Here is a 54,434-nt window from a genome sequence, read left to right as displayed (position 1 = left end):
GCCTCGGGCGCGGACATCTTTGGCAGTGCCGACGAGTTCCACTATGTCTATCAGGAACTACAGGGCGACGGGGAGATCATAGCCCAGTTAATGAGCCTGGAACAGACCAACATTTGGGCCAAGGCCGGGGTGATGATGAGGAGCGACCTTGATGCAAACTCCGCAATGGCGATGATGATCATGGCTCCGAACCCAAACAATACAGGGGTACCGGCATATAGCTTCCAATACAGATCTACCAAAGGAGCCACCTTGGGCAGCGGTAACTACACCGCCCCTGCACCGGCTCCGGGAGGATTCCCACATTACCTCAGGTTGGTACGCTCGGGCAATACCTTCACGGCTTACGTATCCGAAACCAATGGAAGCTGGGTACAGGTAGGAAGTGCTTCCATACCTATGGGACAAAGTATCTTTGTAGGTCTGGCGACAACATCACATAACGATGGCGTACTTGCCAATGCAGTGTACGAGAATGTTCAGGTCATTGGCAACACAGAGGAAAACGAAGGCTTTGCCCTAAGAATAAATGCAGGTGGACCTGAATTGACCTTTGAAGGAAATGTATATGCTGCGGATCAAAACTTTACTGGCGGCAAGGTGTATACAAACCCAAGTGCAACAGTGCCAACATTGTACCAGACCGAACGTAGTGCTCTACCGCCTACCTTTGGTTATAATATACCACTGGAAAACGGTGAATACAATGTAATCCTACATTTCGCCGAGATCTATTGGGGTGCAACTGGAGGCGGTGCAACTGGTACAGGAAAACGTGTCTTTGACGTTGTGATGGAAGGTACAACGGTGCTGAATAATTATGATATCAACGCAGAAGTTGGACCACAGACGACAGTAACCGAAACTTTTGCTGTCACCATTGTAGATGGAGTCCTAAATATGACCTTTGATGCAAGTGAAGGCGTGGATCAACCTAAGTTATCCGCGTTGGAAATCATTGCCATCCCCGGGTCTGGCACTTTAACATTGAAGGATTCCGACGAGGAAGTTACCGTGGCAGATTCCGTGGTCCCTTCCAACAAGTTCAGTATCACACCTAACCCTTCATCGGTCGAAACATCATTAAGTTTTGAATTGCCTACCACCATAGAAATAATACATATCTATGACATATCAGGCAAATTGGTTCAAACAATTAATGGAGGTGTCATTGATCATAATGGTAGACCATTGAATGTACAAGAACTACCTGTTGGCGTCTATATTGTAAAAGCAAAGGATAAAAATGGAACCGAGTATCAACAAAAACTGCTCGTAACCAGAAATTAATTTTAATAACTGTTATTAATATGGGGCCGGCTGCAAAAATGTAGCCGGCCCTTTTATTTTAAACAATTAATTGAAGATTATCCCTTCCAAAGAAATGTCATTAATGTCTTGTTCAAAACTTGACCGCTAGACATGAATCTATTCGTTATTGTCCATTCATCCATCGGAAATATTAGAACAAGAGAACTTAGCATTCTATATAACAAATACTAACCGGCCACAACTCTCCTTTATTTTTATAACTTTGGCCGCATGGATAATATAACCCAAATTCCGGCTAGTTTTATAGAGCAAAACACCCATTTCCCCAGTCTTATCAATGTACTAAAGGCCGCATTTTCCGACCAGGATACCATGGTGCCCATGAGACATCATCACGATTTTCCAAATCCTGAAGTAAAAGAGGATTCAACCTTGTTATTGATGCCTGCTTGGAAGCCTGGAAAACAGGCAGGAGTAAAAATCGCTACTGTGAGTCCTAAAAATGGCCTGTTTAACCTTCCGGCCATTCAGGGTACGTATATTTATCTGGATGCACTAAAGGGCGGCATCCTTGGACTTTTGGAGGCCAAAAGCTTAACCGTAAAAAGAACGGCCGCTGCCTCTGCTTTGGCCTCACAATATTTATCAAGGGAAAATTCCAGCTCCTTATTAATGATCGGCACGGGAGCCCTTTCTCCCAATTTAATATTGGCCCATGCCAGTGTACGTCCATTAAAAACGGTCTATATATGGGGGAGGGATTATTCCAAGGCCATGAGCATATGCGAGAAACTAAAGAATGTACCCTTCCATATTCAACCCATAAAAGCAATTGAGGATAAAATTACTGAAGTCGATATTATATCCTCGGCCACCTTATCCAAAACACCCCTTGTTTTGGGAAAATATCTACAACCCGGGCAACATGTGGATTTGGTAGGAGCATATAAGGTAGATATGCGGGAGGCTGATGATGAAACGGTTAAAAAAGCGGAGGTGTATTTAGATACTTATCAAGGCGGTTTAAAAGAAAGTGGGGACATTGTTATTCCATTAAAAAGTGGAGTTTTGAAAGAGACGGATATCAAGGCCGATTTGTTTGAACTCACTTCCCAAAAAAAACATGGCAGGAAGAACGATGAGGAAATTACGATGTTTAAGTCGGTAGGGCATGCCTTGGAAGATTTGGCCGCTGCCACCTATTATTACAATATGTTCCAAAATAAACAATAATGGCATAGGTAAGAGTTCGCAAACATTAAAATTGATCAAACTTGAAATATGTGAGAGGTTTTGGAACCTAAAAATTTAGAGAAAACACACACGTAAATACGTCTATCCAGAAATGAACAACCCTTCTTATTCGGCATTAAACAAGTCAGCCGTCATGCTTTTACTTTTAGCAATGGGCGTTTCGGGGATACTTAAGGCTCAAAAACTACCCCTTCCCCCTCGTGCCAATGATGCCATTGCCGGCAGCACTTTTAAAAATTGGATAGAAACCCTAAGCGTGGAGGACAGGGAAAAACAGATTTACCTAGAGGTTTTGAAGGGAAATGTTCCCAATTTTTTACGTGAACTGACTCCCATTTCATTTTCAAAAAGCATCAAGGACTCCACTTATGTTGTAACTTATTTTGTTCTTCCGGATTATTTGGCTGTTGGCTCCGATACCGATTATTTCCTGATGCCAATGACCCCTATTTTAGCCCAGAAAATTGCGAAGGCTATCGGTTTCACCCTTCCAACCAAACAAATGGCAGATCAAATATGGAGCAACGCTTCATTAAAACTGGCCCCCTCCCCCATTCCTCCTAGCCCCAAAATGACCACAATTCCTGTTATGTGGGAACATAATATGCTACTACAAAGGCAAAGGAAGAAAGCCCTTAAGCAGGCGTCTTTGGGAGTTTTGGTGGCCGGACATAAAAAGGATGTTATTATCTCCAACAAAATCTATGAAAATTCGTCCAAGCCGGTTGTAATCTATGGCTGGCATTACCAAAATGGAACCCCTATCCAGCCTGTTTACGCTCGTCACAGCGAAACATACGCCGATTACAGCCACGGTATCCGGTTAGTTCAGGATAGTGCCTTGATCAATCATAAAGTCCATCTTATAACATCGGTGCTTCAAGATGCTGATAAATCTGCTTTATTCAGTGATGAAGGAGTAATAGACAAACCGTTCTACCCTTTGGATTAAGAACAGCAAGGAATTTGCAAAATTCCACTTATCCGCAAAAACTGGATTATTGGACACTTCTTAAAACGAAAAAAACCCTCAACTTGCGTTGAAGGCTTTTAGCGGTCAGGACGGGACTCGAACCCGCGACCCCCTGCGTGACAGACGATTAAAATCCATTTTCATGTAGCGCTATTTATCATCATATAGACTGATTATCAATACTTTATGATTTTTTATTTTGCAGCAAACTTCTTTAATTATAACTTTAAGTGTCCATTTGTTGTACCTATGTTGTACCCATTATTGAACTATTATGTCAAGTATCAAAACAGTTTTAAGAAAAAAAGCATTTTCTGATGGCACTTATCCAGTTTGTTTAAGGGTGACCAAAAATAGAAAAACCAAATACTTTAATACCATATTTAGGACCGCTGAAAATGAGTGGAATTTTTCTTCCGGTTGTTTTAATAGAAAGAGTTCAAATTACATTCAGAATAATAGGTTGTTGCTAAAATTTAAAGACCGTGCCTTAAAAATATACTCCGATCTTCAAATGGAAAAAGAGTATTTTAATCTTGACGATTTTAGTAAACGTTTCCGAGTAGACAACAATCCGACAAATGATTATGTATTTCCTTTCTGGGAAGAGATAATCTCAGAAATGAAACTAGGAGGTAGAATGGGGAATGCTACCATGTATGAAGAAACCATGAAGTCTATAAAACAGTTTTGTAAATTTAGAAAAATAAGGTTTCAGGATATTACAAATACTTTTTTAAATAAATATGAGGCATGGCTTCGTTCTAGGGGTGGAACGGATGGCGGAATCAGTATAAAACAACGTACATTAAGAGCATTGTATAATAAGGCAATTGAGCGGAACATCATAAGAGATATCAACCATCCATTCAAGACGTATAAGATTTCAAAATTAAAAGGTCAGGGAATTAAAAAGGCATTGGGCTTTGATCAGGTAACCAAAATTATCAACATCGATTTATCCTGTTATCCACATTTAGTGGATGCCAGAAATTATTTTGTATTCAGCTTTTATACCAGGGGGATGAATTATACCGATATGATGGTTCTCAAATGGCAAGACGTTGATGCAACCACCGTTTCTTATATTCGAAATAAAACCAAGGGCAGGTTTGTAATTACTATTCTACCGCCAGTGCGAGAAATCCTCAATTATTACAATCAACATTCTTTACCTACTAAATACGTGTTTCCCATACTATTAAAGGATGGTCTAACTCCGGCCCAAATTGATAATCGCAAAAAGAAGACCCTGGCCAAATATAATAGGGACTTAAAAGAAATAGCCCGCCTCTGTGACATAAACAAATCTTTGTCAAGTTATGTAGCACGACATAGTTTTGCCAATTGTTTAAAACAAAAGGGAGTAGCTACAGATGTTATTGGTGAATCATTGGGGCATAAAGACTTAACTACTACTCAAGTCTATTTAAAGGAATTGGGGAGTACCGTACTTGACGATGCAGCGGCTTTGCTGCTTTGACCGATTTTGATTACGTAGCTAGCAAAGTGAATTCAAAGACATGTATTAAAGTTGAAACGAATTGTCCCAAATACTTACCCTTAAACTTTGCGCGTGGATCCTTTCCGATTTTTGTAGTGTTCAGGCAGATAATCGTAAAGCAAAAATCGGATAGGGCGCACTTGCCTAGATAAATTTGGAACGTCATTTTTTTTCCATGGCAATAACCGTGCGTTGGCAAGGATAAAGGCCTAGGGCGTTCTTTCTACGCCATAGGCTTTTATGAGCGGGCCCCTAGGAGGTTGGAAAACCCAGAGGTTTTTTAACTTCCGCAGGGACTGGATTCGTTTTTCAGAATCATCCATTAGGGCTATCCTATTGCAATTCTTTTTCTATTTTTATTTTAAGCTTTTCAAACTCTTCAAGGGCCATGTCCAATTGTAATCTGGACTTTCCAAAACTGCTCTTTACGAATTGCACTTTGTTCAAAAGAGCAATAAATTCTGCCCTGTTCTGCCTTAGGTCACGTTTAAGATTGGTATTTTTCCTTTCTATGACAAGGGCCTCCTCCACCTTTTTAAAGAATCTATCCCTTTCTGGATCGTCTTCCCCACCCTCCAATAACAAGGGAGCTTGCCCCCGTTTCTTTCGTGGCGAGTGTTCAAATAAAAGTTCTATCATGGCCTTTGTCGGAAGTACTCCATTCTTTTCCATATTCTTCATTATGGCGGCCATCGCATCAAACCTCTTCTTGATCAGGTTAGTTATGGTCCTCCCATTGGGACCAAGAGATTCCTTTGGGGAAATCTCGTTATGGACAAAGAAATCCAACATCGTCTGCAAGGCCTCCGTATGGGTCTTGAAATATCGCCTCGAAAACGTTTGGAACTGCTTTGCTGTATCTTTCTTAAAACGAATACCTATAAATGGTTTCATAATTTTCTGTTTTGTCGCAAATTCTCCCCTAAAAATGGGCGTTTACAGGCCGTTTGTCGCAAATTTTTCCAGATTTAGAAGTAAAACAATTTTCAATTCACTGAAAATCAACAACTTAATTTTCGTAACGTGGCCTTGGCCCGTTACCCTCTTGCTATTCCTTTGCTCCGTTTTACTTCGCAGCGGAAGACCTTCTTTAAAACTTCTAAAAAGCTTCTCCCTAGTAATGATTTTTTAATGTCCTTACCAAACAGTACATAAACTCCAATTGGTCCTCTTTTATCTTTCATCAGCTATGTTCTAGACTCTGTCCGACCATCTTTAAAAGGTTGAACATACTTATGAACCTATTCGATATCTGTGTTCCGTAGCGGTCCCATATATGGGAAAGGCTCAAATTGGTGGTGAAATGTGTTTTTGTCCAAAGGTTTTCAAAGTTCCGTTAGCATTTGATCAGGATCTGAAGTGAGCAGCCCTTTTTTAAGCGATATGTTCTACACATTTTGAAATTCGGGACCTTGGTTCTGATACCTTTAAAAATGCCCTAAGAAACTCTTATTTGCAGCGTCCACTCCGAAATCAAGATCGGCATAGGCATACTATTCTTTTCCGGCTTAAAAATTCTTTTTTTAAAAGCTCTGGAGCGCGTAGCGGTTTTCATTCCGTTTGACTTTACAAAATTAATTTGACCATCCATTTTCCAACTAAAGTATTTCGATATCGGATTTCAATTTTCTTTCTCTCTGTTTAGAGCTAAATTGTTTTTTTATCTTTTTTTATTACTTGTTTTATATGTTAGACACTTATGTCCATGCCGCCCAGTCAAAAGTGTCCAGACTCCCATGAAAGTACTGTCTGGTCAGGGTCGCCAGTGTCATATTCAAAATACAACATACTTCTCAGGTAGCGCTTTCTTCCATTAAAGGAGGTTTCCTCTATCCAGCCCAATGACTTTAGTCGGGAAATGTACCTGGTGACCTGTCGTTCGGAAATATTTAGAAAGGAAGCGATATACTTATTGGACATGTAGCACTCCATACCGTTTTCGGTAAAGCTGTGTATCTCCAGGAACAAGATCTTTGCGTACCAGTTCACCTCCGTGTTCAGGTAGATCGATCTGGGTATCCAGATCCCCTGAAAATTTCTCACCGTAGTTTTCATACCAGAGAAATTATCTCTTGTTCTTGATTAGGGACTCATTGAAACGGTGTTCCAAGGTCTCGTCCGATAGATCGGGTTCCCCCAACAACCAGGCATCGATGGTATCCTTGTCAAAGAATTTCTGGCGGATATGGCGATTGTTGCCCATAGGGATAAGCTTTAGCTGCGTCAGTTTGTAGATCTTGCTTTTGGAGAGTCCGGTGTATGCGGCCAGATCCTCTACGTTCATTACTTTCTTGGTGTGGGACAACAGACCTTTGATATCGGATAGGAGACCCACTACGTTTTCGTTTTCTTCCATGATATTCGCTTTATAGTTTTCTTCAAATTAGAGAAGCAGATAGCACTGAAAGAAAAACCAGAAAATTTTAACTAAAAAAAACAATATTATTTGAGGGATTGACAACGATTCTTTGAAAACGGTTAGAATTACGCAACACGCAATTATCATCTGGAAGTATATGATAGTGGAAAGACTTAAGATTTTGCTTGTAGCAGTAACTAGTGTTCTTTTTAATGAAATGCTCCTTACTCTGAATAAGAACTAAGAAAGAATCAAATGGTAACTCGAATGCATTTCAGAGGGCTTAGAAAAACAAAATTCTCGAATATCAACTTCTAATAAATTACTTGATCATGCAATAAACCAAGAACTGGGATTGTACCTTCCTTATGCAATGTGCGCTAGTCCAAACACTAATGAAAAAAACAACTCGATATTTACCGTGATGTAAACATTTCGAGTTATAACATTATAATTTTTTATGAATCAGTTCTACATCATTCTTTCATAAATAAAACAACTTCATAATCTCAATATCAAAATATTAAACCATAAACAACAAACCACCAAACGATTTTTGAATTAAAATGCCCATCACACATTCCAGAAAGGTTTACCAATAAAAAGCCATCCAAAAATTATTGGATGGCTTTTGAACTAACTCAAATTAAACTAAACTTATTTTCTTAAATTCACCTGATCTTAATAAGACACTAGGTATTTGCGGCGATTCCAAATGGATTAATCAATAACCTTCATTCTGAACCATGGAAGGGGATTTTTCCACTTCGGAAGCAGGAATGGGCAAATAGTATTGACGCGCGAACCAGGGTCTATTAACCACGGTATACTCTTCATTGGTCACTGTTCCATCGATAGCTTTAGTCCATTTAAGTCCCTTTACATCAAAGCCTAAATTATCTACATTCATCCACCTTCTTTCGTCGAAGAAATTATGTCCCTCAAATGCAAGCTCCACGCGTCTTTCCCTTTTTATGTCCTCCAGCAATTCTGTTCCAGATGAAGTAATTGCAGGTTGAAGGGCCCTTGTAGATACTTTACTGACAAACTCACGGGCAATACCCTCTTCTCCCAAATGATACTGCGCTTCAGCATAGTTCAAATAAATTTCTGCCAAACGATATAGGATATAAGGACGACTAGGAGAGACATCGGTCAACCCCACGCTTTCATCTTGAAATTTTCTAATATTATATCCCGTTTTAGAGGAGTGACCCGTATTTCCCAGGCCTTGGGGGGAATCTAATCCGTGAGGATTAGCATTCACATCCTCCGACAAATAATATTGGACATCACGTCCTCTAAATTGAGCGCCATTAAAATTAAGATCTGCATAATACCTTATTTCTCTATTTTCGTTAGGGTTAGCAGGGTCATATCCTCCCTCAGAAGTACTAGTCCCATCGGCCATATTATAAAGAAGGGCAAAATTATGGTTCGGCGAAGACAATGCCCACCCACCATAGCCACTTGGGGCCTGGGTCTGATTCCAAAGGGAATTAGCATCTGTTCCAAAATCGTAATAGGCACCGCTAAAAGCTCTTGCAAACAGTATATCCTGATTTGGGGATAAAAATAAATCATGATACTCCGTGGCATCCGAAACTGTAATCAAGTCTCTAGCACCAACAAGATCAATAACCGCTTTAGCCGCATTGGCCGCGTCTTGCCACTTGGTGGATTTGGTATAATCGTATAGTGGCCCGTTAGGCGCAGTGCTTGGGTCATGCAGCTCACTTGCTGCATACAATAAAGTTCTGGATTTTACAGCCAAGGCTGCCAATTTAGTAGCTCTGCCAAATTCACTTGCCGGTCTTGTTTCTGGAAGTACGGCTGCTGCCTCGTCCAATTCTTTTACAATGAAATCTACACATTCCTCATAACTGTTACGCACCAAATCAAAATTATCATCAAGTCCTAAGGCATTTTCCAAAATAGGCACTCCCCCATAATACTTAATTAATTTAGTATAAATATTCGCCCTTAAAAATTTCATTTCCGCCTTAAGAAGACTTACTTTTTCAGGGTCGCTTTGCATGGCTTCAGAATCATCAATCTTGTCCAGAAATTCATTAGCAAGTCTTACATAACTCCAATAATTGCTCCACTTTTCTCCCAAAACACCCACATTACTCGGAGTCCATCCTGCTCTCAACCTAAGTTGATCTAGATCATTAAAATTAAATCTAGCCTCAAAGGAACCAACTTCAATATTAAATCTTCTGGACCACCATTGAAATTTGTTTAAACCCCAACTCTCCGTACTATTGTATACTGGAAAGACCAGTCTTTCAACTTGATCGGAATCACTGTATATTAGATCTTCTGCGAAGGCATCGGATGCTTCTGTATCCAATACATCCTCACACCCGGCGCCTACAACAAGGGCTAAAACCACCCATATATATGCTAATCTTAGATTTTTCATATCCTTATGTTTTATTGTTATCTTCTTAATTTTGATTTTCATGATATATCATTAACCTTTTTCCTTAAAAACTAAAGTTAAGCCCCAAGGTATAGGTTTGTAAAGATGGATAGGTGCTCTGTCTAAAGTCATAATAACCATTGGCTTCCGGATCTAGACCTAGATCGGCAACATCCGAGAACATGGTAAGGATATTGTAACCTCTTAAGAACACTTTTAAATCTCCAAGTTTAATATCTTCCTTACGAAAAGTATAACCCAATTCCACCTGCTTTAATCTTACGAAAGAAGCGTCATGAAGCCATAGATCGGCTCCTTCGAAATTTGCTGCGCTCCCGCTTTGGTTTGCGCTATAATTATCTCCGGTATTATAAGCCCTCGGATATCTTGCATTTCTGTTTTCCGGGGTCCATCTTTCGTTAAAAAGGAAATCTGGGCGAGCACCTGGACGTTCAAAGAATATCAACATTTCGGCCTCGGCCTGTCCCTGAAACAAGAAACTAAAATCAAAATCTCTATAATTGAAGCCTCCGAAAATACCGAACTGAATTTCAGGAACATTTGAGGAATAGGCCCTGATTCTATCATTGGCATCGATTGAACCATTGCCATCGGTATCCAAATAAATAGGTTCTCCTTCTATGGTACCAGCCAACTTGACAGCGGTGGCATCGACCTGTGCCTGGTCACGAAATATTCCAGCGGTAGGATAAGTGATGTAGGAATCCATGGAATGGCCCTCCCTTTTTCGCCACTCAGGAACATCTGCGGCCTCGGCCAAATAAACCACTTCGTTTTTGGCCTGTGTAAAGTTGGCCCCAATGTTATAACTTAAATTGTCATTGATCTGATCTCGCCATCCCAACTCCAATTCCATTCCAAAATTATCTACTTTACCAATGTTCTCTGCAGGTAGGGTAATCCCTGCAGCATCCGGTATTGCAGCAGCCCTTGTCACCAAAATATCCTCCCTCTTTTGGTAGAAATAATTGATATCACCTGACAATTTATTGCTGAACATGGTGAAACTTAGCCCTAAATTCTTCATGTACGCTGTTTCCCAAGTAATATTGGGGTTTGGAACATTGGCACTTGTATAACCGTTATAACTGACCCCTGGCGAACCAAAAACAGCATAGTTTGGTTGTGGGTTATCGGTAGGACCGCCATAATTGTAACGGGTCAAATACTGGAACGGAGCTATACGGTCATTCCCCATTTTAGCCCAAGACGCCCTTAATTTCAAGGAATTTAACCATTCAACATTTTCCATAAAAGACTCTTGGTGTATTGCCCAGGCACCAGCGACACTAGGAAATGTTCCGAATCTTTTTCCAGGCCCAAAATTGCTGGAACCATCATGACGTATTGTAAAATCAATAAAATATTTTTTCTTAAAATCGTAAGAAACTGAACCAAAATAATTTAACCGACCCCATTCTTGGGATTCCCCATAGGATTGTTGCCCGTCGTCACTTCCTGCAAATAATTCGGGATGATCGTCCGTTGGAAACCCTCTGCGCTCTGCCCAGAAATTACGCTGGTTTGAAGTGGATTGCTCAATACCTACAAAACTACTAATTGAGTGATCATCACCTAAGATTTTGGAATAATACAATGTTCCATTGAGCAGCAGCTCGTCAAATTTCCAAAAACTTTCACGTAACGTCCGTTGTCTGCCTTCGCCCTGAGCGAAACCTTGGGAGGGTATATATTCCTCAGTTCCTTCCTGAAAGGTATACACTGTCCAAGGAGTATACCATGATTTTATATCATTGTTCATTCTGGTTACCCCAGCAAAACCTTTGGCCCTTAAACCTCCTATTACGTTGTCTAAATTCCAATCGAAGGAAAATTTACCCCGAAGCTCATTATCAATTCTCTTTTCAAAACCTGACTCATTGGTAGACATAATATAGGGGTTCGCACCATTTTCACCACCCCATCCAGGTAATCCGTTGGGATAAATACCTACTTCTGTAGGCTCATTGGTATTGATTCTACTATATATTTCAGATTCGCTTACTCCTGGCTGATTTCTATCCCCAAATCTACCGGATAGATCTACCCCTATAGAAAAATTATTAGTTAAGTTAATGTCGATATTGGAACGTACTTGTTTTTGCTTAAAATTTAAATCTCCTGAATGATACATTCCCACCTGCTCCACTAAGTCACCACTTACAAAATAGTTTACGTGTTCACTACCACCCGAAATAGAAAGTGAATTCCTGGATTCCGGTGAAGATTTGGCAAATGTAAGATCTGCCCAATCCGTATTCGGATAATTGATTGGATCCGTGCCCGAAGCATAATTACTAATATCTTCCTGTGTAAAAGGCAAAGGTGTATTATTTCTTTGGGCAATTTCATTGTTATAAATTGCATATTCCTCTGATGACATTAAATCTGGGGTGGAAGAAAAGCTAGAAACGTTATAGGAGGAACTGAAAGTGACACTTGGCTTCCCAGACTTACCTCTTTTAGTTGTAATCAATATAACTCCATTGGCTGCCCGAGCTCCGTATATGGCAGCGGCCCCATCTTTTAAGACCGTCAAGGATTCAATATCCTGTGGCGCTAAATGGGAAAAACTGCTAGCCGTAATACCATCTATAAGGATTAGTGGGGAGTTATTATTTAGGGTTGATTTACCCCTAATTAAAAGCGTAATATCATTCCCATCAGTGGAACCTGGCAATCCTCCTCTATCTGAAATAATTAAACCTGGAACCCTTCCAGAAAGGGATTTGGCCAGATCCTTATTCCCTGATTTTTCTATTTCTTCGGAACTAACCGTGCTGACCGAGCCTGTAAGCTCGCCCTTTTTTCTAGTGGTATATCCCAAGACAACCACCTCATCTAGTTCGGAAGCGTCCTCCGAAAGGGTTACGTTGATGACCGAATTACTCCCCACAGGAATTTCCTGAGCGGAATAGCCAATATAGGAGAATACCAGTACGGCCGAATTGTCGGCTACTTCAATGCTATAATTCCCATCAAAATCTGTCGTAGTTCCTTGTGATGTACCCTTGATCACAATACTAACACCAGGAAGTGGCCCCATAGCATCCGAAACTGCCCCTGTGATGGTTTGTTGTATTTTTTCAATCACTACTTTATCGGCTTCAGAATATCCTAGTTCTACTCTAGAATGGTTCGCATTAGCCGTAATTGTCAAGAAAATAGTTGCAGTTAATTTCAGAATGTGCAACTTTTTGATTGGAGAGCCTTTGCCTCCCACATTGGTTAACCATTTAATTTTCATAATTTGATTTAGTTAGATTTAAACATGCCCCACGTCAACGGGATTTTAACTTAATCTCATGCACTGCATGAAATAATCGAGGGTGTTACTGCACTCTCACTTTTCTGTAATGGTCTATATATAATATAACAGACAGGTTATTATTCTTAATGGACAAGAAAGCAATACGTTTTTATAATTATATCGGCCTATTGCCAATATGATAATCTTCAATGCCCTTATACAAAATAAGTGCAAAAACAAGGGTTGATATTTGCGAAATTTAACCGTAGGTAGCACTATTTTACCCAAGTGAGATTTTCTGGTATAAAATCTAAGACATCGTCAACTACATTTAGGCAGAGGGATTCAAAAACAAATTAAAAGGCAGAAAGATTCAACAATTTTGAAATTTTCAGGTCTTCCGGAATGGCAATAAAAAATGAAGCAATCCAATTTATGAACGCTCAAAAACAGGACTGATCGCTTACTATTTTTCTGCCAACCTGCTTGGCCTTACCTAAACTTGAAACTTTAAGGGGTAATGAAAGGAAGCATTACGGCTCCTCTATATATAGGTATATTAAATAACTAAGGTAAACTGATCGCTATACCTGTTAGTTTTAGTTTTTATTCGGATGTGTAACCAACTTAGATATTTCGAAGGTCTCCTCATACCTCGGCATTCTACCATCGTTCCAATATTCTTGATCTTTAACGGAATAGTACCATAGAGGACGAACGAAATCTTTGGTCCACTTTTCGGTTTCGGAAACCATTTTTTCCAAGCGCTCTGGAAATTTTCCGCTTAAATTCTTCTTTTCGCCAATATCTTCCTTAATATTAAATAACCCCCAAGGCTCGTTAGCCATACGGGTTATTTTCCAGTCACCTTGTCTACCCCCAACATCGGAATACCCTTCGCGGTAACGCAGAGAATAGATCATTTGGTTTTTATAGGAATCTGTTCCGGCCAGGACGCCGGCCATTATATCCTTGCCATCCAATTTCTTGTCATTGGAAACTTTGGTCTTTGCTAATTGAACAAAAGTGGGATATAGATCGAGTGCGGATACAGGAAAATCAAAAAACTGGCTCCCTTTTATTTTTTTTGGCCAATGGAAAAACATCGGCACGCGATAACCGCCCTCCCAAGTATCTCCTTTGGTTCCCTTAAGCGGATAATTATCTGCTCCATGATCGGTATTACCCCCATTATCACTCATAAATACAATTAGTGTATTCTCGTATTGATTTGTTTCTTTTAACGTTTTTACAATTTGGCCAACTCCACGGTCTACGGCATAAACCATAGCGGCATACGTGCGCCGATCCGTATCCTTGATATTCTCAAACTTTTTTAGGTCCTCGGATTTCGCTTGCAAGGGAACATGTGGTGCATTATAAGCTAGATAGACAAAAAAAGGTTTCTTGTTTTCGGTTGCAGTTTTAATATCACGTATTGCTTCTCTAGAAAAAGCGTCCGTCAAATATTCCGATTCTTCAGCGGGTTTGCCATTGTGTTCCAAGGGAAGTAGATAGTCTCGGATATTTTTATTACCCGCATTTACCTGTTCTTGATACACTTTCCGGTATTTCTCAGGGAAATAATCGTGTCCGCCTCCTAGAAATCCATAAAAATTATCGAATCCTCTTTTGTTAGGATGGAATTTAGGCGCAGCACCCAAGTGCCATTTACCAACAGCGCTGGTATAATACCCCGCTTCCTGCAATATTTTGGACATAAAGGTTTCTTCTATGGGAACCCCCATATTATCCTCATCTTCCTCACTGCTATTTTGAAATAAATTATAAGCAGTGCCCGTGAAATGGGGGTACCTGCCCGTTAGGATTGCAGAGCGACTTGGTCCACAAAAGGGGTGGGCCACATAGGCTGAAGTGAAGATAGTACCACCATGGGCCAATTTATCCAATTCTGGCGTTTTAATATCCTTAGACCCATTGAACCCAACATCGTTATATCCTAAATCATCACATAGAACGACTAAAATATTTGGCCTGCTATCTTGGGCCATACCACAATTGGTCAGTAACAAGGCGACCATCATGAAGAGCAACTTTATTTCATTGAATATTATCATTATAACAAGAATTAATTTTTACCAATTGAATCCAGAAACACAAAACCACACGTTCATCCGCAATTAGGGTACTATCGCCAAATTTCCCTGCCACCCTTTATTGAACTGCCTTAAAAGTTCATCCACTAAAACAGGATTACCCGCTGCAATATTGATGGTTTCAGAAGGATCCTTTTGGTGATCGTACAATTCAAAAAAGATAGGTTTTGCCTCAGGGTCCGTATAATCTTTCCACACCACAAACCTATAATTATCGGTTCGCATGGCGTATCCCATAAGGTGATTTTCGAACAAATCCCGATTCCATTTATCCCCTTGTTGAGCCTTAATACTTTCTTCCACTTCTTCTATTAAAGGTCCGAATGAAGTTTCTCGCATACCTTTCGATAAGGGATTGGCTGCCCATTCACGCAAAGCGGGTGTTGGAAATTGGCTAAAAACCGCCTTCTTCCAATCTCTACCTGGGTCCGAAAGTAACGGGGCGAAACTCTGTCCTTCAAGATGTGCTGGCAATGAAACGCCTGCCAAATCACATAAAGTCGGATACATATCTACCAGCTCCACCAAAGCATTGGTCTTCTTTCCACGCATTCCGATAGGCATATCTGGGGTAGAAATAATTAAGGGTACTCGTGTTGCAATTTCATAGTTAGTAGCCTTTCCCCAAATACCCATGTCTCCAAGGTGCCATCCATGATCGCTCCACAGTATAATGATGGTATTATCACGAACACCTGCCTCGTCCAAAGCTGATAACATACGACCAATTTGGGCGTCTACATAACTTACACAAGCCAGATAAGCCTGTTTTAGGTTAATTGCAAGTTCTTTATCAATGGAGCCTTTTTTGGGAATATCAGCCCTTGCCCTCAATTCAAAGGAGGCATGTAACCCCATGGTGGCCCCATCCTTCGGTGCTTCTTCATGCTCCGCCAGTTTTATTTTTTCTTGGTCGTACAGATCCCAATATTTCTTGGGAGCTACCCAGTCCAGATGTGGTTTTTTCATACCAAGACCCAAAAAAAATGGCTTGTTAGGATTTTTTTCGAGCATATCTTTCATAGTAGCAATGGCCAAATCGGTATTATGACCGTCTTCATATTCATTGTCCGCAAAATCTGCAAACTCATATGCGGGCCCTTTACCCAACCCATTTCTTAATGCATTTTCTCCGTACTTTGCTACCATGGCCGCGGCATTCTCTTTTTGCATTTTCTGATTTTCCGGAAGCTTAAATCCAAAATTGCCTTTTGGATTATCTACCTCAACAGGTTTTCTGCTCCAGGAAAGTTTGCCATCTCCAAATTCCTTATTATGATATATTTTGCCAGTGTACACCGTTTCGTAGCCATTTGCCCAAAAGTGTTGCGGCAAAGTTATGATGTCCGGGTTTTGCTCTCGGAAATAAGTGAAATTCTCAATTACCTGAATAGATTCTGGTCTAGCCCCGGTCATTAAACTAGCTCTTGACGGACTACAAATGGCCTCCTGACAATACGCATTGTTGAACATCAACCCATTAGCGGCCAAAGCGTCAATATTGGGCGATATAGCTATATCAGAGCCGTAACACCCCAATTCCGGTCGCAGATCATCGATGGCGATAAAGAGTATATTGGGTCTTTGTTTTGTAGGTTCAATATTGGCCACTTTCGGTTTGCAACCCAATGTCGTTATAAAAAGTGATACTATGTAAATTCTTATTTTCATAGAACTAGCGTTGATGATTAACCATTACCAAACCACTGGTAAAAACACGGTCATTTCCCCCTCTTCCCCACCATTCCTATTGGACCATGCGAAATAAGGAACAAAGGTGGTCCTATACGATTTCCAATCGGGTTTTTGCATTTTGTTGTACATGCTACCTTTCTTATCGTCTTCTTTTCTTAATAAAACCTCACCAGTTAAAGATGTAACTCCTCCAAGAAAATTGGGCTGGTATGCCGCCTTTAATTTTGTTGGATCTCCTTTAATATATACATCAAGAATGCTAGCATCCTTAGGCAAATCTGCCGATTCCACACAGTACACAATTGGTCCTCTTTGAATGGCCACCTGATTACGTACCTCTTCAATACGGTCGTTTCCTTCAACAAAATTGACATCCATGGGCATGTTCAATTGAATAACATCACCTTTTTTCCAAGCTCGATTTACTTTTGCAAATTCACCAGGAACAACGGAAACGCCGGTATCCCTGCCATTTATAGCCAAGGTAGAACCTTCCGCCCAATCCGGTATCCTTAGCAACATGTCAAAAGGGGCCTCTTTGGATTCTTCAATAGTAATCTTAACTGCACCATCCCAAGGATACTTGGTTTCCTGTGTCAATTTAATTTTGGAACCGTCCAATAATTTGGTCTCCAGTACATTGCCTCCATAAAGATTTACTGCAACACCATTATCGGCAAGACTATAAGCCCAACCGGAAGCCTGTGCAATAGTACGCACCAAGTTTGGAGGACAGCAAAAGCAATCCAAGTACGCCTGGCGCGTAGGGAATTCGGTATTCATTTTTTCATAGTCCCTAGAGCCATGTATTACTCTTAAAGGATTGGCATAGTAATAACGATCACCTTCAATATTGATTCCAGAAAGCGCACTATTGTACAATACCTTTTCCATGATATCGGCATATTTGGATTCTCCATGTACCCCTAACAATCTATAGCTGAACATAGAATTAGTAATATTGGCACAAGTTTCGTTATAGGCGGTCATATTAGGCATCATATATTCATCAATAAAACCTTCTTCGATCTTATCCCTATTGGTGGAGGCTCCATAATGCGTTTGTCCTACGGCTCCGGTTACATACATCTTTTTAAGGGTAACATTCATCCAAAGCTTATCCAAGGCATCGATTAATGCCTGTTCACCTGTTTCAGCATATACATCGGCAGCTCCGGCATAATAATAAAGTGCCAACACAGCATGGCCTACCGCTTCATCAGATTCCCTTAATGGCGTACGTTCCTGCACCATGTCCCCAATAGGGTATCCTTTTGTTTCAGGAGTTTCAGCAACCTCATACTTACCACGATTGTTGATAAATTGTTCAGCCAGCTCCAAATATCTTTTATCCTTCGTAGTACGATACATTTCTACCAAGCCCATAATTTGGGTCTGGTTAAAACCAAATCGCCCATAACGTTCGTCATCGGTCATAAATAAGGAGTACAATAGGTCGGCATGTTTTACCGCAATATCCAGGAAGTTCGTTTGGCCTGTAATTCTGTAGTGGATGCAAGCACTGGTCATTAAATGTCCCGAATTATACATTTCGTGATATTTGCGATTTTCATACCTACTTAAGTTATCCCTAAGTTGGATCTGTGTTTGCAAATACCCATCCTCTTCTTGAGCTTTTCCAATTATATCGATATATTCATCCAGTTCTTTCAGAAGTTTTTCGTCTCCGTTTTGAGCATAGACATACATGGCCGCTTCCATAAATTTGTAAAAATCTCCATCATGCCAATGCATTCCTTTATGTTCCCCTTCTTTTAGGCCGGCGGCTATTTTGAAATTGTTTAGAGCATGACCTGTTTCACCTGTAAGCAAGGTGCGCATATAGGGAATCATTTTTTCCTCGGTTATTTTAAACTTATCTGCCCAAAACCCTTCGGTCCATTTACAGTCGCCCATGTCGATACTCCTCAGTTTTACATGAGGACTATGAGTATTGTTTAAAATACCTTTGCCATTATCCAAATTGGCCGCGTAATCCTTATTGCTGATTATTTCCTGTTGTGACCCTGCAGAATCCCCTACCTTATCCTTGCAGGAGAAGATCATTATTAAACTAAAGAATACAATTGTTAACTTTCCCATTTTTATTATTTTTTTTATTCTCTTTATTCAGATTTTTTTTTCGGCCAATACGCATCCATACGGTCTATATCCGCCTTTTCATAACTCTTTTTAAGCAGCCACCTTGGACGTTCCAACGTGGCTTCCCAAGCGAACAATTCTTTATACATTTCCTTAAACCTATCTGTTTCGAAAGCCGAGAGATCATTTAATTCCTTTTCATCATCTGGAAGATAAAAAAGCTGGGCAGGACGATCCGGGAAACGCACCAATTTCCAGTCCCCTTTTCTCATGGCAGCTCGCGCATCCCGCTTCCAAAAAAGCACCTCATGGGGGCGTTCTGTTTTCTTTCCATTTACATAAGGAACTATATCTACACCATCAATATCCTTTAAGTCCTGAACAGGGCCCCCAGCTGCCATATAAAAGGTAGGTAGAAGATCAAAGGTGCTGATTGGTTGGTCATAGGTGGTATTGGGTTTTAAATATCCAGGCCACTTCATTAAAAACGGGACACGTATCCCCCCTTCCAAATGAGTAGATTTTATGCCACTTAAAGGGCTATTGTCAGATCCATTCTTATCCGAAGGTCCTCCATTATCATTGGTAAAGACCACTATGGTATTCTCCGCTATACCCAACTCAGACAATTTATCCATTATTTTTCCGGCAGCCCGGTCCAAAGCCAAGGTCATTGCCGCCACTATTTTTCTATTACCTGATAAGCCAGGGAATTGATTTAAATCCTCCTCCGTGGCATCCATAGGCGTGTGGACCGCATTGAAGGAAAGAAAAGCGAAGAATGGTGTTTTCGACTTACTTTTCCTTTCTATAAAACTAAGTGATTCCTCGGCCAAGACATCGGTCAAATACCCAGTATGTTCCTCGAAAAGACCAAAATCGCGCTCCATTTTATTAAGGGACTCGTTTGGTTCGGATTCATAAGGGAAATAGTCGCGAGCACCTCCCCGGAAACCATAAAATTCGTCAAAACCACGTTTCAAAGGATGAAAACGATCAGCTCCACCTAAATGCCATTTACCGTAGAAAGCTGTGGCATAGCCCTGTTTTTTTAAATAATCTGCCATTGTAACTTCTTCAACCGGAAGGCCCATTTCTGCGCCATCAGCGGCCGATACCGCGCTCATAAAACCAGGAACGTTGTTTTCTTCATAACCAAATCTATATTGTGACTTTCCTGTAATTAGCCCAGCTCTCGAAGGGCCACAGGTAGGGTGTGTAACATAAGCCTGGGTAAATCGGACACCTTGTTTAGCCAATTTATCCAAATTAGGGGTTTTCATTACGGTACTGCCCTGAAAACCAAAATCGGCGTAACCGGCATCATCCGCAAACAACAACACTATATTCGGCCGTTCCTGGGCCACCCCAAATTGCAGTGATGAAATAATACAAATAAGTACGAAAAGATATTTCATATTGTCCAAGATTATAGCAAATGCCATTATACTTCTTTAGATTCCCTATTTTAGAAATCTATCCCAGACAAATTAATCAAAATAAAGCGTGTAAGGATTAATGATATTTACCTTAGGCTGGCATTATTTTACCCCAATACACCTATTTATGGGATAGATAGAAGTATTTCAATGGAATGTTCTAATCCATTAACTCCAGCAAGAAATAGAATACTTGTAGCGTTAATCCAACCGGTTTACATCAACAAAGAGAGGACCTGTCGCTAGCCTTTCAGTTTTCAGGTAAGCGTGAAAGTTACCATCTCCCTGGGGAAGTACAACATTTTTAAACACGACTCTCTCTTGATTTTTCTTAATGGGAAGTTCAAAATGAACATTGAGAAACTTAATATGTGCGGTACCATCTGTCGCCAATGGCGGCAAATCTAGGCTAATTTCATATGTTCCGGCCGTTGTTGTTACGCGCCAATGTCCTAGTTCGTTTTCAGAAATTACCCTTGGGCCGCCCCAATCGAAGCGTGACAAATTCACATTTCGCTGATCCATACTGCCCAAATGGATACGCTGTATGCCTTTTGCATCGCGTTCTTCGGTTACTTCATCGAACCAAGTTTCGTATCGCTCCAATAGGTCTTCTACCAATTCTGGACGCTCAGTGGCGAGATTAATACGTTCGCTCGGATCAATTTCAATATCATATAGCTCCAGATTGGCAAGAATTTTTTTCAATTCCTCATCTTTAGGCTGATACGAAATATTATGCGGGTCATCATGGGGACCGATCAATTTATATTTCTGCGTTCTTACTGCGAAATGCATATATTTAAAAGGTGTAGGGCCGTAATGCATTTGAGTAAAAAATGCTCTATCTTGAAGTACAGCCATATCGTTATCCTTCCAAAGACGAAGAAGCGATTTGCCATCGAACTCGATATTATCCGGTTCTGGAATTTTGGCCATGTCTAAAAGTGTTGGCGCAATATCTATAACAGAACCCATGGTTTTAAGCTGTTTGCCCATTGAAAATTCATTGGGCCATTTTACAAAAAAGGGCACACGTATTCCAGCTTCATAAACACTAGTTTTTGTACCTCTAAGATTGGCAACCCAACGACCGGGATAGACATCATTTTTTGTTCGTCTATGCCTAGGGCCGTTATCCGAAAGAAATATCACAATGGTATTTTTTTCTATACCAAGCCTTTTAATAAGATTTAGTACTCTACCTACGTTATAGTCGATATTGTCAATCATGCCATAAGTAAGCGCATTGTCTTCGTGCAACCCAATCTTACGATATGGTTCGGCTCTCTCATCCGGTACCTGCAATGGAAAATGTGGCAAGTTGGTAGCCAAATAGGTAAAAAAGGGCTTTCCGTCCTTTTGAGCCATAAAATCTAAGGCCGCCTCGGTAAAGATATCATCACAGTAGCCCTTGTATTTCTTTGAAACGTTGTTATGCTCAAGTATGGGATCGAAATAAGTGTTACCGGCAGGTCCTGCAGCCTGGCCTATGCCTCCTCCTTTATGAACAAGGGCCTCTTCAAAACCTTGGTCGGTGGGCCGCATTGGGAAATTGTCGCCTAAATGCCATTTACCAAATATTCCTGTGCGATAGCCGTTATCTTTGAGAATTTCTGCTATGGTCAATTCCGAATTGTTCATAAAGTGGTCGACCTGCGTAACGGCGGTGACCCCAGTGCGATAGGGGTATCTTCCGGTCAGAAGTGCAGCTCGGGATGCAGAACAGTTGGGATACGCCAAGAAATTGATCATTTCAATACCTTTTTTTGCAATGGCTTCCATGTTGGGAGTCTTCAGGTATGGATTACCATGCATACCAATATCGCCATAACCTTGATCATCGGTCATCATGATAATAATATTTGGTTTTTTTGTTTGTGAAACCAAGGTTGAGGAAGTTATAAAAATAGTTATGAAAACGAATATGGTGAGTTGATATTTTAATCTATTAGCATACGTCCCACCATTGGAACAGAAACAAGTCATCTTTAAGTTTTTAAGTTTGAGTACATATATTTTTAGGATATTCTATGTGGTATCCTCTTTTCGAACAGAATTAAAATACCTTAAAACCTTACCAGTTGGTAAAGGAGCCGTCTTTGCGTTTTAATCGAGGGGGTTCCACAATTTTAAAAGTTGCTTTAGATGCCAATTCTTCATTGAATTCTACCCCAAGACCCGGACCTGAAGGTAAAATATAGCGCGACCCCTCCAGTACCGGTTGTTGAGGATAATACTTCGGATTATCAAAACCAGGGTTTTCCACTGGTGTGTGAAGTTCCTCCATCCACCCAAAATTCGGGGATGCGGCTGCAAGGTGCAAAGAAGCCGCCGTACAAATGGGCCCGATCGGATTGTGTGGCATCAGATCAATATAATGGGCCTCGGCCATTGCAGCCACTTTCATGGCCTCCGTCAATCCTCCCACATTACAAACATCGATTCTTGCAAATTGTGTGATTCCTCTTTCCAAATAAGGCAAAAATTGCCATTTACTGGCGAATTCCTCGCCAAGGGCAAAAGGTACAGATATCATTTTGCGCAAGCTTTCATAGGCTTCAGGTGTCTCATCCCTTATTGGCTCTTCAATAAAATCAAGTGTTCCAACGGGCATTCTGTTTATGAAAGATACAGTCTCAGCAGCTGTTAGACGGTGATGATAATCGATGCCAATAGTTGGTAATGCCCCAATTTCCTTTCGAAGTTGTGTGACCCATTGGGCAATAATTGCAATAGATTCCCGTGGTTCAAATATTGATTCAGACTTACCTAAATATTCGGCAGGAGCGAGTCTTAGCACATTCCATCCTTCCTTAATTAGGTTCCTGGCCTTTTCTATTAATTCTTCCTTAGAACGAAAAAGTAAGGAAGCGAAACAATCTACATAGTCCCGTTGTTTTCCACCCAAAAGTTCATAAACCGGTACACCCAAGGCCTTTCCCTTTATATCATAGAGGGCAATATCGATGGCGGAAATTGCGGCCGTCAATACCCTCCCACCTTCAAAATACTGACCACGGTACAAATCTTGCCATATTGCGCCGATTTTAAACGGATCCTTTCCTATTAAAAGTGGGCGAAAATGATCAATGGCACCTATAACAGCCAACTCTCTACCGCTAATTCCGGAGGCACCCCAACCATAAATGCCCTCATCGGTCTCAATTTTTATGTTCAGTTGGCTCCTTTCGGCAATATTGACTGGAAATGATTTAATATCGGTTATTTTCATCTTCTTAATTATTATTTTCAGATTCCCTAAGTCTTTTTACCGACCCCTATGCGGTATCTAGTTCAATTCTTTTTATTTTACCCACTATTAGCAAAAAAGATAGAAAGCCCACTATCGTGATGCCACCAATAAAAAAAAGTGCAGGACTAAAATCGTCCTTATCCACCAAGGCACCTATTACCACTGGCACTATGACCGCTGACAATCCGCCCATTAAGTTAAAGACCCCACCGATCAGGCCTACCAAATTCTTAGGGGCAATCAACGAAACGAACACCCATGTTATCGAGGCAAGTCCGTTTCCAAAAAAGGCGATAGTCAAGAATAAAATTATGAAAAAAGTGCTATCCGTATAATTTGCCCCGACGATACTGATCGATAAAAATAAACCGATCAAAACAGGCGTTTTTCTTGAAAACTCTACGGAGTACCCTTTTTTTATAAGGTAGTCGGAAGTAAAACCTGATAAAAGTACCCCAAGAAATGCCGCTAGAAATGGAATGGAGGCCAGGAAACCGGATTTAATGAAATCAAACCCCCTGTACTCTACCAAATAAGTGGGAAACCAGGTGAGAAAGAAAATAGCCACAGAACCCACACAAAATTGTCCGATATAAACTCCCCATAATTTGCGATGCTTGAACGCCTCGGCAAAATCAGACCAACTGAATTTTGCCAATGATGTCGATTTTTTGGCAGACTTTACTAGCCCACCGCCCTTTTCTATATATGAAAGTTCGGCCGCATTAATGCTTCCGTGCCTATCGGGGTCTCGATAGAGAACATACCAAACAACGGCCCAGATTATGCCGACAATACCAGAGGCAATGAGTAGACCACGCCAGCCAACCCAATCCTGTACGGCGGTTAAAACGGGAAACAAAAAAGCAAGACCTATAAATTGACCGGAAGTATAAATGGCTATCGCCGACGCCCTTTCTTCTTCAGGAAACCACTTGGTAACTATAGCATTGTTAGCTGGATAAGAAGGAGCTTCGAATACCCCGATACTCGCCCGTAGACCCAAAAGAACGGCAAATGAATTTACAAAACCCTGCAATAAAGTAGCAACAGACCAAAGAAAGAGCATTAAAGCATATAATATCCTCAATCGTATTTTGTCAACAATTATACCACCTGGAATTTGTAGTGCTACATATGTCCAGCCAAATGCGGAGAACACCAGTCCCATTTGAACGGTACTTATTTCCAAAGATTCGCGCATAGCCGATGCCGCAACCGATATGTTCGTTCTATCCAAATAGTTAATTACTACAGTACCAAAAATCAGCGCTAATATATTGTAACGCTTTTTTGTGGGATTGTCACTTTTTGAATATTTCATTTACTGGGTTGTTTATCTAGTAAAGTTTGATTTATTAGTTAGTCATGGATCCTGAATAGGTTTAATATAAGGTTATTTGGATATTTCCATAAATTCTACGGGAGATCCTTTGTGGACTATGAAAGCCACTCGAACTCCTTCTACCGGAGAAAATGTTTCCACAAGAATTTCACATCCCTTAAGGGCTTGTTCCATGTCATCAACTAGATAGGCCACATGAGGCAGTGTTTGCATCATTTCTGGCATAGGGCTGTCGTTGTCGAACTTTACCCATTCTATTTTGTATTGATCTTTGTCGAATTCTGTATAGTGAATCTTTCCGGGTTCGTAAAACCCGTCCCAGTTTCTTTCTTCATTAGTGGGGATGCCAATGTGGCTAAAAGTGTATTCCATCTACTTATTATTATTATTGTTGTATTATAAACAAGTTGGTCCTCGATTAAAATTAGTCAGCCATTAAGCTTACTTCAAAGTGACCATTTTTTACACTTCCATCCTGCATAGTGATTCGATAACCATAACCAGGGATGCTAATATCCCCTTCAATTTTTTGAGCCACCGGTCCCAAATTGGCCACTACTTCGGTTCCACATGAAAAGCGGCTTCGCTGTACTTTATAATCGGCACTCAAATATTCATGTTTTAGCAACTCCGAAAAGAAAGTTTCCTCATGTACCGGACTCACTAATTTTTGGGCCATTTTGATCATGGGCCTCATGCCTTCAAATTCATATGGAGCAAAAAATATGGTAGTTCCCCTTCCAAATAGCATACTCCGCAAGGCCTTTATCCTAAAATCACCATTAGCGGTAACCTCGTTGTCCGGATCTTGGATCTTGCCAAAATTTGCAATGGCCTCATGATACACCAAATTGAACAAGGGAGCGGGATGGGAAATTACGGATAGGGGCCGATCTTCCAAATAGGTCATTCCTTCGAACATATCAAAATAGGGAATCCATTGTTCCTGACCGTGTTCGGTACCATTTACCAAGTTAAAACTGTCAATGTATTTGGCCAGCTCCAATCTACCCTCCTTCCCGGATTCGCGATATGCGGCAAATGTAATATCTGTAATGTCGGCTTCCAGGCCTAGATATGAGATTTCATTTTCAATATTTTTTTGGGCAAGGGATTTTTGAAATTTGGGATCTACACGTGCCCAGCGGCTACCAGTGTTCATAAGCTTTCCTTCCTCATCCCTTTGCATAAGATCTGTTGTAAAATCCGGATCGTTTTCCAACATAGGGGAATAGGCATGATAGGAAGAATACAAGTAACCATATGATTTTGCCAGATCTACTGCTGCTTTCAATTTGGCCGGTCCACCTAACTCTTCACTAATAGGAAAGTTGTGAGGTACAAAATTGGAAAAGGTTCCCCAAGCATGTATAAAAGCCTTATCGACCCCTAAATCCTCATGAATGGTTCTGATCATCTCCTTTAGTTCATCAAAAGTAAACGCCATACCCGGCATGTTCACATAATGCGGATATCCTCCATAAATGCCAAAATAAATGGCCCCTGGTAATTTGTTTACATTCGGATTTCTAGTGGCCTTGTCCTTAAGCGTTACAAAATAGCCCTTTTTAATAGCTTCCTTCTTATATATTTTGGCCATATCTACATAGTCCCCTCCAGGAATAAAATGGTAGTTAATGGCCATTTTTCCAACATCCCCGTCCAACTTCCAAACAGGATCCAAAAAAACAATTCTTTGATAAGGCGACATCTCACCTTTTGGATTAAATAGATACTGACCATTATTATTGATATTATACATCATATCAGGTCTTGAGTCCTCTTCTAAAATGCCTACGACGGCCGATTTTTCATTATAAGTTCCCCACCAAGGCATGGTTAATCCGGTACCATTATTGAACAATTCCAAGGACCCTACAGATTTATTGTTATAAGTAGCATCATCCCACTTACAAAAACGCCCCCCATTCATGGGGAAAATATAAGACGGGCAAATAACACCTTGTTTTTGTGGAATTACTGCCGCACCCTTATCCTCGTCCGTCTTAAGACTAAACTGTCTTGAAGGATAGCGCAAATCCAGTACCTTAAAGCTACCCCCTTGATGCTCCGTAATAAGCACGTTCAGATGCTCGGTATTTTGATCGAGTTTTAATTGAGTCCCTATGTGGACACCCTTGGCCATGGTTCCATCTTCAAGGACCGGATCAAGGAATTGTATCGTTACCGTTCCGGCGTCTGTTTTGGAAACCTCAATCTTTTTGCATTTCGAAAGATTTACAGTCTGTTTTTTACCCTTGACATCGGACAAGGTAAGCAGACCTGCAGCATTTTCCCAAGGATCCGAACCCCACACTTGTCCTGATTTTTTTTCCACCACTGTAAAACATCCACTTTTGGGATCGACAGAAACTTTTAGGGCATCATTTTCCAATACGATCGGGTCAATTGGATGAGCATCCAATGCACCATTCCGATCATTTGCGAAACACGTAAATACTGCTAGAAAGAAGATTACGAACAATCCACTTTTACACTTTAAATTCTTCATTTTATTTTAACTTTAAAAATTAGTTAATTGTCCCCGGTATGGAACTACCCTTAAATGTTATTACTTCAAATTGCTTAATTATTGATTTTAAAACCCTGTCGCCTCTGCCTTTACCTTAGTAAAATGCTCTGCGAGCCCTTCAAAATTTCTTTCCTCTATCAACTTTTTATTGAAGAGTGAACTACCCATACCTACGCCGACCGCTCCGGCCTCAAAAAATGATTTTATATTTTCCAAAGAAACCCCACCAGTTGGCAAAAGTTCTATTTCGTTAAGCGGGGCCGATATGTCCTTTATAAATTGAACCCCAAGTTGGGTGGCAGGGAATATTTTTACGGCCGAGGCCCCAAGGCTCCATGCCTTATATATTTCCGTTGGGGAATAGGCTCCTGGGAAAATTGGTATTTCTTGGTCCACAGCAGTCTTAATAACGGCCTCATCAATAATAGGGGTCACAATAAATTGTGATCCGGCTTCAACCGCTTTATTATAATCTTCCATATTACAGACCGTACCTGCACCCACATTGAGATCCTGAAATTCCCTCCTTAGATTGGAGATCATTTCGGTCGCTCCTGGAGTATTCATGGTTATTTCAATGGTGTGCAGCCCTGCCTTGAGATATGAATAGGCAATATCCCGCATAACATCCATAGATACTCCTCTTACAATCCCCACAATTGGCGCCCTATTGTAAAGTTCCCAAGAAAATGATTTTTTATTTGACATGGTATTCTAAAATTTTTCTTTGACCAATCAGTAGGGCTGTTTCTATAATTTGTGGCTCAAAACAAACGATTCGGGCCTCGGGTATAAATGATTTCAAAGCCAATTGGTACAATTCGTTCTGTATTCCGGTAACTGCAAGGTATACGGTTTCGCTCTTTTCTTTCAAATAGCCCAACTCCGCCCCTATTAATAATCCTGATAAATAATAATAGTTTTCCTTACTTGAGGTTTTATGTATTAAACTATTTGCCCTTATGGAAAATAGCGAGGCCATCAGTTGGTTGTCAACTCCTTTTTTAACACCTTTCAGAAAAATTTCCTTATTTAAAGGGCTCCATCCTACTTCTTCCACTGAAGCTGACAAAATAGTGTGCTTCCCTATAACTTCAAATAATTCACCGGTCATATAAGTGGTGAAATCTATAAATCTCCCAGCATCAAAAAGAATATGTTTACTGTGGGTACCAGGTAATACCAGAATACCCTTTCCCTTCTTGGGCAGGAAATCCGAAAGTCCAATGGCCTGAATTTCTTCCCCTCTCATTACATCAATATTTGTTCTAGCCCCGGAAATTAAAAGAAGGTCCAATTTATTATTGACAGAAATCCTATTGCTTATTAGGTCTTCGCCACTAAAGGCAATGGGCAATTGGCAGTACTCCAATTCCCGCATCCCTATTGAAGAGGACAGCATTCCGGAAGCCACCAAATGGTATTTTTCTTCTCCCTCTAAATCCAACTTTTCCAGCTGCGCCAACAAATAATCGGCAAAAAAGGATTCTTGCGACCGTTCACTTTGCCCTGTAAATAGTTGGTAACACTTTTTAATTCCAAGATCGGTTCTGATTTCGGAAAGCACCTTTAATGAATGGGTGTCGACCAAACGGAGCCTAAAATTGGAGGTTCCCCAATCGCAACTTATAAATTTTTCAGGTAGCCCCATGTTTCTTACAACGCCTTTGTTACTCTCTTTTTAATGAGATAATCGTCTAGAGCGTAAGTTGAACAATCTACTCCAATACCACTATTTTTAAGACCACCATGTGGTAAATATATGTCGTACTTAACCCCATTCAATTGTACTTCTCCAAATTCCAATTTATCCGCGAAATAATTAAGAATATCATCATTGGATGAAAATACATAAGACGCCAATCCTGCATTTGTATCGTTAGCCAATTCAACAACTTCTTCCTTTGTAGAAAAGGGTACAATTATAGCTACTGGCCCAAATATTTCTTTTTGCAAAATCTTGGCATTTTGGTCATTTAATTTAATGACCGTTGGTTCAAAATAATAACCAGGTCCGTCAATTGGGTTACCCCCGTATAAAAGTTGTCCACCTTGAGCAACTGCTTCCTTTACTATATTCCCAACTTTTTCTACAGACAGTTTATTGGTAAGTGGCCCCATGTCAGGGTGATTTTCCCTACCAAAACCAACAACGGTATTTTTAAATTTGTTCACCATACCCTCTATAAAAATATCGATCACTGAATCCTGTACAAAAAAACGATTAGGGGCAACGCATATTTGACCTGTGTTCCCCGTTTTCAAAGCGGCACCAATATTTATCGCCAGATCCATATCGGCGTCATCAAAAACAATAAAGGGAGCATTTCCCCCACATTCCATACTGTATCTTTTAATTGAAGTTTTACTGCTTTGTCCAATAAGTTTTTGGGCGGTTTCAGTAGAGCCTATCATGGTAATTAACCTCGGGATTTTACTTTCACAAAGGGGGATGCCCACATCTTGAACATCACCACAAATAATGGTAATTACACCTTTTGGAAAGTTAATTTCCTCGCAAAGTTCCCCAATAATATAGGCCGATAAGGGTGAAAACTCGGAAGGCTTCAAAATTATACTACATCCGGCCGCCAGGGCTGGCCCCAATTTAAAACCAAGGTTCAATAAAGGGAAATTATAAGCCAAAAAGGCAACGACCACCCCTAACGGCTGGGAAACGATTCGGTGCTCATGTGTGCCTTCCGTATCTTCTATGGCAATATCTTGACGTTGTTTTATTTCCTCCGAATAGTACTTTAGGGAATTGGTGATACTGGTCAGGTCTTCTTCACTTCCTTCCCAAGTCTTCCCCATCTCATACATAATGCTTTCACGGAGAAGGTCGCTATTTTCCAATAGTTTTTTTCTCAATTTTTCAATCCATTGTAACCGTTCTTCCAGTGGCAATTGAGACCAAGATTCAAAACCTTTTTGAGCAGTTTCCAAGGCCCGTTCCGTGTCCAGCATATCAGCCCAGGAAATACTAGCTATAGGCTTTTCATTTGCGGGACAAATAACCTCAAATGTTTCACCATTGGAAGCCTCGATTAATTGTCCATCGACATATAATTTTTTATGCCCGAATTTTAAAGATTGTTTTATCATAATCCGTTTCTTTATCTAAATATTTTTCCAATGCATCCAAATCCACATCAACACCCAATCCCGGCAATTGAGGCACCTGTAATTGTCCATTTTTTATTTTAATTTGATGCTGGGTAACCTCATCGCGTAGAGCATTTTCGGTTCTATCCAATTCCATGGTAGGTAGTTCATTGTACATTCTACCAGGATTCTGATCTAAGTTAGCAACGAAATGGACAGCCGCACTAATGGCTATCCAGGTACCCCATGTATGTGGCACCACATCTTTGTTATAAGCCTGGGCCAATACAGCAATTCTCTTGGCTTCCGTTAGTCCACCTGCTGCACAAATATCGGGCTGTGCAATATCTATACAGTCATTTTCCAACAAGCGCTTAAAGCCAAACTTTAAATACTCACATTCCCCACCAGCTATAGGAATCGAGGTATTCTCTCTAAGCCTTCGATAACCGTCATAATCTTCCGGGGAAACGGGTTCCTCAAACCAGGAAATATCATATTTTTCCACTTTTCTAGCCAGTTCAATGGCCTCACGATAACTGTAAGCGTGATTGGAATCGATCATCAATTTCATATCGGGCCCTATAGCTTTGCGGATTGCTGCTACATATTCCACGTCCTGTTTAATTCCAAGTCCTACTTTCATCTTGGTGGCCTTAAAACCTTGGGATTTATACATCAAAGCTTCTTCAATCAATTTCTCCAACAAATTTTCCCCCCGGGTAAAATATAAACCTGTTGCATAGGGTTCTATCACCTGGTTTTTAATACCTCCGAGCATAACGGAAACAGGTTGATTAAAAATCTTTCCTTTAATATCCCACAATGCCACATCAATAGCACTTATTGCGGCCTGTAAACTACCACTTCGCGCATAATCCATGGAACGACGATACATTTCCTGCCATAAAACTTCATGTTCCAAGGCATTCTTGCCCAGAATAAAAGGCTTAAAAAATTCTATCCCAGATTTAATTACGTTGGCAGGGCCATAACCTTCTCCCCAGCCATAGGTTCCGTCCTCCAATGTTATCCGTACGATACATATCTTCCTAGTATCGTATTCCCACTGGGAAAAATAGAACGGGGTATCCAACTTATGGGTAATTACAAAGGGTTCTATTTTTGTTATCTTCATATCTAAAATCATAAATTTCTTATTAAAAAAAAATACTAAGTAGTCCTAGTAATTGGCATACCCAAGTATGCAAATGGCAACTATCAATACGGACAAACCTCCCAATAAAACCTTGAAAGATTTTCCTGAATCCTTCCACTCGCCTGCCCTGTAGCCCCAAATATTACTAATAATCAGTGCAAGGCCCAATAATATTGGCCAACCGATTACCGGACCCAAATTGCCCATCAATGCGGCTCCTTGTCCGTACACCCCTAATGCGGCAAACCAGAAAATTCCCGCCAAAATAGCCCAGCGGTAGGCTTTTTTACTATCGGCTACTTTGAACGAACTCCATGAATTGTTCTTAACCAAACGGAAAATGGCATAACCTCCGTTCATAGCAAACGCTCCTATCAGAACAACGACCCAAGAAGCCAAACTAGCATTTTGAGTTCCTACCCCGTATTGTTCTACTGCTGTTTGTGCTACTGGTGCTGCATTGGCAAAACCGATATTTAAAAAGGCTGAAAGAACACCAGAGGCAACCGCAATCATCACTCCCATTCTAATTGCCTTAGAGTTGGATGAAGCACCAGCCTTAAGTTTGTCTCGCTGTACCCCAGCGACAGCGGTAATAGCCACGCCAACTAAAAGTAAAGCTACACCCACTAGAATTATTGGGAAAGAAGGTTGTTCAAAAGCGCCTTCTATTTGAAATAAAGGTATGATAGACCCCATGGAGGCAGCTAAACCCATAACTATTCCATAGGTAATGGATATTCCTGTTTTTTCTACGCTAACACCAAAAAGAATCCCTCCAATGCCCCAAAGAAAACCATAAAATGCGGCCAACCACAAAGTAGCACTATCGGTATGGGATATCACCCCTATCAAATCGGGAATTGCGATAAAGGCCCATACCATGGGAACCAATATCATTGCCACGAAAGCATGAACCAACCACCAGGCTTCCCATTTCAGGGGAGCCATATATTTCATTCCCAACCCAAAAGTTCCCTGAAAAAAACTTGCGAAAATAACTAGCGTAATTGCCAGAAAATAGTTATCCATTATTTATTTATTTTAAATATTAGAAAGAATTCCGAACCATGCCCAATATCCTTCCCTACAAAGAAAATTTAATAAGTGACTAAGGTGTAAATGGATTTTACCCAGGACTGACATTATTTTAACATGTCTATTGCTCCTCTTAAGTGAGGTTACAGGTAAATTGATTTGAACAACTGTTTTGGGCAATTGCCTTAGCATCGGGAATTGCTTTACCTAAAATTAAAATGTTTGTGAACAGTTAACTGCAGCCAACCCAATATTGGTTCTTAACCCTTCAGCCAATAAATAACAAGGATCAATAGACCACCACTAAGGGAAACGACAGCGGATAACAAACTAAAGGTTTTGAGCAGTTTGGATACGGAGAAATCATGTACCTCTTTAAACAACCAGAAAAAACTACTGTTCACATGAATAACTCCCAAGGAACCAGCACCAATGGCAGCGGCAGTAAATTCCGGATCTAAAGTTCCATTGGAAACCAACGGTGCTATAATGGAGGCCGATGTAATAAGTGAAACCGTAATAGAACCGGTTACGGTGGTAAACAAGAAACTCAGTAAAAAAGGAATAACGATGCCCATGGCAGCTATACTTCCCGTATCCGCAAAAAGTGAACTTACAATTTCCGTATCCTTTATAACTTGTCCAAATGCGCCACCAGTACCTGTAATTAAAATTACGATAGCCGACTTGGCTCCAGAAGTTTGAAAATATTTATTCAAGGTCACCGAAAAATCCTTGGCATCCAATAGAGGCAAAGCAAATACAACTCCGATCATTAATGCCCAAACTGGATTCTTAATAAATGCAATTATGGGATTATCTCCAGGAAATATTGTGCCAATGGACATTAGCAATAAAGGTATCAAGAGAGCAGCAAAAGGCAGTACCCTTTTAAATCCCTGCAATTCCTTTTTAACTGGATTATCGATATATTGTTGGGACGCGCTTTCGGTATTTAGATTATTCTTATTGAACCATATCCAAATCATACCACCTCCAATGGCACCAATGGCCACCAACACATTAAAAGGAATAATGTCCCCAATGTCCATCTCCAATATGGCGGCTACGGCCAAGGGGCCAGGAGTGGGTGGAATCAAGGCATGGGCCACCGTTAGGCTCATTGCCAAGGAAAGTCCCAAAACCAAAACCGAATGCCCAGATTTTCTGGACAAAACTAGAATTGTAGGCAACAATGTTAAATAGGCCACATCCATAAAAACCGGAATTCCTATTAGAAAACCGATTACCGCCATACTCATTGGCAAATATTTTACTCCAAATAGGTTAATAATACTATCCGCGATCAAATCGGCACCGCCGGTTTCCGCCAATATTTCACCTAATAATGTACCAAAAAGAATAATAAGACCTATCCATTTTAAGGTATTTCCAAATCCGCTCAATAAACTCTCAGTAACCACTCCTACCGAACTACCGGTTGCCAAACCCAATATAAGTCCTGAAATAAGCAATGCAGGAATAGGGTGCACTTTGAAAACCGTAACCGCTAGAATCAACAGCACTATGCAAAACAACAATACAAATATACTTGTCATGGGCAAGTTGGCTTTTAAATGAATCGACTTTTCATATTTAAGAGATACATTATGATCGGTTTTCTGTTTGGATAAAAATTTTCCTTGTCCACAAACCTAACTAAAAAACCCTCATAAAGTCAGTAACCGATTACCTTCAACTTGCATTATTATACCCCATGCGAAAAACTTCCAATTTGGATGGAAGTCAAAACCACCCATATCACCCATATAATTGGTTTTATTTGATAGAATCAAAAACTAAACAGCTTCCAACTTTTCATTGTATCTCTCCATGTACTCTGACGGTGTAGTTTTCATGAGGGTCTTAAACTGTCTATTAAAATTGGTAAGGGTATTAAAACCAGATTGATAACAAACAGTTGCTATCTGCAATTCACCCTCAATCAAAAGTTTACAGGCATGCCTTAGCCTTATTTCATTGAGATACTGTGTAAACGACTTATGCGTCCGCTTTTTAAAGTAACGGCAAAAAGCGTTTGGAGTCATATAAGCTATTGCAGACACTTCTTCCAAGTCGATTTTTTTTTCAAAATTTTCATTAAGATATGAGACTACCCTTGCCATCCGATCCTTTTCATTTTGATTAAAGGTATTGGTAATGGCCTCTAAACAAAGGGTCTCATAATTTTCGCTAATAGAAAGGATATCCAATATTTTCAAAAGGCCTATAATACTTGAAAGGCCTTGACTTCCTACTAAACCCAGAATTTGATTATGAACTAGGTAAGTGGCCGCCTTGGAGAATTTCATGCCTTTATTTGCCTCCTGAAAAAGAGCTTGTAGTTTTTTAGCTTCAGTTAGATCCGAAAAACCGTCACCCAAAAAATCAGGGTCAAATTTAACGACAACTAGGTCTACCGCCTCATCCTCCAATTTATCGGCATAGTATTCCCTATCATTTCTAAAAAGATGTGGAACATTACTTCCTATCAAATATAATTCTCCTGGACCAAAATTACCAATGGAGTTCCCAACGTAACGAGTACCGGTACTTTTGGTAAAGTAAATAAGTTCCAACTCTTTATGAAAATGCCAATCTTGCTCAATGCAAGGCATTCGATCCTGTCTTGCCAAGAAGGAATTTTCAGGTTTTTTTTCGGTCTGTTTGTACGTTAGTTTCATCTCTTACATCTTTAATAAATGCCCCAGTACATACTCCACTCCAATGAAGCAATATTAAGTTCATTTTATGCGCTGGACTTTAATAGACTGACATCTTCCCTTATTAAAGGTAGTAAATTACCCCATTTGAATTACAATTACAACCTAATTAGACAAAATAGTTGTAGTACCCAACATTTTAATGAGCCTAATCTGAGCTTTATGGGAATTCCGACAGAGGTCATTAGTGAAGGATTTGGCAATAATTCCTTAAGGACTAATGATATATATTTAAAAAGCTTCATGAACCATGTTTTGGATGTGGCGAATGAGCTTGTATTTCTTAGAGGACTTCACAATGAATAAATAGAGCCTAATAATTCAAAAAATGCTATCTAATTTGACAAGATCAGTAATGATGTAAACCCCTCTATTATTCTTGGAGAATAAGAAAAGGTATTAAAATATAACGGGAAATGATATGTAATTATCCTTATTTTAACTTAAATTAGAAAGTGTACTGGAATTAATCACGCTATTGTTATTAAAGTCCATATTGAGGTAGGATCGAAAATAAAAGTAATTTTAGAGAGGGGGGGAGTACTAACACCTTAACTTTATTTCCATTTGAAAATCTCAAAAATCAATCTCAATTAAATGGGGTCTCTGAAGTCCAATTAAATTAATTGAAAACTTATGGCCTAAAACCCAGCAATTCAAAATACCCATTTTTTAATTATTCCCTTTTCAACTAGCATTATTTATAATAGGTGCTATCTTTTACTTTTATACTCCTTGCCAAGAGTCTGAAAACCTATTTCAACGCCATCCAACATTTGTTGATACAGCTCGGGTTTATCCTTTTTAACCCATTCCAATAAATCTACGGCACTGGCATGTACAGGGTGATAGACATCACTTACAGGCCTCATTTTTTTATCATAATGAATGGTCTTTTTTCTAAGTTCTTTTAATATTTTGGCATACTCAGGCTTATCCACAAGGTTGTTCAATTCCTGTGGATCCTCCATCAAATTATATAATTCTTCGGGCTGTTTATGCGGTTCAAAGAACAGTCTTTCATTTTTACTTAGTTTGCCTTCCTCCTTTAAACGACGCATAACGTGCACTGCTGGCCGATAGAACTCCAAGTAAGCCTGATGTGCATCGTAGGGAAGTTCAGGTCTATCATTTCTTATGTATTTCCAATTGCCGGAAGTAAGCGCCCTTGACTTTTCCTCCACTTCGTCCCAAAGGTCACGTGCGGCGTATACATAGTCCCTATCGAATTTCTTGTCGAACACGGGCTTTCCGGTCATGTAATCCGGCACTTTCACTTGTGCAAAATCCAATACGGTGGCGGTAATATCCGTGGCACTTACCACATCTTTTCGTACTTGGCCTCCTTCTATCCCTTTAGGATAATACACAATAAAGGGAATATGTAGGCCCGGATCGTGCAGATACCCTTTTCCACGGATATTACAACGACCATTATCACCAATAAAAATAACCACGGTGTTATCTGCCATGTCCTTGTCCTCCAATTCCTTAAAAATCATTCCCACTTCGTTGTCCAGGTATTCTATTTGATCCAGGTACTTGGCCCAATCAAGTCTAATTATAGGGTCATCCGCCATAAAAGCTGGCAATTCAACCTGCTTGGGGTCTACAGGGTGCTTGGATTCCTCCCGAACTTCGTTCCACCAATCGCCCCTATGGCTAGCCACTAACTGAATCTGGGCAAAAAAAGGCTCGTCTTCTTTTTCAAACCTATCGTACTTATCAAAAATTCCAAATTGGGTCCTTCCATCCCAAGGTCCCAAAGCTTCGTGCTTAAAATTGGCATCTATTTTACGCCCTTTACCCATAACCCCGTGATGGCCAAGAATAGTGGTATATCCTGCTTCACGCAACCAAAAGGTAAAAGGCTTATAACTTTCGTCAAGGGGCACGTCTCGATTGCTTCTATGGTGATGGGCATTGATCTTCACTTGGTGTGTACCGGTGAGCATCGCTGATCGACTTGGTGAACAGATGGGATTGGTAACAAAGCAATTATCAAATCTAACCCCTTCTTCGGCCATTCTATTTAAGTTGGGTGTTTTAACACCTTTCATACCATAGCATTCCAGATCCAAACTCATATCTTCGGCCATAAGCCAAATAATATTGGGTCTTTCCTGTGCGAAAACAAAACAGGTGAACAGCAAGTAAATACCGGTTGCTACTAATTTATTCATTGGTTTAAATTTTATTTTGGACAACATCTTTTGAAGGTTGGACCTAAAACTGTGGAACGGCTTTTTTCTCCCACTTTTCAAGTTGTTTTTTCATTCTTTTTGCCTGATCAACCTCTAAGTCTATTAGATTTTTGGATTCTCCCAAATCATTTTTAATATTGAAAAGGTCGTGGCGCCCACTGTGGTATTTCACCATTTTCCAATCGCCATTCATAATCGCCGTGTATTGATCTTCATAACTTCTGAAAAAGAACAAATTGCGATCTTTCATATTCTCACCTTGAAACAGCGGAAATAAACTTTTTCCATTAACCCCCTTGTCTTTGCTTTTCTTTCCCGATGCGATTTCCACTAGGGTTGGAAAAACATCTATGGATTGTACGGGAACGTCAGAAGTAGTATTGGCTGTGGTCACCCCGGGATATCGCACAATAAATGGAACTCTGGCACCCCCTTCACCCAAGGTATTGCCTCCTATTTTTCCACCGCTCAGTGGAGCATTGCTGAAATATCCCCCTTGATCGGATAATAGGATGATTACAGTATTATCAGCTATCCCCTTGTCCTCCAAGGCCTTTCTCACACGACCTACAGATTCATCCATGGCACTCACCATAGCCGCATATTGGGCATCCTTGCCAGTTAAACCTTCTTTTTGGTACTTTTCTAACCAATCCTTTCTCCCAATATGGGGGCCGTGCACATTATAATACCAAAGCGAAAGCATAAAAGGTTGTTGCCTATCATATTCGGCTATGAACCTTTCAGCTCCATTGGTCAGTACATCGGTTAGGTAGGTACCCTCCTTAATTTCGGGTAAAGGATTCCCTGTTTTAAAAAAGGGAGCATAGTAATCCCCAGGATGTCCATGATCTCCTGTGCCGTATTGGGCATCAAATCCTTGATGAATCGGGTGGTATTTTTCACTTCCCAAATGCCATTTGCCAATGAACATATTATAGTACCCATACTCCTTAAGCTTTTCCGCATAAGTAACCTCCTCTAGCGGGAGCCAATTTCTGGACGGCATTTGCACGGGATCGTTAGGCCATAGATTAAATTCATCTCCAGCTATATTGTTCTTGGCCGCCTTTTCTTTACTATCGATAATGTGACGTACCATTTGAAAACGCACCGGTTCTTTGCCTGTAAGTAAGGATGCCCTACTTGGACTGCAGGTAGGCGTAGCTATATAGGCTCTTTCAAAATTAAGCCCATCTCTTTTTAACTTGTCAATATTGGGGGTATGGAACTTAGGGTTCCTAAAACCAACATCGGCCCAACCCCAGTCGTCCACAAAAAGAAGTACAATATTTGGTTTTTCTTGTGAAAAAGCCATTTGCACCACCATGAATAAAACTATTAATCCTAACTTATTTTTCATATCAAGAGTTATTCTATTATTTCAGTCCTCAATAATTTTATTTACTGAAAAAAGCATTTTCAGGGACTTTGGATTTTGAAAACGATGGACCCTCCCAGCTCAATTCCAAAGAGTCATCACCCTTGGAAACACTACCACAATAAATTTTAATGGGATGATAACCTGCTTTTAGCCTAATATTCCCCTCCCTTGTTGTACCAGCCTCATATCCATAATCGGCATCGATAACACTTGCCTCATGTATTTTTAAAAAACCTTTACTGCCGGACTTCAAAGAAAAAGTATAATCTCCAGCCACTGGAATATTGATATATCCCTCAAAAAGAACTACCTCTCCATTCTTCAATTTTATTCCTGCTAGATCAAGAGAAGTAGCATTACCCATTGCAGTAGCTGGCAATGTATTTAACTGTGGCAACCAGGGAGCCGACCTTTGGTAAGCTTTCCAACTGAGACCGTTGGTTAATCCGTCTACGGAACTAGCTGCAATGGCCGCATTGTCATATGGCCTCTGCGCGGTTAAATTTGGCATACGTACCTGTAATACTCTTTCTTTAAAAGTTTGCTGCAACTCTCGCATATCCCTATTACCAGCTAAATTATCGGCCTGTTGGGTATCGCTTATAACATTATATATCTCAAAATCATCATTGGCATTTTGAATATTGTAACGTAGTCCGACCAGGTCCCCGATTCGCATCATCTGCATTTCCTTCCTCAGCCTATCCCTATTATTCGGTGCAAATTCGTCATAATTTGGCGTGTGCTGTCCTTGCGTGTATTCCACATAGATAAGACTCTGTTGTTGGTTACCTTGTCTGGTCAAAGACGGCAACAAGGAAACTCCGTCAGTGTTTACTGGTGCCGGACTACCAGCGGCAGCAGTAAAGGTTGGCAACCAATCATATGATATTGATGGAGAATTTACAATATTCCCTGCCTTGATTCGTGCCGGCCATTTGGCAATAGTAGGAATTCGTTCTCCCCCTTCCAGGACATCCCTTTTTATTCCATCAAACGGACCAAAACTGTTGAAAAAATTAGCTTCATAAGGTTCATTATCCAGGTATGATTCAATGGAGGGCCCATTGTCCGAACTAAATACTACCAAGGTATTTTGATCGATATTTAAATCGGATAACAATTTTAATATATCCCCTACTTGATCATCGATTCTCCTAGTAGTCGTGGCAAATCGTTTATAGACATTAGGCCAGGCCACTTCAGGTGTAGCTTCATTATTATCATGATTATAAGTAGCATAGATATAGTCTGGATGTACCCAGGAATCTATGGTTCCAGATGCTGTGTTTATCATTTGACCAGGTTTCCCTGTCCATTGCACCCCACCATTCAAACCTCCCCCATCGGGATAGGCTTGCGTGGGCAGTTCCAAAACGGCATGTGGGGTATCAAAGGCTAAATACATAAAGAAGGGTTGTTTTCCCCCTTTACCTTTTGTTTGTTCTACAATCCATTTTTTGGCTACTGCTGTCCAAAGGTCACCGGTATAACATTTGTCCAGATCATTGCTTACTTCATTTTTGTTTTCATAGACTTCCTTTGCTCCTCTATAAAGGCCTTCCTTTGGGTAATGCTCGTGGCCGTCCCTGTGACGCATATAACCATAGGAATAGTCGAAGCCACGGTTTATGGGATGCGCAGGCCAGCTATCGCCATCCTCAGACCATTTATTGGAACCCATCAATCCCCATTTTCCAATGGCGGCAGTTGTATAGCCCAACTTCTGTAGTACGTTGCCCATGGTATGGTTATCCGCCAAGGCCTTGTCGAACTGACTATTCCTAACATTGGCATGTCCTTGACTTAAACCTGACAAAAGAGAAGCTCTTGAAGGCGCACAAACGGGTGCAGCCGCATAGTGATGGGGCATTAATGCTCCATCAGAAGCCATTTTGTCCAAGTTGGGTGTCAAAACCCAGGGTTCACTGCGGTCGTTGATCTGCTGTCTTTGATTTTGAAAAAATACGCCCACATCGCCATAACCTAAATCATCGGTAAGGATAAATATGATATTTGGTTTTTGATCATTAGTTATAGGCCTTGCCTCTTGGGCATAAGTTATTTTTCCACCTACTCCCATTATCATTGTCATTAAAACAACAATTTGTAATGAGTAACCATTTCTTATTTTAAAGTATGACATTGTCTATCTAATATTTGATTATTATTTAAACTTAAGGTTGGGAAGCAATTCGTCTTTCACAAGTATTTGTTTTGACTTACCCAAATATTTGTTTTTCTTGAATTGGATATTTTTTGATGCTTTCACCGTAATAGCGGGATTATTGGGGTGAAGTATTGGGAAGGTGCCAGAATTGGTTATCGTATTGCCTTGGAACAACAATCCATCAACATTGGAAATCTCCAAAATAAGATTGTCGAATTGATGAAACTCGTTATTGGCTATTTCAATATTTCTAAACGCAATATTGTGATTTTCATCGTCGGTAACAAAACGAATCACCCCCCTATTAAATCCACTATGTTGACTGTCCTGAAAAGTATTGTTCCTAATAATAAGGTTGGCAGCATTCCCTGATTCAAACCAATGGCTACTTTCCACAGGTACCAATATAGCTTCCATTTCGGTACTAAAAAAATTGTTTTCGATAATCGTTTTCTTTGGATTGGAAATTAAAAGGCCCCTAGCCCTATTTCTACCAATATTGCAATTTTGCACCAATAGATCTGGATAACCTTCTACATTTTCAATTAAATCTCCAACATTTAGCCCAGCCGGCAGGTCTTCGTTAAAGGTTAGTATCTGATACCTACCGTTTATATACTCCATACTTTTCAATGTCAGATAATCATACGGAAAAAAGGAAGACTCCAATCTCACCAATCCGATGGTATCATTGGTGCGCCCAATAGCGAATCCTTGTTGCTGTGCATGTCCCATACGGACACCGACGCTATTTTTATTAAGGATATCCATTACTTCCTGATAGGTGCCGTGAACATTGGTTGCATCGTCCAACTGATTATTAAACGTGCAGTTCTTTAGTACCACCTTGCCCCTACAACCAACAAAATGGGTAGCATCGGCCGTGGTAGAAACCATTCTTCCTTGTGAAGGAGTAACATTAAAGCTATCCAAAATAAGGTCCGATGAATTCTCTGCAATCAATCCCATTCCTCCTGCGTGATGAACGTTTACATTTTTTGCGTTAAAGCCGTCCGTTCCTGTAATCCGAAAGGCTGGAGCTAGGCGATTCAGACTCTGATCACCCTTACAGACCAGTACCAGACCAACAGGGGGCAGTTTCTGTTTGTGATTAAAAATACGTACTGTACCCGGCTTAACTTCCTCTACCCTTAAATTATCCTCTTTTCCCCGCACTTTCTCTACTTTGGAACGGGGGTCGGTCTTGTACTTATACTTTATTTTATCCAGATTATGCTGAACAGTGGAGTTACGTGTGGCAGATATTGGTGTATAAACTTCGGTATTAAAGGCGATGGCATTCCGAGTCGGATCAAAAAGGATGGACTGCCCCAAGGTATGCTCGTAATATTCCTTGACAAAAATTAACTGTCCATTCCTAATCTCATAGGGATATGCCTCGGAAAACTCCATGTCAAAAGAATTATTCGCCTCGTCATTGGCCACTATTAGTCCCTCACTATGGAAAGGAACAGCCCAGTCGATAGAAACATTAGTAATAGTAATATTTTGTGAATCTTCAATAAGAAAAGGTATCATTCTACCGTGAAAGATAAAAGTAGATCCTTGGCCGTCAATTGTCAAGTCATGCATCCCAAATATAGGAATGGCCGTCTTTGCCAATACATCGTCATGGTTGGAAATGCGCGTGAATTTTTCGAAGGCCTTATCTGGATAGAAATGATAGGTTCCCATTTCAAATTTAATTTCTGAGATGGGATGTTCCTTTGCCTGACGAATCCTTGCTAAAACAGCAGGAGTAGCATCATCAGCGATTACTGTGGTAAATAGCACATTCTCTGAAAGTGAATCTGTCGATTGCGGAAAACCAGCCCCGCACCAAAGGAAAATAAAAAGTAGCATCACAATTTTAAAACACTCAGAACTTCCTTTTGATAGTTGAAATTTTCTCATTTCCTTATTTTAAAACCTTTGTTTGCCTTTGACTTAAAGGTTTGTGAAGAAACCTCATCCTTTTCTATAATTCTCATATTCTTACCCTCATACGAGTTCTTTACAATTTCTACATGCTTACAATTCATAAATTGAAGCATAGGTGCTTTGGGATATAAAGAAGGGGCATTGTACATTTGTTTGATAGTATTTCCTGATATTAACAGGCCGTCTACCCTGTCTGCCCACACAATTCGATTGTCGAATGTCTCTATATAATTATTAACAAAGCGAATATTACGATCATAAACTTCTGTGTCATCAAAACCCGTCCCTAGGCGGGGACTAATTTTTAGTACGGCATGCTCCATACCGCTATAGGCACAGTATTCAAAATTGTTGTTCTGGATCAGCACATCTCCTACCGCCCCGGATTCGAACCAATAAAAAGTTTCTCCCCGAAAAAATATGGAGGACATCATAGACGAAAAATTATTGTTTTCAATAAGGATTTTCTCAGGTGTCTTTAATACAATATTCCTTGCTCTATGGTCCTTAACAGTACAACCCCGCATAGTAAATGTTGGATTCCAAGTTTTATTTTCCAAAATATCGCCTATGGACAAATTTGAAGGGAGTTTATTTTTAAAGGTAATTTCGGAATAACGATCATTGATATACTTCACAGCTGCCACCTCGTTTTCTGCTGTCCTACTAGGACTTGGCTTTTGAATAAACCAAAGCACATCGCCCTTATCTGCAAATTGAAATCCCATTTGCTCAAAATGCTTCAAGGCCACACGAACTGTATTGTCGTTGACAATGTGGTCTACCTCAACGTAAGTACCATGTACATTGGTACCATCATCCAACATGTGCATAAAAGTACAATCTTCAATAAGTATATCGCCCTTACAATTCGCAAAATGGGTAGCATCGGCGATAGTGGAGACTACTCTGTCCGATCCCTTAGGCACATAGATACCAGATTTCTTAATGGTAATATCCTGGGTCCTTTCAAACAAAAACCCCATACCCAAGGCATGATGGATAACAATATCCTCGAAAAGGACATTATTGGATTGCAACACTTGAAAGGCAGGGGCATAACGGTTCTTTTCCTTCTCCCCTTTGGAATTTAAAATAGCCCCTATTGGCGGGTATTGCTTTAAGAATTCGTGGAATCTAAGAATTCCGTTCGAACGTTTTTCAACCCATCTAGGATTGCTATTAACATCCCAAGCTCCGTGTGAAACCCGTTTAAGTTCGGGGTCAAAAGCCAGTGTACTCCCCAACTCGTTAAACGAAAATCCATCTATATTAGGGAAATATAATTGGTCATTCTTCACTTCCCATGAATATCCATCTGTAAGAGGTCTAATATCCCTCCATCCCTGAGCCGAGTCTATAGCTACCACTTCTCCTTGAAATAGAAAGGGAATATCCCAGTCCAAAATGAGGCCTTTGACACTAATTTTCTTGCAATTCTTAAATTGGAAAGGCGCTACTTGCCCGTGAAATATGAATTCAGCACCATTTCCCTCAATCTCAACAGAATCAAAATTTTCAAAGAGAAAAATAATATTCTTCAGTCCATTTCCATGATTGGTAATATAGGAATATTGCTGTTTGGCAAAGTCTGGAAGAAAGGTGTACGTTCCTTTTTCAAAAACAAGTTTCACCTCTTTTTCCGTCACCCTTTCCAGAGCTTCCCTGACTATAGCAGTCATATCCCCTACTTTCGATTCAATTTTGACAAGCTGCTGTGCGTTTACTACCGTTGATACCCCCAGTATAAGAAAACAGAGGCCAACCAAAAATTTAGATTTATTCAACATTATATAATTTTGTATTATAAATTAACTCCTGTTCCTTGCAAGGAGTTGTCGTGATCCCATGTAATTAGCCAGGGATCACGGGTTTTAATTTGAAAGGCTTTCATTTTTTGGATCATGGCATCCATTACTTCTTTATAATTAGAGTCATTGGCCAAGTTCACAATTTCATCTGGATCTTTTTCCAAATCAAATAATTCAAATTCCGGACGAAAGAGGTAATCTTCCACCTTTCTTTTACCGAAATACTCTTTTTTGTTTATATATACTTCCTGCCATGTAGACGCTGCCCATAAATCTGAAGCAAATGGATATTCAGATCTCCATGCTATGTTTCTTATCAATTTAAAGTTCTTATCCCTAACCACGCGCATTGGATAATACATAGTGATTTCATGAAAGGTATGGGAGGCGTATATTTCATCCCTACCTTTAGCATCTTTTTCGTTCAATAAATTTCTAATAGAACGCCCATGAAATGACTTTTCCTCGATTTCCACTTTTGCCATGTCCAAGATGGTTGGTGTTAGGTCTACCCAAGAAATCATTGCATCCGAAGTAGTATTCTTCAATTTAGAGAAAGGGTCCTTGATGATACATGGCAGCTTCATACCTGGTTCGTATAAAGTAGTTTTTGCTCCAGGAAATGCTATTCCGTTATCGGAAATATAGATTACAATGGTATTATGGGCTTTTCCGGATTCTTGAAGTATTTTCATCAACCTACCAAAACCTTGATCTATTCTCGAAACACTTTGGTAGTATTGAGCAATTTCTTCCCTGCTTTCCTTGGAATCCGGTAAAAAATCGGGCACAACAACCTCATCGGGGTCATAGGTAATGGTCTCCACTCCCGGAAACCCTTCCACTTTATTTCCAAAACTATTGGCGGCATCCCACTGCCCTGAATTTGTTGATGCTGCACGATGCGGATCATCTGTACAGAAATACAGGAAAAACGGCTTTTCAGAAGCCAGAATATCTTTGCATTTTTCTGCCATTTCCACAGTATTTCTAGGGTTGGCCTTTAACTCTTGTTCAAAATGGTAGACCGATTCAGGTGCCAAGTGGTACTTTCCTATCCGTGCTGTAGCATAACCTTCCTTTTCAAGAAGTACCGGCAAGGACTTAATTGTATCATAAGTGCTAAAGTGGTGATAATCATGAACATGACCATAGGACCCAGTAGCGTGCCCATATTGACCGGTAAGGATTACCGATCTACTTGCCGCACAACTGGCACTTGTACAATAGGCATTGTTGAAACGTACACCTTCTGTGGCCAATTTATCCAGATTCGGGGTTTTTATCACCTTATTCCCATATGCCCCGAGGGCATCCGTTCCATGGTCGTCAGCAACAAAAAGAATAATATTGGGTCGGGATATCGATGTCTGTGCAACCCCTGCTGTTTCGCTTTTATCAGCACAGGCCTGAAACAACAATCCCATAATGATGATAATAATGGCTAGCCTAAAATTCATTGAATCTATTTGTTTAATTAAATTCATTTTGATGTGATACTCCGCAAGGGACAACAATTTGGTTTCCCATGACACTTTGAGAACCCGAAGTAATTGAAATTATAGTATATAGGTGTGTCCAACCGTCCATAAAATGTTGCTGTGCATACATTTTGGCGAAAAACTAAGGTGTTCTATTTTTCAATCCTGCAAACGGAGATACGAGATAGGTAAATTGATAATATAGAAGTATTATCCTTGGCTTTATGTTGTATAATCTCAATTTGTTCAAAAAAGGATATATCGACGAATAGTTAAAAGCTTTCCAGAAAATTGCTCGTGCAAGGGAAGCTAAAACAGACGACGTCCTTCCAATTTACAATGACCAAGCTTTGCCTCCTGTTAATTTTTCCAAATCGCTGCACGGAATGTATTCCCCTGGAACGGGTAGGTAAGCAAGGACTTCCTCACCTATATATTCATTGCATTTATAGGCATAAACTGTTAGATCCCTGATTTTTTTGGCATAGGCCAGTTCGTCCCCAATATTTTGTTTTAATGCCTTTTGCATGATTGGGGCAAGATCTTCCGTTGTAAGATGACTTGATTTTTCCTTCTTGGTTTCTTTTAGCGCATCTGCCAATAATTGGTCCAAGGTCGACCTAAATTGGTCTTGTTCTTTTTTGTCCATTACCTCCTTGGCAAAACTGTCCAGGAAAATATGTGCGTTAACTTCCGATGCCGAGGGAGTGTCCGTTTTTGGCAGAATGGCATCTACCAACAAGATGAGCAGGAACCCCTGGCCCTGGTTTAGGAATTCTGGAGACCAAACCACATCGCTTTCGTTCTTGCAACTTTGCAACAGACTTATTAAAGTTGGTGTTGCCACCACATATCCGAGGGACACCCCCATCTGTATCAATACTTTTCTTCTATCCATTATATATTCCCTTTTTTAAGTTCTTGTGCGGCATGATTTGCGGCTCTTGCAGAAAAAGCCATATACGTCAATGAGGGATTTACACAACTTGAGGAAGCCATAAAAGCACCATCGGTGATATACACATTAGGTACTGCATGTACCTGATTATATCCATTTAAAACAGATGTTTGGGGGCTACGCCCCATCCTTGCAGTACCCATTTCATGAATACCGTGCCCCATATTGTACTTGCTATTATTGGTCTTCACATCACGGAATCCCGCTTTTTTTAGCATTTCTGCCGCATGTTGTACAATATCTTCACGCATCTTTAGCTCATTATCCCGTATTTCCGCATCAAAATTTACAGTTGGTAATCCCCATGCGTCCAATTTGTCATAATCCAAAATCATTCGGTTGTCCTCATAAGGTAAAATTTCACCAAAACCTCCTACACCCATCGTCCAACCCCCTGGCTTTAAAATAGCTTCCTTCAAGTCTTTGCCCATGGACAATTCGGCAACGGCTTCTTGCCAATTCTTTCTACTGGCGCCGCCCTGATATCCAAAGCCGCGGATGTAGTCCTTACTTCTCGATATTATATCCAAATTTTTAAATCTAGGAATGTAAACACCACCAGGTCTTCGTCCTTTATAATATTTATCTTCAAAGCCATCAAATTTACCGTTGGCCCCTGCCCCTAAATGGTGATCCATGATGTTTCGACCTACTTGACCGGAATCATTGCCCAATCCATTGGGGAAGCGATCGGATTTGGACTGTAATAAAATAGAAGCCGAGGCAATCGCAGAAGCACACAAAAATATTACCTTGGCCTTAAACACCAACTCTTCTTTGGTGAGCCTATCAATAATTTTAACACCGTTAGCTTTTTGGGTAATGGGATCATAGATGACCTCGGTTACAATGGAATCTACCCTTAAGGTTAGATTACTTGTTTTTTCGGCAGCAGGCAAGGTAGATGAATTACTGCTAAAATACCCCCCAAAAGGACATCCGCGAACGCATCTGTTCCTAAATTGGCATTTGGTTCTACCTTCAAATTGTTTATCGCCTGTAATATGGGCAATTCTACCTACAGTTACAGGACGGCCCTCGAAATTTTCGGCCACCATCTCCCTGAAATGTTGTTCTACACAGTTGAGTTCCATCATCGGCAAAAATTGCCCATCTGGTAATTGGGGAAGTCCCATTTTTTCGCCAGAAACCCCTATGAAAGTTTCCACTTTATCATACCAAGGTGCAATATCCTTATAACGAATAGGCCAATCTATACCATGCCCGTCATTTTTGTTGGCTTCAAAATCCATGGCATTCCAACGATAACTATGTCTGCCCCATTGTAACGAACGCCCACCTACATGATAACCACGCATCCAATCAAAAGGTTTTGTTTCTTGGTAAGGGTGCTCTAGATCGTTTACAAACCACATATGAGATTCGGCCCTAGTTAAACGTGGGGTCCGTCCCTGTTTCAACTGTTTGGCCTTTTCTTCCAGTGGCAGCTCTCCTCCGTGCGGAAAGTCCCAATCATCCTTATTTGCGGTCTCATAGTCCGTAATATGGTTGACCATTCGACCTCTTTCCAGCACCAAGGTCTTTAACCCATTTTCGCAAAGTTCCTTGGCCGCCCAGCCCCCGCTGACTCCAGTTCCTACTACAATTGCATCGTAGGATTCTTGCTCTTGGTTGTAATAAAATTTGCTCATTATTTTGGTTTTATTTTATGGGTATTTTAATGGGATTCTTCCTAATCCATAAGTATTATACAAAGGTGTATGGGGCCTAACAAAACTTCACCATGGAACTTGGCAGGGTTCATTTAGAGTTTGCCCTTGGTAAATGAAGGTCAATTGAAGAATAAATATGTATTTATGGGTATAAATGATGTTCCTCTCTGTACATACTTCCTATTTAGACTTGTCCCACTTACAAAAGGGATCAGAGTAACTAAGCAGCAATCGCAAGGGTGCGTTCATTTGAGTAGACAAGCCCTTCCCATCACGCAGTACATGTCTCCAACATTCTTTATAATTGCATAAGCTTATTGGCCAATTTATCTACATAGGGAATGGTGCTCATTTTGTGACCATGGGTATCCAGTGTCCTCTAACAAGGTCATCAGCATAAATCAAAACGATTTTGGGTTGTTGCAGTTGTTGGGGCTTAACCTATGCATAAATACCATGCGGCACTTAGCAAATAGGTTGATGATAACATTCCTTATGGCGCCAAATTATTCGGGCTGCTTTACATAGTTTAAAGGAGAAATGCGTGTTCCTGTATTGTAATCCAACCGCTTACCATAATAAATATAATTGTCAAAAACATCGCCATTACCTAAGGTACGTGGGTCTCCCTGAGCTATAAGCTCTGTTTCCATTTGAGCGCGAAGTTTTTTTATCTGCACAGCATATTTGGGTAGATCGGCTAAATTATTGATACAATGTGGATCTTCTTGAATGTTATACAGCTCATGCTCCGGCCTTTTATCAAAATTCATCTCAAAAAAGAAATATTCCTTATCCCCAGGCTGTAGATCGGTGAGGTAAGTTTTGGTTGGTGATCCATCACAGTTTAAAAACCCGTATTCAGGATTTCCAACAGGCCATCTTTCTGGTATTATATTATGAACATACAGTAATGAATCATTCCGGATGGCACGGACTGGATAGGCCAAATCTGTCCCGTCCTGATTGGAACGACCAACATCATGACGCTCCTTGCCTAATAATACATGGTCACGAGAGGGGTCTATTTGTCCCGATTTTGGAGAGAGCAACTGTTTTATAAGACTTCCTCCAGTCATTTGCTGATGTGGTTTATTCCCCGCTACTTCCATAAATGTTGGGGCTAAATCTGAAAAGCTTACGAAATCGTTCACCTTACGACCAGGATATATTTTACCCTTCCAATAAACGATCAATGGAATGTGAAATCCCTCTTCATATATCTGCCCTTTTACTCTGGGGAATGGCATCCCATGATCAGAAGTAACTACTATCATGGTATTGTTCAACAAACCTTTTTCCTTTAATATTTGTATGGCCTGACCTACTTGGGTATCAAACCATTCCACCTCATTGGCATAATCCAACAGGTCTCCACGAACTATGTCGTTATCTGGATAAAATGGAGGCACAGCTGCTTCTTTCAATTCGCGCCCTGCCTTTTTCCATGAATCCAGTTCATAGGCCCGATGGGGCTCCTTGGCTCCTAACCAAAAACAGAAAGGATTTTCTCCACCTTTTTCGTTCAAAAATACACCAAAGTTGGAGGCGTAATCAATATCACTGATACCTTTATATGGAGGTTTTAATTTTATACTGCTATACTCAGGTCCTGCGGGGTTATCTTCAGTATCATAAACCCCAGGTCCCCATCCTTTACCCGTAAAACCTATATTATACCCCTCATTGGCCAATAATTGTGGATACGTCTTAAACTCGGAAGGAAAACGACCATTGTGGTCCGCTGCCTCCTTGAGTTGCCAACTATATTTTCCCGTAAGGATACAGGCTCTTGCCGGCGAACATTTAGGATTACCATTATACGCATTGTTAAAAACAACCCCTTCCTTAGCCAAGCTATCTATAGACGGAGTGTTTACAAAAGTATCACCATAGGCCCCAAAACTCTTCATGGATGCATCGTCTGCAATGCAAAACAGGATATTGGGCCTTTCCATATTTTTTTGAGCCTTCGCTACTAGAGTCAGGAATAAGCATCCAACTAACAAGGTATTTAAGGTAGATTTTTTCATATATCGAGATTCAATTCCTTCTTCCTAACTATAGGTAATTGGAATACCTTATTTGAGCTCCAATTCTTGGATGCCCTCCTTTGAATTGCCTCTAATTTTTTCAAAGTCCGCAATTAATTCCTTAAGTTTTTCAGGATTGGATTTCGCCAAATTTTCTCTTTGACTTGGATCTTTTTCCAGGTCGAACAGTTGATAGTCCTCTGCATTGCCCAACTCAATGTTTACCATTTTGTTAATTGGTGCACCCTTATAAGGTGGTATCATAGCCCAATTACTTTTTCTAAAGGCGGTTCTTGAAGTTGCTTCCAATACCAACTCTTCCCTTCCGTCCTTGGATTTACCCATAAATGCATCCAAAAGATTTTCACTATCCTCACCTATCTTATCACTTCCAACCAATGTAGCCATGGAGGTAAGCAAGTCTAACTGACATACCAAGGCGTCAGATTTACTAGGAGTTATGGTGCCTTTCCAATAGGTGATAAATGGCACTCTAGTACCCGCATCGTACAAACTATACTTACCTCCCCTTAAAACTCCAGAAGGGGTATGATCACCTAATTTTTCTTCGGAGTCATCATAATAACCATCGTTGACTACTGGGCCGTTATCACTTGAGAAAACGATTAACGTATTTTCAAGTATGCCTTCCTCCTTCAAGGTTTTCATAAACTCACCTATCATCCAATCGGCCTCTAAAATAACATCCCCTCTTGGACCCATTCCTGATTTTCCTGCAAAACGCGGGTGCGGAGTTCTGGGTACATGTGGCTGTTGTAAAGCATAATAAAGAAAGAAAGGTTTGTTTTTATGCTCTTTTACATATTGTTGGGCTTTGGCCAGAAAATGGTCTGCCATATCAACATCACTCCATTTGGCGGCCTCCCCACCTTTCATAAATCCAATTCTCGGTACACCGTTAACAATACTGTTGTTATGACCATGATGCCATTTCATGGTAGTTAATTCTGGATTTTTCAAGCCTGTTGGCTCACCTTCAAAATTATTGTCATAGCTCACTTCTATGGGATCATTGGGATCTAATCCATCTACGTGACCGTCGGCAATATACACTGTTGGCACCCTATCCTGGGTTGCTGCAAGAATATAGGAATAATCAAAACCAACTTCATTGGGACCAGGTGACACCCTTCCATTCCAATTCACATTTCCGCTACCAAGTCCCAAATGCCATTTACCAACAATACCAGTGGCATAACCTTCCCCTTTCAACATTCTGGGCACAGTCATTTGAGCCGTATCAATTATCAAAGGAGCAGTTCCCGGCAATATTTTGGCATCTTTGTTGCGCCAGGGATACCTACCGGTTAAAATTGCATACCTACTGGGTGTACATGTAGCAGAAGAGGCATAACCGTTGGTAAACTGTACTCCGCCATTGGCCAAAGCATCCATATTAGGAGTGCTGATCTCCGTAGCACCATAGGCACTCATATCACCATAACCCAAATCGTCCATGTAAATAAATACAATATTGGGCTTTTTGCCATTATCATCGGTAGTCACCACTTTCTCTTCCTTAGATTTACATCCTATCAAAAGCAGGACAACCAATACGGTCTGGATTAAATTCCTTTTAATAATTCTCATTTTTTCAATTTTTTCAATTTCTTGTGAATTCGGGCTTAGCAGAGAGAAAGATACGACTCGTCTTTTTCTATTTCCCAATACTTTTCAATAATATTACTAGAGTATCATTGGTAAAGCGGGTGGTTAAAGTTCTAGCTTTCTCAGATTTCAATAAATTCTTTTGGGTCTGTGCTAATCTCAATTCCCTTTATTATCTTCTCCTCGTCACCTTCTCCTATGATCAATGTATACTTTGCCAAATCATATACGGCAGGAACAAATTCCATTCCTTTGACCCTTAAAGTTTTTACCATTTCATTTGTCTCCTCATTAACAATCTTTATTACCTGATCGGCTTTCTTGAGCTGTAATCTCGGCAAGTAGCCCCACGCCCTTCTACCATCGTTATCAGATTGGCTTATGGTCAGTGGCCATCCAGGATAGGTATTTTCTTTGGAATCCACATCAAGGTTTGCCAAAAACCGAATTGCTTCCATTTTTATAGTCCTAGCTCCGGTATCAAAAGTAATTATCCCAAAACCAGATGCTTTTTTCTGTGCCTTCAAATACCTGTTTTTCTCTAGGTCAAAATCATCTGTCGGATTCCCAACGGCATAGATATAATTAGTATTTCCAAATCCATCCCGATAGCTACCAGTATTGGGCAAGCCATGTGCTGGTCTATCCGTAAAAGGTACATTGACAGAGTCCGGCTGTCCCCATCTCGGATAGCCTGTGGAAATTGCCGGTGTACAGAACGTCCAACCGCCATCTCTCACTTCATCTACGCTGTATTGTACCATAAAGGGCAAATGTTGATCTCCGTTGATATGAAAAACAGAAGCTTTTCTAATAGTCCGTATTACCTCATCCCGTTTGGATTTGGGCCAACCTCCTGAATCCAAGTCCCCAAATAAAAATTCCTTTTTAGGACCATGATGGGTGCCTACGTTGGAAAATAGGGTCTGACTTAACAATACTTTCATATCCGCTCCTTGCCAATCACCGACCCAGCCATTCAAAAACTCCATTTGACGATTTCCAATGAAATCCAGGTCATTTGAATCAAGTTCTTCCGGTTTAGCAGGTGTAGTAAGGTGATCTATCCTACCTTCTCCACTTCTCAGCATTTCCGGACCGGACTTAAATAACCTGTCACTTACAATAGCGAAACTAACCTTGCCATAAACCATTTGGGTATACCAATTGATTATCCCTGAAGGCAAGGGTGATGAATCATAGGCATTCGGCAGGTGACCGCATTGTGTTCGGAAAACCACATTTACCATTTTAGGAGTCTGAACAAGTCCGCCATGGGCATCCTTTACTTTTTCCCATGCTTCGAAAGAAATGCCTTCACCTCCTTCTCCCCAAAGGTTACCTTGATAAACATCGTGGTCATCGGGTGTGCAAATAGTAGGCCTGTCGCGCATTATATTTCCAAAAGCCCAACCGAACATATACCATTTTCCTAAATAGTTAAGTATGGCACTATCTTCAGGCTGTCTTTTTATAGGATATCCTCCATTTCCCTCGTACAACTGATCACCGGAAAAATAAAGCATATCAGGGTTGGATTTTTCAAGGTTCTCTACCAAGGGACGATATGGGTATC

At 40.4% G+C, this 54,434-nt stretch carries 38 protein-coding genes (1 of these 38 cut by a window edge); 5 read left to right on the top strand and 33 right to left on the bottom strand.

Annotation, left to right across the window (positions count from 1 at the left end):
* From KO529_RS11285 to KO529_RS11270, 4 genes are all read left to right on the top strand, one after another.
* Nucleotides 1-1,290 (top strand): malectin domain-containing carbohydrate-binding protein (locus KO529_RS11285; protein ID WP_215947962.1); only part of this gene is annotated, 1,290 nt, incomplete at its 5' end.
* A 252-nt stretch (nucleotides 1,291-1,542) separates the two neighbouring features.
* A complete protein-coding gene (locus KO529_RS11280; protein WP_215947961.1) occupies nucleotides 1,543-2,505 on the top strand; it encodes an ornithine cyclodeaminase family protein in 963 nt (320 codons plus the stop codon).
* A 154-nt stretch (nucleotides 2,506-2,659) separates the two neighbouring features.
* Nucleotides 2,660-3,478: a hypothetical protein gene (locus tag KO529_RS11275; RefSeq protein WP_215947960.1), complete on the top strand. Its 819-nt coding sequence runs from the start codon at nucleotides 2,660-2,662 to the stop codon at nucleotides 3,476-3,478.
* A gap of 295 nt (nucleotides 3,479-3,773) precedes the next feature.
* Nucleotides 3,774-4,982 (top strand): site-specific integrase, encoded by a 1,209-nt coding sequence (locus KO529_RS11270; RefSeq protein ID WP_215947959.1) that lies wholly within the window; start codon nucleotides 3,774-3,776, stop codon nucleotides 4,980-4,982.
* A gap of 354 nt (nucleotides 4,983-5,336) precedes the next feature.
* Here the strand turns inward: KO529_RS11270 and KO529_RS11265 are convergent, their stop codons facing one another.
* From KO529_RS11265 to KO529_RS11160, 22 genes are all read right to left on the bottom strand, one after another.
* Nucleotides 5,337-5,897, bottom strand: a complete 561-nt coding sequence (locus tag KO529_RS11265) for a BfmA/BtgA family mobilization protein (protein WP_215947958.1) — start codon at nucleotides 5,895-5,897, stop codon at nucleotides 5,337-5,339.
* A 143-nt stretch (nucleotides 5,898-6,040) separates the two neighbouring features.
* Entirely contained in the window at nucleotides 6,041-6,187 is a 147-nt protein-coding gene (locus KO529_RS11260) for a hypothetical protein (RefSeq protein ID WP_215947957.1), read from the bottom strand.
* 532 nt (nucleotides 6,188-6,719) lie between these two features.
* A complete protein-coding gene (locus KO529_RS11255) occupies nucleotides 6,720-7,058 on the bottom strand; it encodes a helix-turn-helix domain-containing protein (RefSeq protein ID WP_215947956.1) in 339 nt (112 codons plus the stop codon).
* A gap of 10 nt (nucleotides 7,059-7,068) precedes the next feature.
* On the bottom strand, nucleotides 7,069-7,359 hold the full coding sequence (locus KO529_RS11250) for a helix-turn-helix transcriptional regulator (RefSeq protein ID WP_215947955.1): 291 nt from the start codon (nucleotides 7,357-7,359) through the stop codon (nucleotides 7,069-7,071).
* A 727-nt stretch (nucleotides 7,360-8,086) separates the two neighbouring features.
* Nucleotides 8,087-9,790: a RagB/SusD family nutrient uptake outer membrane protein gene (locus KO529_RS11245; protein WP_215947954.1), complete on the bottom strand. Its 1,704-nt coding sequence runs from the start codon at nucleotides 9,788-9,790 to the stop codon at nucleotides 8,087-8,089.
* Between the two features lie 64 nt (nucleotides 9,791-9,854).
* Nucleotides 9,855-13,058 (bottom strand): SusC/RagA family TonB-linked outer membrane protein, encoded by a 3,204-nt coding sequence (locus tag KO529_RS11240; RefSeq protein WP_215947953.1) that lies wholly within the window; start codon nucleotides 13,056-13,058, stop codon nucleotides 9,855-9,857.
* A gap of 602 nt (nucleotides 13,059-13,660) precedes the next feature.
* On the bottom strand, nucleotides 13,661-15,139 hold the full coding sequence (locus tag KO529_RS11235; RefSeq protein ID WP_215947952.1) for a sulfatase-like hydrolase/transferase: 1,479 nt from the start codon (nucleotides 15,137-15,139) through the stop codon (nucleotides 13,661-13,663).
* Nucleotides 15,140-15,202: 63 nt separating this feature from the next.
* A complete protein-coding gene (locus KO529_RS11230) occupies nucleotides 15,203-16,849 on the bottom strand; it encodes a sulfatase (protein WP_215947951.1) in 1,647 nt (548 codons plus the stop codon).
* A 24-nt stretch (nucleotides 16,850-16,873) separates the two neighbouring features.
* Nucleotides 16,874-18,976 (bottom strand): glycoside hydrolase family 127 protein, encoded by a 2,103-nt coding sequence (locus tag KO529_RS11225; protein WP_215947950.1) that lies wholly within the window; start codon nucleotides 18,974-18,976, stop codon nucleotides 16,874-16,876.
* 23 nt (nucleotides 18,977-18,999) lie between these two features.
* On the bottom strand, nucleotides 19,000-20,421 hold the full coding sequence (locus KO529_RS11220) for a sulfatase-like hydrolase/transferase (RefSeq protein WP_252734375.1): 1,422 nt from the start codon (nucleotides 20,419-20,421) through the stop codon (nucleotides 19,000-19,002).
* A 195-nt stretch (nucleotides 20,422-20,616) separates the two neighbouring features.
* Nucleotides 20,617-22,404 carry an arylsulfatase gene (locus KO529_RS11215; protein ID WP_215947949.1) on the bottom strand — a complete coding sequence of 596 codons (1,788 nt, stop codon included), beginning with the start codon at nucleotides 22,402-22,404 and terminating at the stop codon, nucleotides 20,617-20,619.
* Between the two features lie 88 nt (nucleotides 22,405-22,492).
* A complete protein-coding gene (locus KO529_RS11210; RefSeq protein ID WP_215947948.1) occupies nucleotides 22,493-23,650 on the bottom strand; it encodes a mandelate racemase/muconate lactonizing enzyme family protein in 1,158 nt (385 codons plus the stop codon).
* Nucleotides 23,651-23,696: 46 nt separating this feature from the next.
* Complete coding sequence (locus KO529_RS11205; RefSeq protein ID WP_215947947.1) at nucleotides 23,697-24,995, bottom strand: MFS transporter; 1,299 nt, start codon at nucleotides 24,993-24,995, stop codon at nucleotides 23,697-23,699.
* A 72-nt stretch (nucleotides 24,996-25,067) separates the two neighbouring features.
* Nucleotides 25,068-25,388 carry a VOC family protein gene (locus tag KO529_RS11200; protein WP_215947946.1) on the bottom strand — a complete coding sequence of 107 codons (321 nt, stop codon included), beginning with the start codon at nucleotides 25,386-25,388 and terminating at the stop codon, nucleotides 25,068-25,070.
* A gap of 52 nt (nucleotides 25,389-25,440) precedes the next feature.
* Nucleotides 25,441-27,528, bottom strand: coding sequence for a DUF5696 domain-containing protein (locus KO529_RS11195; protein WP_215947945.1), 2,088 nt, complete (start codon nucleotides 27,526-27,528; stop codon nucleotides 25,441-25,443).
* A gap of 87 nt (nucleotides 27,529-27,615) precedes the next feature.
* Nucleotides 27,616-28,257: a bifunctional 4-hydroxy-2-oxoglutarate aldolase/2-dehydro-3-deoxy-phosphogluconate aldolase gene (locus KO529_RS11190; protein WP_215947944.1), complete on the bottom strand. Its 642-nt coding sequence runs from the start codon at nucleotides 28,255-28,257 to the stop codon at nucleotides 27,616-27,618.
* Nucleotides 28,247-29,200: a 2-dehydro-3-deoxygalactonokinase gene (locus KO529_RS11185; RefSeq protein WP_215947943.1), complete on the bottom strand. Its 954-nt coding sequence runs from the start codon at nucleotides 29,198-29,200 to the stop codon at nucleotides 28,247-28,249. The genes KO529_RS11190 and KO529_RS11185 overlap by 11 nt, the downstream gene beginning before the upstream one ends.
* 5 nt (nucleotides 29,201-29,205) lie before the next feature.
* On the bottom strand, nucleotides 29,206-30,654 hold the full coding sequence (locus KO529_RS11180; protein ID WP_252734373.1) for an aldehyde dehydrogenase family protein: 1,449 nt from the start codon (nucleotides 30,652-30,654) through the stop codon (nucleotides 29,206-29,208).
* Entirely contained in the window at nucleotides 30,623-31,792 is a 1,170-nt protein-coding gene (locus KO529_RS11175) for a mandelate racemase/muconate lactonizing enzyme family protein (protein WP_215947942.1), read from the bottom strand. Before KO529_RS11175 ends, KO529_RS11180 begins: the two co-directional genes overlap by 32 nt.
* Nucleotides 31,793-31,837: 45 nt before the next feature.
* Nucleotides 31,838-32,845, bottom strand: a complete 1,008-nt coding sequence (locus tag KO529_RS11170; protein ID WP_215947941.1) for an L-rhamnose/proton symporter RhaT — start codon at nucleotides 32,843-32,845, stop codon at nucleotides 31,838-31,840.
* Between the two features lie 266 nt (nucleotides 32,846-33,111).
* On the bottom strand, nucleotides 33,112-34,410 hold the full coding sequence (locus KO529_RS11165; protein WP_215947940.1) for a GntP family permease: 1,299 nt from the start codon (nucleotides 34,408-34,410) through the stop codon (nucleotides 33,112-33,114).
* Nucleotides 34,411-34,650: 240 nt separating this feature from the next.
* Nucleotides 34,651-35,535 carry an AraC family transcriptional regulator gene (locus KO529_RS11160; RefSeq protein ID WP_215947939.1) on the bottom strand — a complete coding sequence of 295 codons (885 nt, stop codon included), beginning with the start codon at nucleotides 35,533-35,535 and terminating at the stop codon, nucleotides 34,651-34,653.
* A gap of 18 nt (nucleotides 35,536-35,553) precedes the next feature.
* Between KO529_RS11160 and KO529_RS11155 the strand changes: the two genes are divergently transcribed.
* On the top strand, nucleotides 35,554-35,880 hold the full coding sequence (locus KO529_RS11155) for a hypothetical protein (RefSeq protein WP_215947938.1): 327 nt from the start codon (nucleotides 35,554-35,556) through the stop codon (nucleotides 35,878-35,880).
* A 407-nt stretch (nucleotides 35,881-36,287) separates the two neighbouring features.
* Here the strand turns inward: KO529_RS11155 and KO529_RS11150 are convergent, their stop codons facing one another.
* The 11 genes from KO529_RS11150 to KO529_RS11100 form a co-directional block, all read right to left on the bottom strand.
* On the bottom strand, nucleotides 36,288-37,757 hold the full coding sequence (locus tag KO529_RS11150; protein WP_215947937.1) for a sulfatase family protein: 1,470 nt from the start codon (nucleotides 37,755-37,757) through the stop codon (nucleotides 36,288-36,290).
* Between the two features lie 43 nt (nucleotides 37,758-37,800).
* The gene (locus KO529_RS11145) at nucleotides 37,801-39,141 is read right to left on the bottom strand and encodes a sulfatase (RefSeq protein WP_215947936.1); all 1,341 of its coding nucleotides are present in this window, start codon (nucleotides 39,139-39,141) and stop codon (nucleotides 37,801-37,803) included.
* 37 nt (nucleotides 39,142-39,178) lie between these two features.
* Entirely contained in the window at nucleotides 39,179-41,257 is a 2,079-nt protein-coding gene (locus tag KO529_RS11140) for a sulfatase-like hydrolase/transferase (protein ID WP_215947935.1), read from the bottom strand.
* Between the two features lie 72 nt (nucleotides 41,258-41,329).
* Nucleotides 41,330-43,246 (bottom strand): alpha-1,3-galactosidase-related protein, encoded by a 1,917-nt coding sequence (locus KO529_RS11135; RefSeq protein ID WP_252734372.1) that lies wholly within the window; start codon nucleotides 43,244-43,246, stop codon nucleotides 41,330-41,332.
* Nucleotides 43,243-45,063 (bottom strand): alpha-1,3-galactosidase-related protein, encoded by a 1,821-nt coding sequence (locus KO529_RS11130; protein WP_215947934.1) that lies wholly within the window; start codon nucleotides 45,061-45,063, stop codon nucleotides 43,243-43,245. Before KO529_RS11130 ends, KO529_RS11135 begins: the two co-directional genes overlap by 4 nt.
* Before the next feature lie 14 nt (nucleotides 45,064-45,077).
* Entirely contained in the window at nucleotides 45,078-46,544 is a 1,467-nt protein-coding gene (locus tag KO529_RS11125) for a sulfatase family protein (protein WP_215947933.1), read from the bottom strand.
* Nucleotides 46,545-46,899: 355 nt separating this feature from the next.
* Complete coding sequence (locus tag KO529_RS11120; RefSeq protein ID WP_215947932.1) at nucleotides 46,900-47,463, bottom strand: gluconate 2-dehydrogenase subunit 3 family protein; 564 nt, start codon at nucleotides 47,461-47,463, stop codon at nucleotides 46,900-46,902.
* Nucleotides 47,463-49,175, bottom strand: a complete 1,713-nt coding sequence (locus KO529_RS11115; protein WP_215947931.1) for a GMC oxidoreductase — start codon at nucleotides 49,173-49,175, stop codon at nucleotides 47,463-47,465. The genes KO529_RS11120 and KO529_RS11115 overlap by 1 nt, the downstream gene beginning before the upstream one ends.
* Before the next feature lie 527 nt (nucleotides 49,176-49,702).
* Nucleotides 49,703-51,229 carry a sulfatase family protein gene (locus KO529_RS11110; protein ID WP_215947930.1) on the bottom strand — a complete coding sequence of 509 codons (1,527 nt, stop codon included), beginning with the start codon at nucleotides 51,227-51,229 and terminating at the stop codon, nucleotides 49,703-49,705.
* Between the two features lie 48 nt (nucleotides 51,230-51,277).
* On the bottom strand, nucleotides 51,278-52,840 hold the full coding sequence (locus tag KO529_RS11105; protein WP_215947929.1) for a sulfatase family protein: 1,563 nt from the start codon (nucleotides 52,838-52,840) through the stop codon (nucleotides 51,278-51,280).
* A gap of 140 nt (nucleotides 52,841-52,980) precedes the next feature.
* Nucleotides 52,981-54,434 carry the 3' portion of an alkaline phosphatase D family protein gene (locus KO529_RS11100; RefSeq protein ID WP_215947928.1) on the bottom strand. Its footprint extends 1,072 nt past the window's final position, so 1,454 of the gene's 2,526 nt are visible here — the last part of the coding sequence; its start codon lies beyond the right edge, outside the window; the stop codon is at nucleotides 52,981-52,983.

Origin of the sequence: Arenibacter algicola, from assembly GCF_018860365.1 — a bacterium.
Lineage (GTDB): Bacteria > Bacteroidota > Bacteroidia > Flavobacteriales > Flavobacteriaceae > Arenibacter > Arenibacter algicola_B.
This window is presented reverse-complemented; position numbering and strand designations above follow the sequence as displayed.

What these genes read in the sequence shown, in the direction of transcription:
- KO529_RS11280 (WP_215947961.1), top strand. Translation starts at nt 1,543, where the DNA reads ATGGATAATATAACCCAAATTCCGGCTAGTTTTATAGAGCAAAACACC.
- KO529_RS11275 (WP_215947960.1), top strand. Translation starts at nt 2,660, where the DNA reads ATGCTTTTACTTTTAGCAATGGGCGTTTCGGGGATACTTAAGGCTCAA.
- KO529_RS11270 (WP_215947959.1), top strand. Translation starts at nt 3,774, where the DNA reads ATGTCAAGTATCAAAACAGTTTTAAGAAAAAAAGCATTTTCTGATGGC.
- KO529_RS11265 (WP_215947958.1), bottom strand. Translation starts at nt 5,897, where the DNA reads ATGAAACCATTTATAGGTATTCGTTTTAAGAAAGATACAGCAAAGCAG.
- KO529_RS11260 (WP_215947957.1), bottom strand. Translation starts at nt 6,187, where the DNA reads ATGAAAGATAAAAGAGGACCAATTGGAGTTTATGTACTGTTTGGTAAG.
- KO529_RS11255 (WP_215947956.1), bottom strand. Translation starts at nt 7,058, where the DNA reads ATGAAAACTACGGTGAGAAATTTTCAGGGGATCTGGATACCCAGATCG.
- KO529_RS11250 (WP_215947955.1), bottom strand. Translation starts at nt 7,359, where the DNA reads ATGGAAGAAAACGAAAACGTAGTGGGTCTCCTATCCGATATCAAAGGT.
- KO529_RS11245 (WP_215947954.1), bottom strand. Translation starts at nt 9,790, where the DNA reads ATGAAAAATCTAAGATTAGCATATATATGGGTGGTTTTAGCCCTTGTT.
- KO529_RS11240 (WP_215947953.1), bottom strand. Translation starts at nt 13,058, where the DNA reads ATGAAAATTAAATGGTTAACCAATGTGGGAGGCAAAGGCTCTCCAATC.
- KO529_RS11235 (WP_215947952.1), bottom strand. Translation starts at nt 15,139, where the DNA reads ATGATAATATTCAATGAAATAAAGTTGCTCTTCATGATGGTCGCCTTG.
- KO529_RS11230 (WP_215947951.1), bottom strand. Translation starts at nt 16,849, where the DNA reads ATGAAAATAAGAATTTACATAGTATCACTTTTTATAACGACATTGGGT.
- KO529_RS11225 (WP_215947950.1), bottom strand. Translation starts at nt 18,976, where the DNA reads ATGGGAAAGTTAACAATTGTATTCTTTAGTTTAATAATGATCTTCTCC.
- KO529_RS11220 (WP_252734375.1), bottom strand. Translation starts at nt 20,421, where the DNA reads ATGGCATTTGCTATAATCTTGGACAATATGAAATATCTTTTCGTACTT.
- KO529_RS11215 (WP_215947949.1), bottom strand. Translation starts at nt 22,404, where the DNA reads ATGACTTGTTTCTGTTCCAATGGTGGGACGTATGCTAATAGATTAAAA.
- KO529_RS11210 (WP_215947948.1), bottom strand. Translation starts at nt 23,650, where the DNA reads ATGAAAATAACCGATATTAAATCATTTCCAGTCAATATTGCCGAAAGG.
- KO529_RS11205 (WP_215947947.1), bottom strand. Translation starts at nt 24,995, where the DNA reads ATGAAATATTCAAAAAGTGACAATCCCACAAAAAAGCGTTACAATATA.
- KO529_RS11200 (WP_215947946.1), bottom strand. Translation starts at nt 25,388, where the DNA reads ATGGAATACACTTTTAGCCACATTGGCATCCCCACTAATGAAGAAAGA.
- KO529_RS11195 (WP_215947945.1), bottom strand. Translation starts at nt 27,528, where the DNA reads ATGAAGAATTTAAAGTGTAAAAGTGGATTGTTCGTAATCTTCTTTCTA.
- KO529_RS11190 (WP_215947944.1), bottom strand. Translation starts at nt 28,257, where the DNA reads ATGTCAAATAAAAAATCATTTTCTTGGGAACTTTACAATAGGGCGCCA.
- KO529_RS11185 (WP_215947943.1), bottom strand. Translation starts at nt 29,200, where the DNA reads ATGGGGCTACCTGAAAAATTTATAAGTTGCGATTGGGGAACCTCCAAT.
- KO529_RS11180 (WP_252734373.1), bottom strand. Translation starts at nt 30,654, where the DNA reads ATGATAAAACAATCTTTAAAATTCGGGCATAAAAAATTATATGTCGAT.
- KO529_RS11175 (WP_215947942.1), bottom strand. Translation starts at nt 31,792, where the DNA reads ATGAAGATAACAAAAATAGAACCCTTTGTAATTACCCATAAGTTGGAT.
- KO529_RS11170 (WP_215947941.1), bottom strand. Translation starts at nt 32,845, where the DNA reads ATGGATAACTATTTTCTGGCAATTACGCTAGTTATTTTCGCAAGTTTT.
- KO529_RS11165 (WP_215947940.1), bottom strand. Translation starts at nt 34,410, where the DNA reads ATGACAAGTATATTTGTATTGTTGTTTTGCATAGTGCTGTTGATTCTA.
- KO529_RS11160 (WP_215947939.1), bottom strand. Translation starts at nt 35,535, where the DNA reads ATGAAACTAACGTACAAACAGACCGAAAAAAAACCTGAAAATTCCTTC.
- KO529_RS11155 (WP_215947938.1), top strand. Translation starts at nt 35,554, where the DNA reads ATGCCCCAGTACATACTCCACTCCAATGAAGCAATATTAAGTTCATTT.
- KO529_RS11150 (WP_215947937.1), bottom strand. Translation starts at nt 37,757, where the DNA reads ATGAATAAATTAGTAGCAACCGGTATTTACTTGCTGTTCACCTGTTTT.
- KO529_RS11145 (WP_215947936.1), bottom strand. Translation starts at nt 39,141, where the DNA reads ATGAAAAATAAGTTAGGATTAATAGTTTTATTCATGGTGGTGCAAATG.
- KO529_RS11140 (WP_215947935.1), bottom strand. Translation starts at nt 41,257, where the DNA reads ATGACAATGATAATGGGAGTAGGTGGAAAAATAACTTATGCCCAAGAG.
- KO529_RS11135 (WP_252734372.1), bottom strand. Translation starts at nt 43,246, where the DNA reads ATGAGAAAATTTCAACTATCAAAAGGAAGTTCTGAGTGTTTTAAAATT.
- KO529_RS11130 (WP_215947934.1), bottom strand. Translation starts at nt 45,063, where the DNA reads ATGTTGAATAAATCTAAATTTTTGGTTGGCCTCTGTTTTCTTATACTG.
- KO529_RS11125 (WP_215947933.1), bottom strand. Translation starts at nt 46,544, where the DNA reads ATGAATTTTAGGCTAGCCATTATTATCATCATTATGGGATTGTTGTTT.
- KO529_RS11120 (WP_215947932.1), bottom strand. Translation starts at nt 47,463, where the DNA reads ATGGATAGAAGAAAAGTATTGATACAGATGGGGGTGTCCCTCGGATAT.
- KO529_RS11115 (WP_215947931.1), bottom strand. Translation starts at nt 49,175, where the DNA reads ATGAGCAAATTTTATTACAACCAAGAGCAAGAATCCTACGATGCAATT.
- KO529_RS11110 (WP_215947930.1), bottom strand. Translation starts at nt 51,229, where the DNA reads ATGAAAAAATCTACCTTAAATACCTTGTTAGTTGGATGCTTATTCCTG.
- KO529_RS11105 (WP_215947929.1), bottom strand. Translation starts at nt 52,840, where the DNA reads ATGAGAATTATTAAAAGGAATTTAATCCAGACCGTATTGGTTGTCCTG.